43 protein-coding genes, 3 pseudogenes and 2 other annotated features are annotated in these 55,944 nt (G+C 41.4%); of the genes and pseudogenes, 10 read left to right on the plus strand and 36 right to left on the minus strand.

Features of this window, described 5'->3' with window-relative positions; genetic code table 11:
- From AC075L_RS18585 to AC075L_RS18615, 7 genes are all read right to left on the minus strand, one after another.
- Positions 1–822: bifunctional folylpolyglutamate synthase/dihydrofolate synthase (locus AC075L_RS18585; protein ID WP_476388009.1), on the minus strand; the 822-nt coding region annotated here is incomplete at its 3' end.
- Positions 823–933: 111 nt separating this feature from the next.
- Entirely contained in the window at positions 934–2,970 is a 2,037-nt protein-coding gene (locus AC075L_RS18590) for an LTA synthase family protein (RefSeq protein ID WP_118593099.1), read from the minus strand.
- A 12-nt stretch (positions 2,971–2,982) separates the two neighbouring features.
- Positions 2,983–5,637: a valine--tRNA ligase gene (locus tag AC075L_RS18595; RefSeq protein ID WP_025579947.1), complete on the minus strand. Its 2,655-nt coding sequence runs from the start codon at positions 5,635–5,637 to the stop codon at positions 2,983–2,985.
- 120 nt (positions 5,638–5,757) lie between these two features.
- Positions 5,758–5,991 (minus strand) — a binding site (T-box leader).
- 73 nt (positions 5,992–6,064) lie between these two features.
- A complete protein-coding gene (locus tag AC075L_RS18600; protein WP_055060203.1) occupies positions 6,065–7,270 on the minus strand; it encodes an amidohydrolase family protein in 1,206 nt (401 codons plus the stop codon).
- 106 nt (positions 7,271–7,376) lie between these two features.
- Positions 7,377–7,790 (minus strand): ABC transporter permease, encoded by a 414-nt coding sequence (locus AC075L_RS18605; RefSeq protein ID WP_476388010.1) that lies wholly within the window; start codon positions 7,788–7,790, stop codon positions 7,377–7,379.
- Complete coding sequence (locus tag AC075L_RS18610) at positions 7,714–11,160, minus strand: FtsX-like permease family protein (protein ID WP_476388016.1); 3,447 nt, start codon at positions 11,158–11,160, stop codon at positions 7,714–7,716. The genes AC075L_RS18605 and AC075L_RS18610 overlap by 77 nt, the downstream gene beginning before the upstream one ends.
- A gap of 3 nt (positions 11,161–11,163) precedes the next feature.
- Positions 11,164–11,880 (minus strand): ABC transporter ATP-binding protein, encoded by a 717-nt coding sequence (locus AC075L_RS18615; protein WP_022381281.1) that lies wholly within the window; start codon positions 11,878–11,880, stop codon positions 11,164–11,166.
- A gap of 523 nt (positions 11,881–12,403) precedes the next feature.
- Here AC075L_RS18615 and AC075L_RS18620 point away from each other — a divergent pair.
- Positions 12,404–14,116, plus strand: a complete 1,713-nt coding sequence (locus AC075L_RS18620) for a hypothetical protein (RefSeq protein WP_022381280.1) — start codon at positions 12,404–12,406, stop codon at positions 14,114–14,116.
- Positions 14,117–14,196: 80 nt separating this feature from the next.
- Here the strand turns inward: AC075L_RS18620 and AC075L_RS18625 are convergent, their stop codons facing one another.
- The 4 genes from AC075L_RS18625 to AC075L_RS18640 all read right to left on the minus strand — a co-directional run bounded on the left by AC075L_RS18625 (position 14,197) and on the right by AC075L_RS18640 (position 17,831).
- Positions 14,197–15,372, minus strand: a complete 1,176-nt coding sequence (locus AC075L_RS18625) for a leucine-rich repeat domain-containing protein (protein WP_022381279.1) — start codon at positions 15,370–15,372, stop codon at positions 14,197–14,199.
- A gap of 236 nt (positions 15,373–15,608) precedes the next feature.
- A complete protein-coding gene (locus AC075L_RS18630; RefSeq protein ID WP_022381278.1) occupies positions 15,609–15,887 on the minus strand; it encodes a hypothetical protein in 279 nt (92 codons plus the stop codon).
- A 4-nt stretch (positions 15,888–15,891) separates the two neighbouring features.
- Positions 15,892–16,119: a hypothetical protein gene (locus AC075L_RS18635; RefSeq protein WP_022381277.1), complete on the minus strand. Its 228-nt coding sequence runs from the start codon at positions 16,117–16,119 to the stop codon at positions 15,892–15,894.
- Between the two features lie 2 nt (positions 16,120–16,121).
- On the minus strand, positions 16,122–17,831 hold the full coding sequence (locus AC075L_RS18640; RefSeq protein WP_118331046.1) for an IS1634 family transposase: 1,710 nt from the start codon (positions 17,829–17,831) through the stop codon (positions 16,122–16,124).
- A gap of 239 nt (positions 17,832–18,070) precedes the next feature.
- Here AC075L_RS18640 and AC075L_RS18645 point away from each other — a divergent pair.
- A pseudogene (locus AC075L_RS18645) lies at positions 18,071–19,630 on the plus strand (IS1634 family transposase).
- A 224-nt stretch (positions 19,631–19,854) separates the two neighbouring features.
- Here the strand turns inward: AC075L_RS18645 and AC075L_RS18650 are convergent.
- The 3 genes from AC075L_RS18650 to AC075L_RS18660 all read right to left on the minus strand — a co-directional run bounded on the left by AC075L_RS18650 (position 19,855) and on the right by AC075L_RS18660 (position 23,882).
- Positions 19,855–21,969: a hypothetical protein gene (locus AC075L_RS18650; RefSeq protein ID WP_227194533.1), complete on the minus strand. Its 2,115-nt coding sequence runs from the start codon at positions 21,967–21,969 to the stop codon at positions 19,855–19,857.
- Between the two features lie 190 nt (positions 21,970–22,159).
- Positions 22,160–22,357, minus strand: a complete 198-nt coding sequence (locus tag AC075L_RS18655) for a hypothetical protein (RefSeq protein WP_055060200.1) — start codon at positions 22,355–22,357, stop codon at positions 22,160–22,162.
- Positions 22,358–22,643: 286 nt separating this feature from the next.
- Complete coding sequence (locus tag AC075L_RS18660; protein WP_118617626.1) at positions 22,644–23,882, minus strand: IS110 family RNA-guided transposase; 1,239 nt, start codon at positions 23,880–23,882, stop codon at positions 22,644–22,646.
- Between the two features lie 575 nt (positions 23,883–24,457).
- Here AC075L_RS18660 and AC075L_RS18665 point away from each other — a divergent pair.
- Genes AC075L_RS18665 through AC075L_RS18680 form a run of 4 tightly spaced genes read left to right on the plus strand, consistent with a single transcriptional unit; the run spans position 24,458 to position 26,600 of the window.
- Positions 24,458–24,829, plus strand: a complete 372-nt coding sequence (locus AC075L_RS18665; RefSeq protein ID WP_008706402.1) for a GntR family transcriptional regulator — start codon at positions 24,458–24,460, stop codon at positions 24,827–24,829.
- 11 nt (positions 24,830–24,840) lie between these two features.
- On the plus strand, positions 24,841–25,698 hold the full coding sequence (locus AC075L_RS18670) for an ABC transporter ATP-binding protein (protein WP_476388011.1): 858 nt from the start codon (positions 24,841–24,843) through the stop codon (positions 25,696–25,698).
- The gene (locus AC075L_RS18675) at positions 25,695–26,321 is read left to right on the plus strand and encodes an ABC-2 transporter permease (protein WP_008706399.1); all 627 of its coding nucleotides are present in this window, start codon (positions 25,695–25,697) and stop codon (positions 26,319–26,321) included. The genes AC075L_RS18670 and AC075L_RS18675 overlap by 4 nt, the downstream gene beginning before the upstream one ends.
- Positions 26,322–26,336: 15 nt before the next feature.
- Positions 26,337–26,600, plus strand: coding sequence for a cysteine-rich KTR domain-containing protein (locus tag AC075L_RS18680; protein ID WP_081703345.1), 264 nt, complete (start codon positions 26,337–26,339; stop codon positions 26,598–26,600).
- Between the two features lie 290 nt (positions 26,601–26,890).
- Here AC075L_RS18680 and AC075L_RS18685 read toward each other — a convergent pair whose 3' ends face one another.
- Entirely contained in the window at positions 26,891–28,612 is a 1,722-nt protein-coding gene (locus tag AC075L_RS18685; RefSeq protein WP_008706397.1) for a S8 family peptidase, read from the minus strand.
- Positions 28,613–29,484: 872 nt separating this feature from the next.
- Positions 29,485–30,330, minus strand: coding sequence for a LysR family transcriptional regulator (locus tag AC075L_RS18690; RefSeq protein ID WP_020993634.1), 846 nt, complete (start codon positions 30,328–30,330; stop codon positions 29,485–29,487).
- 256 nt (positions 30,331–30,586) lie between these two features.
- Here AC075L_RS18690 and AC075L_RS18695 point away from each other — a divergent pair, with 256 nt between their 5' ends.
- A complete protein-coding gene (locus AC075L_RS18695; RefSeq protein WP_055199805.1) occupies positions 30,587–31,498 on the plus strand; it encodes a 4Fe-4S dicluster domain-containing protein in 912 nt (303 codons plus the stop codon).
- Positions 31,499–31,591: 93 nt separating this feature from the next.
- On the opposite strand, the gene AC075L_RS18700 is transcribed toward AC075L_RS18695, so the two are convergent.
- From AC075L_RS18700 to AC075L_RS18720, 5 genes and pseudogenes are all read right to left on the minus strand, one after another.
- Complete coding sequence (locus AC075L_RS18700; RefSeq protein ID WP_008706394.1) at positions 31,592–33,286, minus strand: carbon starvation CstA family protein; 1,695 nt, start codon at positions 33,284–33,286, stop codon at positions 31,592–31,594.
- Positions 33,287–33,358: 72 nt separating this feature from the next.
- Positions 33,359–33,601 (minus strand) — a binding site (T-box leader).
- A 226-nt stretch (positions 33,602–33,827) separates the two neighbouring features.
- Entirely contained in the window at positions 33,828–34,352 is a 525-nt protein-coding gene (locus tag AC075L_RS18705) for an IS200/IS605 family accessory protein TnpB-related protein (protein WP_476388017.1), read from the minus strand.
- Positions 34,315–35,106, minus strand: coding sequence for an RNA-guided endonuclease InsQ/TnpB family protein (locus AC075L_RS18710; protein ID WP_476388012.1), 792 nt, complete (start codon positions 35,104–35,106; stop codon positions 34,315–34,317). The genes AC075L_RS18705 and AC075L_RS18710 overlap by 38 nt, the downstream gene beginning before the upstream one ends.
- An 18-nt stretch (positions 35,107–35,124) precedes the next feature.
- Positions 35,125–35,380: pseudogene (locus tag AC075L_RS18715) on the minus strand (transposase).
- Positions 35,381–35,608: 228 nt separating this feature from the next.
- The gene (locus tag AC075L_RS18720) at positions 35,609–37,114 is read right to left on the minus strand and encodes a hypothetical protein (protein WP_476388013.1); all 1,506 of its coding nucleotides are present in this window, start codon (positions 37,112–37,114) and stop codon (positions 35,609–35,611) included.
- A gap of 364 nt (positions 37,115–37,478) precedes the next feature.
- Here AC075L_RS18720 and AC075L_RS18725 point away from each other — a divergent pair.
- Positions 37,479–37,732, plus strand: a pseudogene (locus AC075L_RS18725) (IS110 family RNA-guided transposase); the annotation flags it as partial.
- Positions 37,733–38,010: 278 nt separating this feature from the next.
- Here AC075L_RS18725 and AC075L_RS18730 read toward each other — a convergent pair.
- From AC075L_RS18730 to AC075L_RS18740, 3 genes are all read right to left on the minus strand, one after another.
- Entirely contained in the window at positions 38,011–39,519 is a 1,509-nt protein-coding gene (locus AC075L_RS18730; protein ID WP_343099858.1) for a hypothetical protein, read from the minus strand.
- A gap of 504 nt (positions 39,520–40,023) precedes the next feature.
- Entirely contained in the window at positions 40,024–41,034 is a 1,011-nt protein-coding gene (locus tag AC075L_RS18735; protein WP_008707497.1) for a GGGtGRT protein, read from the minus strand.
- Positions 41,035–41,052: 18 nt separating this feature from the next.
- Positions 41,053–41,745 (minus strand): iron-sulfur cluster assembly scaffold protein, encoded by a 693-nt coding sequence (locus AC075L_RS18740; protein WP_008707498.1) that lies wholly within the window; start codon positions 41,743–41,745, stop codon positions 41,053–41,055.
- A 252-nt stretch (positions 41,746–41,997) separates the two neighbouring features.
- Between AC075L_RS18740 and AC075L_RS18745 the strand changes: the two genes are divergently transcribed.
- A complete protein-coding gene (locus AC075L_RS18745; protein ID WP_008707499.1) occupies positions 41,998–42,738 on the plus strand; it encodes a TraX family protein in 741 nt (246 codons plus the stop codon).
- A gap of 107 nt (positions 42,739–42,845) precedes the next feature.
- On the opposite strand, the gene AC075L_RS18750 is transcribed toward AC075L_RS18745, so the two are convergent.
- The 11 genes from AC075L_RS18750 to AC075L_RS18800 all read right to left on the minus strand — a co-directional run bounded on the left by AC075L_RS18750 (position 42,846) and on the right by AC075L_RS18800 (position 54,679).
- Positions 42,846–43,517 (minus strand): LbetaH domain-containing protein, encoded by a 672-nt coding sequence (locus tag AC075L_RS18750; protein WP_008707500.1) that lies wholly within the window; start codon positions 43,515–43,517, stop codon positions 42,846–42,848.
- 62 nt (positions 43,518–43,579) lie between these two features.
- A complete protein-coding gene (locus AC075L_RS18755) occupies positions 43,580–45,760 on the minus strand; it encodes a DNA topoisomerase (RefSeq protein WP_055053707.1) in 2,181 nt (726 codons plus the stop codon).
- A 1-nt stretch (position 45,761) separates the two neighbouring features.
- Complete coding sequence (locus AC075L_RS18760) at positions 45,762–46,517, minus strand: formate/nitrite transporter family protein (protein WP_008707502.1); 756 nt, start codon at positions 46,515–46,517, stop codon at positions 45,762–45,764.
- 249 nt (positions 46,518–46,766) lie between these two features.
- A complete protein-coding gene (gene selD / locus AC075L_RS18765; RefSeq protein WP_008707503.1) occupies positions 46,767–47,804 on the minus strand; it encodes a selenide, water dikinase SelD in 1,038 nt (345 codons plus the stop codon).
- 246 nt (positions 47,805–48,050) lie between these two features.
- Positions 48,051–48,287 carry a putative Se/S carrier protein gene (locus tag AC075L_RS18770; RefSeq protein ID WP_008707504.1) on the minus strand — a complete coding sequence of 79 codons (237 nt, stop codon included), beginning with the start codon at positions 48,285–48,287 and terminating at the stop codon, positions 48,051–48,053.
- 64 nt (positions 48,288–48,351) lie between these two features.
- Positions 48,352–49,437: an aspartate-semialdehyde dehydrogenase gene (gene asd / locus AC075L_RS18775; RefSeq protein WP_008707510.1), complete on the minus strand. Its 1,086-nt coding sequence runs from the start codon at positions 49,435–49,437 to the stop codon at positions 48,352–48,354.
- Positions 49,438–49,573: 136 nt separating this feature from the next.
- Entirely contained in the window at positions 49,574–50,953 is a 1,380-nt protein-coding gene (gene argH / locus AC075L_RS18780; protein WP_118593010.1) for an argininosuccinate lyase, read from the minus strand.
- A gap of 365 nt (positions 50,954–51,318) precedes the next feature.
- The gene (locus AC075L_RS18785) at positions 51,319–51,948 is read right to left on the minus strand and encodes an epoxyqueuosine reductase QueH (protein ID WP_118330344.1); all 630 of its coding nucleotides are present in this window, start codon (positions 51,946–51,948) and stop codon (positions 51,319–51,321) included.
- Positions 51,949–52,017: 69 nt separating this feature from the next.
- A complete protein-coding gene (locus tag AC075L_RS18790) occupies positions 52,018–52,932 on the minus strand; it encodes a phosphatidylserine decarboxylase (protein ID WP_118593009.1) in 915 nt (304 codons plus the stop codon).
- An 83-nt stretch (positions 52,933–53,015) separates the two neighbouring features.
- Positions 53,016–53,636 (minus strand): CDP-alcohol phosphatidyltransferase family protein, encoded by a 621-nt coding sequence (locus AC075L_RS18795; protein ID WP_118341815.1) that lies wholly within the window; start codon positions 53,634–53,636, stop codon positions 53,016–53,018.
- An 11-nt stretch (positions 53,637–53,647) separates the two neighbouring features.
- Positions 53,648–54,679, minus strand: a complete 1,032-nt coding sequence (locus tag AC075L_RS18800) for a lysylphosphatidylglycerol synthase transmembrane domain-containing protein (protein ID WP_055058255.1) — start codon at positions 54,677–54,679, stop codon at positions 53,648–53,650.
- A 263-nt stretch (positions 54,680–54,942) separates the two neighbouring features.
- Between AC075L_RS18800 and AC075L_RS18805 the strand changes: the two genes are divergently transcribed.
- Entirely contained in the window at positions 54,943–55,710 is a 768-nt protein-coding gene (locus tag AC075L_RS18805; protein WP_476388014.1) for an ABC transporter ATP-binding protein, read from the plus strand.
- 33 nt (positions 55,711–55,743) lie between these two features.
- On the opposite strand, the gene AC075L_RS18810 is transcribed toward AC075L_RS18805, so the two are convergent.
- The coding region (locus AC075L_RS18810) for a hypothetical protein (RefSeq protein WP_476388015.1) at positions 55,744–55,944 on the minus strand (201 nt) is incomplete at its 5' end.

Raw genomic sequence — 55,944 nt, forward strand, 5'->3', positions numbered from 1 at the left:
CAGAACCTCAATCGTCTTTAATGCAAGTGCACTGTTCATCACCTGATACTTTGCAATAAACGGAATGGAGAAAACCATATCCTTATAATACTCATTCCGAAATGCAAAATCAATTCCCGCCGAAGTATTTCTGAGCACTTCTGTATCTGATCTCTTCACTTCATAAGCAGGGCTTCCCAGTTCTTCTGCTCTGGCACGGATCACTTCTGCTGCATCCGGGTCGTTTCCGTCATAAATTACCGGCACACCGGGTACAATGATCCCTGCTTTCTCTCCTGCGATCTTCGCAACCGTATCTCCCAGATACTGCATATGATCCAGACTGATCGATGTGATCACACAGGCAACAGGATTCTCAACAGCAGTAGTCGCATCCAGCCTTCCGCCCAGACCTGTCTCCAGAGTCACATAATCCACCCCTGCCTCTGCAAAGATCACCATTCCCATAAGAAAAAGCATCTCAAAATAAGTCGGATGATAGCTGCCTTCTGCAACCAGTTCATCCGCAAGTACCTTTACTTTCTCAAAGGCCTTCAGGAAAGTATCATTATCAATATTCACCTCATTGATCTGGAAGCGTTCATTGATCTCCACCAGATGAGGAGAAGTAAATAATCCGCAGGAATATCCTGCCTCTCTCAGAACAGAGGTCAGAAACGCACATGTACTTCCCTTTCCATTAGTTCCTGCCACATGGATCACCTTAAACTTATCCTGAGGATTACCAAGTCTTCTCAGACATTCCTTTGTGTGATCCAGACTGTTCTTCTTTGTAAATTTCGGAGTTTCATCAATATAAGCAACTGCTTCTTCGTAATTCATAAAAAAATTCCACCACTTATCTATAATGTATTTAGTTACTCTAACATTATATAATAGTGGTGGAAGTATGTCCAGTACCAATCGTAATATTTTATCCGACAAAATTATGGATTAATTCTCATTCATACCGGCACTTTCTGTTAATTTCCATTTATTATTTGAATAAAGTGCATAGCAGGACCGGTCATAGCTCTTGCTCAGCGGTTTTCGCGTCGAACTGTTGCTTCGCTGGATCACCGCAAGCCTGTCGAAATCATTCAGCTCCGTACCTGTGATCATCAACGTAGTCGGATTGATATAGACCGTATCATACCATTCTCCGTTCAGCTTGATTTCACTGGACGGCGTAAATTCCGTTCCCTTAATGTAATATGTATGATCTGCCTCAGAGATACATTGAATGGAATCCAGAGTCACATCATAGATTCCCATACGCATTCTGGTACGCAGATAAGGACTTTCGCCGCTTTCCCCGTAGGAATATCTCTTTCCATAAAGGAGGTCATACTGCAGGGTTTCCAGATCCACCTGATAATTTCTGGTATTTCTTCTTGCCTGATGATAGCGGAAAACAGTTCCCTCATGGATTCCCACACGATCCATAACCTCTGCCGCCATCTGGTATGCTGCAAGATTTTCATTCTTTTTCTTAAGTCCGAAGTTATCCCACATCACATACTCTGTCTGGAACAGATACTTGTTCTTCAGGTCCTCCACAGTCAGTCCCATAGTCGGAAGGTGGTCACCGTACATAACAAGGACCACATCCTCAGGATAATCTGCCAGCTTATCTGTCAGCTCTTTTACAAAATTATCCATCTCATGGATCTCATTTACGTAATATTCCCATTTATTATTCTCTTCCTCAGTCGGCGCACCGGAAACTGTGATCTCAGGATCCTCCAGAATCTGCTCATCCGGATATGCGCCATGTCCCTGTACGGAAATAGTATATACATAATCCGGCCCCTCAGTAGAATCCAAACATTTCAGGATTTCATCTGTCAGAACCTCATCCTTTACCCAGCCATTTGGATTCTTCTCGTTCTCTCTTGCCATGTACTCTTCAGAAGTAAAAGTATCAAATCCGAGATTCGGGAAAATAGATCTTCTTCCATAGAAGTTTGCCTCATTATTATGAACCGCATGGGTGGTATAGCCCAGATTCTTCAGTACATAAGGTGCACTCTCACAGGTAGTCTCTCTCAGAATACTCTTATAAGGATATTCCCCAGGTCCAAAATAATGCATACTCATTCCTGTAATGGATTCAAATTCCGTATTGGCAGTACCTGCACCGACAGACGGAACCTTATAATATCCTGAAGAATATTCCTTCATCAGCTTACGGAAGGTCGGAATCGGGTCTTCTGAAATATCCAGGTAATTAACCAGCGTAGGATCAAAGAATGATTCTAACTGCAAAAACAGAATATTCGGCCGCTTTTCTTCCTGCGTTTCCGGAAGATTCTTTTCCGTCTTCTCAATTCTTTTGATTTCTTTCTCAGAATAATCTCTCGGACAGCTGATTCCCGTATTAAAAATCGTAGTTGCCAGACAGTAAGGATATCCATAATCCTCATATGCAAAAGCAATATTTCCAAAGTAATTGGAAAGTACCCTCTTCTCCAGTGCAAGCTGTGTACTTCCTGCAAAAAGAGCAACAGCCAGCAGGATCAGAGGAATATTGTAGCGATATTTAATCTTTTTCTGATACTTCGGTCCTTTAATAAGCAGCATCAGCAGTAAAATAACAAGAATCCCAAACAGGATGCAGACTGCCACAACGCCTGCAACAGGCAGATATTTGTTGGCAATCTTCATTGCATCTGTGATCAGATGCAGATCCGGTCCTGTAAACGGTGTAACACGGTTGAGCAGGAGAACACCGTTAATAATGGCCAGTATCAGCCAGAACAACGTAACCAGTACTCTCCAGAATACTCTCCTGTGAAACAGATAAACAATTAGTGACGAGGTAAAAATGAATGCCGCATTATATGCAAAAACCAGAGGTCTCTGTGTCATATAATTCCAGGCTTCTATAAACGAGTGACGGCAGATTGCCTCCATAACAAAATATCCCGCTGCGCTGGCAAGTACATGGAGTAAAAGGGAGATTTTGTTACAAATCTTATACAATTTCATCTAAACACTCCCTTATTTCTTAAGCTGCTCTAACTGTCCTTTAACCTTATCCATCATTTCTTTATATTTCGCAAGTTTGTCTTTCTCCGCATCCACCTTGGCAGCAGGTGCCTTGTTTACGAAGTTCGGATTATTCAGCATACCTTCACATCTTGCAATCTCTTTTGTGAGACGTTCTGTTTCTTTTGTAAGACGTTCAATCTCTTTATCTTTGTCAATCAGGTCTTCCAACGGCATATATACAACCGCATTGGAAACAACTACTGAAACTGCATCTTCACTGATTCCGTTCTTGTCTGTCTGTACCAGAATCTCTTTTGCAAATGCAAGATTTACAAAGGATTTCTTGCTGTTCTCATACATTGCTGCTGTTTCAGCATCCTTTGCCACAATATGCAGGCTTGTCTTGCGGTTATTCGGAACATTCATCTCTGTTCTGGTATTACGGATACCTCTTACAACCTCTTTGAAGCCCTCGATTGCTTTCTCAGCATCCGGGAAGTTTCTCTCTTCTCTGTATACAGGCCATTCGGAGATCATAATAGACTCTTCTTCAGGAAGAAGTGTGCAGTAGATTTCCTCTGTGATAAACGGCATATACGGATGAAGAAGCTTCAGGCCTTCTGTCAGCGCTGTTCTTAATGTCCAGAGTGCATCATTTGCTGCCTTCGGATCTTCCTCTGCCTTCCACAGACGAACTTTAGCCATCTCAATATACCAGTCGCAGAGTTCATCCCACAGGAAGTCATAAACCTTCTGTACTGCAATACCAAGTTCATATTTTTCCATGTTCTCTGTAGCTTCGCGGATCACTGTATTTAAGTGAGACAGAATCCATTTATCCTCTGCACAGAGATCATTTAAGTTCTCCGGTTCTGTCACTGTCTTGCCTTCCAGGTTCATCATGATGAAACGGGAAGCATTCCAGATCTTGTTTGCGAAGTTACGGCTTGCTTCTACCTTTTCCCAGTAGAAACGCATATCATTTCCAGGTGCATTACCTGTCATCAGAGTAAGACGAAGAGCATCTGCGCCGTATTTATCAATAACTTCCAGAGGATCGATACCGTTTCCAAGAGACTTACTCATCTTACGTCCCTGGGAGTCACGTACCAGACCATGGATCAGTACATGATGGAACGGAACCTGATCAGTCTGCTCCAGAGCAGAGAATACCATACGGATAACCCAGAAGAAGATAATGTCATATCCTGTAACAAGTACATCTGTCGGATAGAAATATTCCAGTTCCGGTGTTTTCTCCGGCCAGCCAAGCGTGGAGAATGGCCATAATGCAGAACTGAACCAGGTATCCAGTGTATCCTCATCCTGATGAAGATGTGTACATCCGCATTTCGGGCATTTCTCAGGCATTTCTCTTGCAACTACTACTTCACCGCACTCATCACAGTAATAAGCCGGAATTCTGTGTCCCCACCATAACTGTCTGGAAATACACCAGTCGCGGATATTCTCAAGCCAGTGAAGATACGTCTTGTCAAAACGGGACGGAACGAATTTCAGATCTCCGTCATCCAAAGCTTTGATTGCAGCCTTTGCCATCTCGTCCATCTTTACAAACCACTGTGGCTTGATCATAGGCTCTACCGTTGTGCCGCAGCGGTCATGAGTTCCAACGCTGTGGTTGTGAGGAACTACTTTTACCAGAAGTCCAAGTTCTTCCAGATCTGCTACCATTGCCTTACGTGCTTCGTAACGGTCCATACCAGCGTATTTTCCACCAAGCTCGTTGATGGTCGCATCGTCATTCATAATGTTGATCTCTTCCAGATTGTGACGGCGTCCAACCTCAAAGTCATTAGGGTCATGGGCAGGTGTGATCTTTACACATCCTGTTCCGAATTCTTTGTCTACATATTCATCGGCGATCACCGGAATCTCTCTGTCTGTGAGAGGAAGCTTCAGCATCTTGCCGATGAGATCCTTGTAGCGCTCATCTTCCGGATTTACGGCAACAGCAGTATCACCCAGCAGGGTTTCCGGACGTGTAGTTGCAATCTCTACGAAACGTCCCTCTTCCCCTACGATCGGGTAATTAATGTGCCAGAAAAATCCGTCCTGATCCTCATGCTCAACCTCTGCATCAGAGATGGAAGTCTGGCATACAGGACACCAGTTGATGATTCTGGAACCTTTGTAGATATAGCCTTTTTCATATAATTTGATAAATACTTCCTGTACTGCCTTGGAACATCCCTCATCCATTGTGAAACGTTCTCTCTCCCAGTCTGCGGAAGCACCCAGTTTCTTTAACTGATTGATGATCTTTCCGCCGTACTCCTCTTTCCATGCCCACGCATGTTTTAAGAATTCCTCACGGCCGATATCGTGTTTGTCGATGCCTTCTTTTTTCAGCTTGTCGATAACCTTAACCTCTGTAGCGATAGCTGCATGGTCAGTTCCCGGCTGCCATAATGCTTCATAGCCCTGCATTCTCTTGAAACGGATCAGGATATCCTGCATAGTTTCATCCAGCGCATGTCCCATATGAAGCTGGCCAGTTACGTTTGGCGGCGGCATAACAATAGTAAACGGTTTCTTGTCCGGATTTACTTTTGCATGGAAATATCCATTGTCCATCCATTTTGTGTAAAGACGCTCTTCGATTCCCTTAGGATCGTAAGTTTTTGCAAGTTCTTTGCTCATAATGTCCTCCTGATATTCTATCTCTGTAATAAAAGTATCTGCGGATCACTCCGCTGTAAAGCAGCCCACAGCTCTATAAGCTTATTCGATTAAAAAACGCCCTTTACACGCATTATACGTGCAAAGGGCGATATAAATCGCGGTACCACCTTAGTTTGTCTCTCATTCCCTTAACGCGGGATACGTGAAAGCCTACCATGCGCGTATATGAATCTCAGTATTATCATACCACTCACTTCAGCCTCCCGGCTCCAAAGCTACCTTCAGCGCTTCTGTTTCCGGGAAACCTTCCAGCTTATAAGCTTCCCTCTCTGTGGGACATTACCGCCTACTCCTCTTTTTCACAGCCTTTTTCTGGATTCTACTATAATGAAAAAAGGCTTTCTTGTCAAGAATGTTTCTCCGGATTTCACAAATTTATCTGATGTCATACGTATATTTTTCCCGCATTGTCGAACAAAATTTTATCAATAATATCCTTTGCATTATTTACGGAAAGATATCCGTCCTCTATTTTTTCTCTCAGAACACTACACAGTGAAAAACGGAATGCAAGAAGGGAGCCATAACTTTCCTCTACTGTCCATGTATCACATCCCCAGCAGATTTTATCAATCTGGGACATCTCGATCAGCTGATGCATTACACGTTTTGATGCAGTGTAGGATAAGATTGGAAGCCAGGTCAGATCCGGATACAGATTCGGATATCCGTCTACTATGGAAAAGAGATCATCTACCCATGGAAAGCCGCAATGCAGCAGTACGAATTTTGTTTCCGGATTATTTTTTATCACATTGTTCAACTGCAATATATTCGTATCTATGACTTGTCCCATTCCTGTATGGCACTGCAATGGAAGTGACACTTCCGCCGCAATTTCACATATTTTCCAGAACAAATAGTCCTGAAAACATCTGATATCTTCCTGGGTTATATCCGACTCTTTTAAACGGAATACCCTTTCAGCCTGCTCCCGCGTCACTTTTTCAAAATGAAGACTACGCTCATAGGCCATCGCTATTTTTAAGGCCACACAGCCCTCACTCTTTTTTTGTATGATCCACTTTCTGACCCACTCCACATAATCCTGTAAATTGTCCGGCAGCTCACCGAAGTTCTCTTCCAGTGATACACCGTCATGATTGCGAAGTCCTTTTTTATAGCCCAAAAAGAACAGATCCAGTCGAAAAGCAGGCGTAAACAGTTCCGGTCTTCCATTGTCAGAGCCCGGATTCCAGTAGGTATCTACGATTACTTTTTGATACTTACACTTATTTTTCAGTACATCCATGTAAAAGTCGGGATTTTGATGCGCTTTTCTGATCTGATCTGAAATCTGATCCCAGTTCTGAGCTGTGATCGGCTCCGATATTCCATACAACTCCCCGATTGCCTTTTGAAGCCAGACAAAATAAGATTTATATCGTGTTTTTTCCAGATATGCATTCCTGCTTTCTGCTGTTGTCCCCGGAGTTACCTGCTGCCATTGTAAATACGTATTATTTATCAGCTTATCCAGATCAAAATCCACCATCGCCTGTTCTGGCAGATGATGTGAATGCGTGTTCCTGATTTTATGATCGGATATATAGTTCATTAATTCCTGCTCTATCTGATTTGCTGTTCCCATGATAATATTCCCCTTTCTTCCTCTTATCCATTCTATCCGTTTGACTACATATTTAAAAACCACAGAAAAACAATTTCTTCTTTTCCGCAATAAAGCGACAGATCGTTTATTCCACACTTTTCAGGGATTCTACCATGTCAATCTTCTTTAATTTCTGATGCATAAACAGATTTACGATCATGGAGAATCCAATTGTCAGCAGTCCACAGTACAGGAAACTGACAGGATTAATATTTCTTCCGAACATGACCGCATCCACTTCCACAGTACGGATAATATATCTGTGCAAAAAGATTCCGAATACAGCCCCTGCCAGCACGCCGATGAGGGTAAGGATAACATTCTCCCTGTATACATAGGCCGAAACCTCAGTATCATAGAATCCCAGCACCTTCAGGGTTGCCAGTTCTCTCTGACGCTCCGTAATATTGACATTGTTCAGATTATACAGAACCACGAAAGCAAGCATTCCCGCAGAAATGATCAGCACTATGATCACCGTATCCAATGCTCCAAGCATTCTGTGAAGCTGAGCCTCCAGACTGCTGGTATAGCTGATGCTTAACGCAGCCGGATACTTCAGGATTCTCATTTCCCACCTCAGATTCTGATTCTTTGTACTCCTCTTTTACTGTGAACACAGTTGCAGAATAGTTCGGCTTCTCCCCGAAGGTCTGTTCATAGACATTTCCTGTCATATAAATATAATGTCCCATGTAATTCTCTGTCACTGCTGCGATCTTTGTCTCATAATTTTTTCCATCCTTTGTGATGGTCATGGTATCCCCGACTTTCAGTCCTGTCAGAGTTGCCGTCTTCTCACTGATCACTGTACCTGCTTCCGTCAGCTTATATTTCTCTTTTGTCTTTCTGTCCTGAAGAGTTACATCCTTATTAAAGGTCTCAAGATTCTCAGGCACATACACATATACGCTGATATTGGATTTATTTCTGGGAACACTCATCTTGGTAAACTGCACATGGGTATATCTCTCGATCTGGCTGTCATTCTTCAAAAATTCATCCAGCTCCTGTCTCTCCTTATCCGTTGCATCCTCATCATCAATGATCGTTCCTGTATAATGCTGAAGCTCCTGATACTGCCGTCTGGCAATATCCATAATGGAATCCCTGAGTCCAAAACCTACCAGCATCAGCGCCATACTTCCCGAAATACCGAAAATCGTCATAAAGAAACGTTTTTTATATCGGAAAAGGTTTCTCAGAGTAGATTTCCATGTAAAATTCAAGTGCTTCCAGAAAAGCGGGATCCGTTCCAGCAGGATTCTCTTACCCTCTTTGGGAGCAGGAGGACGCATCAGTGATGCCGGAGTTTCCGCCAGTGCCCTGTAACAGGAGAAAATGGTGGCTCCGACGGTACACACAGTTGCCGCACCTGCTGCTATCATTGCAAATTTAAACTCATAACGGATCTGGATATTGTTCATCATGCCCTTGTACATAATGCCATACCCGTTAATAATAACCAAAGGCAGGATCTTCTCTCCGATCAGAATTCCCAGAATACTGCCTCCCACAGTGGCAAGAAAGGCATACAGCAGATATTTGGATGCAATCGCATACTTGCCGTATCCCAGAGCCTTCATTGTACCGATCTGGGTTCTCTGTTCTTCCACCATTCGTGTCATGGTAGTCAGACTTACCAGTGCAGCCACCAGGAAAAAGATAACAGGGAAAACCTGTCCGATACTTCTCATTCTGTCTGCATTATCCCCATAATCTGAATATTCCGGCAGATCATTGCGGTCCGTTACCATCCATTCCGGCATACTGATATCATCGATCTCATCCTGAGCATCCTGAATCTTCTTCTCACCGTCTGCAATTTCTTTCTCTGCATCCCTCTTGCCGTCTTCGTATTCTTTTTTACCTTCTTCCAGATCCTTCTCAGCTTTCTTGATGTCCTTTCTGGAATCCTTCAGCTTCTGTTCGTTCTCTGAGATTTCCTTCTCTCCATCCCTCAGCTTCTGTTCATTGTCGGCAATCTCTTTCTCGCCGGAAGCAAGCTTCCCTTCATTCTCCCGGATCTGTGCTTCTCCCGAAGCAAGTTCTGCCTCCTTCTCCTCTAACTGAGCCTGGCTGGAATTTAGTTTTGCTTTTGCAGCATCGATCTGTTCCTGTGCTGACTCAAGCTGGGCTTCTTTTTCCTGAATCTCTTTTCTGGCTGGTTCCAGCTTCTTCTCCTGAGCCTTCACCTCTTTCCATCCTGCATCAATCTTTGCCTGGGCATCGGGAAATGCGGCCTCCTGCTGGTTCAGTTCTGCTTCCTTTGCATCAAGCTGGGCCAGTCCGCTCTCCACCTGGCTTAAACCACTCTCCAGTTCACTTCTTGCTGCTGCGATCTGGTTTCTGGATGCTTCCAGCTGGGCCGCCTGACTGTCCACCTGCTCCTGATAAGCGGAAACCTGTGCTGCCAGAGCCGCCAGGTCTTCCTCTGAATATACTCCCGAAGCTGCTGCTTCCTCATACTGTGCCTGTAATGCTGCAAGCTGACTTCTGGCATTCTCTAACTGAGCCTCTCCTTCGGAAAGCTGGGCCTCCTGCTGCTCAATCTGGGCAAGTCCCTGATTGCAGCTTTCCTTTTTGGCATTTAAGTCCTGTCTGGTTGCTGCAATCTGCTCTCTGCCTGACTGGATCTGCGCCTTTCCATTGTCAAGTTCCTGCTGGCTCTGGGTAAGCTGCGTCTTTGCATCCGCAATCTGCTTCTCACCAGCGCTTAACTGATTCTTGCCATCCTCAAGCTGTGCTTTTCCATCATCAAGCTTTGCCTGGTTCTCTGAAACCTCCGCCCATCCGGCATTCAGCTGTTCCTTTGCAGATGCGATCTGTGCTCTGCCACTGGCAAGCTGCTCTTTCGCACTGGCAAGCTGGGATCTGCCATCCTCTAATTCCTTCTTTGCATCTGCAAGCCGGGCTTTTCCGTCCTCCAGTTCCTTTTTTGCGTCTGCAAGCTTTTTCTTGCCATCCTTATATTCCTTCTTGCCGTCTTTTAACTTCTTTTTGCCGTCCTCCAGTTCCTGTCTGGCATCCGCAAGCTTCTCATTAGCTTCCTTCTTTCCGTCTTCAAGTTCCTGTCTGGCATCTGCAAGCTTGTCATTGGCTTCCTCTACAATCTCATCATATCTGACCTGACACCGTTCTGCCTCAATCCCCTCCACTCGCTCCTGCACTCGCTCTATCAGGGAATCATAAGCATCTGTATAGCTGATCAGATCCTGTGCCCCATGAGCCTGCACATAGATCTGTGTATAAACCTCCTGGTCAAAATCCTCAGGGAGCACATAGGCAAATCCATTAACCTCACCGGAACCAAGAGTAGAGTTTCCCCGGTTATAGGATATGTAAAGCGGACTCTCACCTAAACCCACAACTGTGTAATCTGTCTTTTTCAGCAGTTCGCTGTCTCCGCCCTCTTTCAGGGTAATCTGATCACCCACCTTATATCCATTGCTCTCAGCAAAAATACAGTCAAGGAAAATCTCTCCGCTTTTTTCCGGAGCTTTTCCCTCTGTCACTGAGATCCGGTTCATGGTTTGATCCACAGCTTCCACATGAAGTACCTTCTGCTTCTCGCCTTCTCCACACATTACATCTGTACCATAGGCGCCCTCTGCATTCTCAACTCCGTCCACCTGCTTAATGGCAGCTACATCATCCTCCGTCAGTCCCAGAGTTCCCATTACTTTGATATCCATAAGATTGGTTTCATCATAATAGGCATCACCTGAGAAGCGCATATCCGGTGACGACGCCTGTATTCCGGAAAAGAATGCAACTCCCAAAGCAACGATCATAAATATGGAAATAAACCTGGCCTTACTTTTTCGTATCTCCATCCAGAAATCTTTATGCATTGCTTTCATATTCATCACCTACCATTCAATCTCCTCTATGGGTGTAGGATGGTCATTCATCGTCATCCTGGAAACCTTTCCGTTCTTGATCTTGATCACACGGTCTGCCATAGGTGTCAGCGCCGAGTTATGGGTAATGACGATCACTGTCATTCCACGCTCCCTGCACATATCCTGCAAAAGCTTTAAGATTGCCTTACCAGTCTGGTAGTCCAGTGCACCTGTGGGCTCATCACACAGTAAGAGCTTGGGATTCTTCGCCAGTGCCCTGGCAATGGAAACTCTCTGCTGCTCACCACCGGAAAGCTGTGCCGGGAAATTGGTCAGTCTGTCCTTCAGTCCCACTTCCTCCAGAACCTCCCTGGCATCCAGCGGATTTTTACAGATCTGCAATGCCAGTTCTACGTTCTCCAGCGCTGTAAGATTAGGCACCAGATTATAGAACTGGAATACAAATCCAATATCATTTCTCCGATAACCGGTAAGCTGCCTGCTGTTATATCTGGCAATATTCCTTCCATCCACCAGAACTTCTCCGCTGGTAGCCTGATCCATACCCCCAAGAATGTTCAGCACTGTCGTCTTGCCCGCACCGCTGGGACCAACGATCACTACAAACTCTCCCTTGGCAATCTCAAAGCTGATCTCATCCACTGCAACGATCTTTACTTCTTTGGTTCCATATATCTTGGAAACCTTATCCAGTTTTACATATGCATCTGTCATCTCACTCATCCGCATTTCCCCTGTAATTTTATTTTTGCTACACCGGTAATTTTATTTTGTTACAATTATTAACGATTCTTTTGACCCCGATTTATTTCCGTATTTATTTACAGGCAGGTCAAATTCTGACCTGCCTGGTAGTCTTAATGGTTATATTTATTGTAACACATTATACCTGTAATTAAAAATAAAATATTCATAAAAAATCCAGATACTTCAAAACCGCCTGATCATCTCAGGCGGTTCATCATTTTAACCATGTGGCATATCTCCTTTCTTCTTATTTCGTGTACCAGAACATCTTATATCTTCTTTACCCGTTATTATTTTACATTAAGCTGATGACGAAAATATAAAAGTGGGACTAAACATACATCATCTGACCTCGAATCTTTATTTTTATTCTTACCTGATTTCCGCATGAAAGAAAAAAATCATGCTCATATACACACTTATGGTTTACAAATCACAAAAAGCAGCATCTTTATATAGTGAATTTGCAAATTCAAAAAATTTAAAGGAGGCAAAAATTATGCCAGGAACATTTAACGGAACAACTTTAACTATTTCAGCTACCCCCGTAGACGGTGCACTGATTCCCGATAAAAGTGCAACAAATGTAGCGGGAATTGCCATTGTGGGGTCAGATATGTATTGCGTAAAGACAACCGGTCTTAAAACTACATTACTCAAAACGACTGACTACATGGCAACAAAAGCAACTGCCGTAAAAAAAGATCTGAACTGGTTCGCTCTGGGACTTACCAAAATTGGAAATTATCTGTATATGCTTGCAGAAGACCATAAAGGTTACGGCGGTTCTACAACCATCGTAAAACTGGATACCAAAGGCAATCAGCTCGGTACGTACAGTATCAATGAAATTTGTCCAAAAGGCGCATTAGGTATCACTGCAGCTGACGGAACTAACGAGAAATTTATCATTATGCATTACGCTGACAAGAGCAATGCTGGGACATTAGCTTTCAGTGTTGTAGACTGGAAGGCTGCTGAAGCAGCAAGTACATTCACAGTTACTAACTCAGGTTTTGGTTATACCACACGGCTTCAGGATATTTACTATCACACTTCATTTGGATTATTTATCCTGACAAATAACACTTTTTCAACACTTCAGAACCGTATTCTGGTAGTTGATTATCATCTTACTGATGATAAAGGTAAAAAATACACTCCATGTTCGGTCATCAATGTAAATAAAACAGGTGAATATAAGCAGTACAACCTTGAATCAATCTGTATGAAAGCCAATCACCTTGTGCTTGCATCCAATGTTATAACATCTGATGGAACCGCAGAAGATAAATTCTCTGTGCTGGAAGGCATTACCTACTCCGGTAAAACCTATACTTTTGCATGCGGTTTTAAAGCAGGAGCCCGTGTACCTACCAAAGTAGATCCCAACTATGAAACAACTAATCTGGGATGTGTATCCTTTAACGGAAACAATACTCCATATTTTATAAAACAAAGTCAAGATAAAGTCGCTGTTCTTGGCTACTGTAAAAATTATATGAATACAAGCGCAGGTGTATCTCACTTTAAAACATTCACTGACGGTTTATTAGGTCATGCCAACGGTATGAGCTGTTTTAACGGAAAATTCTTTGTTGTCGCAGGAAATAACAAAGTGGTTGCTATCAGCAGTAACAAAGAGGATGAGGAAATAACATATACAGTAACTCCCAACGATAACGATAAATCATTTGCTCTTAAAGCAATTAATTATTTTTATGAGGCAAATACAGCTTTATTATTGTCCGTTGTTGACGGAACATTAAAGCTCTATAAATGTACATTTGAAAATGAAAAAAATGTAAAAGCCACTTATCTTTGTACACTGGTAAACGCCGGTCAGCCTACATCCCAGGATATTTTCTATCACAATAAATTAGGGCTTTTTGTCGGAACCAGTAATCCACATACTGTAAGTGGAGTAACGACTAAAATCACAACAAAAAACACCTTGCTTCATTATAATCTGAAAAAACTTGATGATAGCAAACTTTTATATCCGGATTTCGGATTTGTTACAGATATTCCTGCTAAAGATGCTCAGGGCCGCAAATATAACAGTTTTGAACTGGAATCAGTGGCTCTGGATCAAAATAATAAATTAATCGCTGTGTGCAATGTCAATGTCAAAGATGCTACCCACACCAGTGGTTTAGCATCCACTGACGGCTTCTTTCAGTATAATACGCTTGAATTTATTACAGCTTGATTTCGCTACATCAATAACAGCATAAATTTCCATTATAAAAAGCAGGCAGTTTTTCGCCTGCTTTTTATAATTCCAATTTTCTATTTAACAACAACTTTTTTATTATCTGACCATACGCCAAACTGTTTAATACCATTCAACAACGTATATGCATGCGCTTTCAAATAGTAAACTCCCGGTTTTATATTTTTAAAAGTAACTGTATTTTTCTTTTGATTTTTTAATACAATATTTTCTCCTGAATCTGCATTCTTAAGTACGCAATCAAACCCATCACTGTATTTTAAATTTCCAAACTGTGCGGTTACTGTTTTCTTTTTCCCGGTAATTTTTATTAATTTTATATTATCTTTATTTAGTTTAACAGGAGGCATACGCATTTCATTAGACCACCTGCTATAACTTTTTTTACCATTTTGAACAGTATAAGAACGGACTCTGGCAAATCCCATAGTCGGCACTTTTTTTAATATACAGGTTGTGTTTGCAGAATTTTTATTAGCTAATACCTTAGTACCATCATATATTTGATATTGATATCCATCTGCATTCTTTACTTTTCCGCTCAAATCAATTGTAACATAGATTTGTTTGTTTACTATATCTGAATCAACAGATTTTATATACGGACGATTTGTTTCTGGTTTTGAAGCAGTTCCCTCACTTACAAAAGGAATACCATTCATCTTACAGTAATAGTATGCATATGAATTTTTCTTTCCATGAACTGTTAGAGAATCACAATTTATGAACGCCTCAGCACCTATCTCAGTAACTGTTTCAGGTATATATAACGTTTTCAGTTTTCGACAGTCAGCAAATGCAAAAAAATCTATACTTTGAAGATTTTGGGGAAGTTTAACACTCGTCAGTTCACCGCAGTATATAAATGCACTTTGTCCAATTTTTTTCACATTATCAGAAAGTATTACCCTTTTAAGCTTTGGACATGTGCTAAAGGCAAAAACTGGAACAGTATCTACTGAAGCCATCCACTCTACTTCTTCTATATTCAAATTATCTTCAAAACAAAATTTTTCTACTTTAGAAACCGAAGGAAGAAGCATTATCTTCTTATAATCTCCAGTTGGGTATTCTCCATACACACGGCTCTCTGAAATTTTCAACTGTTCATACTTATTTTTACTTTCAATGGTTATCTGTGATTTCATAGCAGCTTCTGCTGAGACAGATGCAGAAATTGCTACACACGTTAAAGCAATCAACAATATTTTCTTTACTTTCTTTGACTTCATAGAATCTCCTCCAATCAATAATATTCATCTATTATCATAGTATATCACTAACTATAAAAGATCCTGTATTTCTGGTATTAAAAGTATTCTAATGACCCCGAACCAAAATGCAAATTTAAATTAATCTCCACAGTTTTGCAGCAACATATGTTCGCCTGTAGTCTGAAAGCCTTTTGTTTAGCAGCTGCCTTAATTTCCAGCCTGGAATAGCCCTAAAAGCATCTCGGGCTGGAAATTTACATGTTATTGGCACCTTGAATCTGTGCTTCAGTCATACACATATCATGTTCTTTCGCAAATTTAAGAGTTGCCTTTAACCCTTTGGTTTTTTCTCCTTTCAAACCTTCGAATGCTACTTTTACATCTATCATGTAGCAGTATTCTAAAAATCTTTTCAATGCCTTTTCCTTCTGGCTGTTCTTAAATAATAATTCCCATACAGACATCATATCTTCATGATAGAGAAGAATAATGATATCTCCATACCTGACTGCAAAATAGTATTCCGTTAACATTTGATCACGCCTCTTCAGATTTACTGTGCAGGTACTGCATGATTTCTTCATAGCTCCGTCCACTCTGTGCTATAGCATCCAATAACTTTTTCTGGCGAAGTGCATCCCTCTTATCCAATAAATCTTTTAATGTTGCTGCCGCAGCATCATACCGATGCTTTGCTTTCACCAGATCCTTCTGTGCTTTTTCAATTTTAGTGTCCAGTAGTTCTGCGTTTATTTCACGTGCCATATTTACCGCCTTTCTTTCTGAATGTTTGATTTCTTAAGTGTATTACTGATCTCTCCGGCTCGATAAGTAATGTTTCCTTCATTCATCCCAAAAGCCTCTAAGATTTTTTTCTGCTTTGCTGTTACAGCATGGTCCAGCCGGTATACATTATCCGTCTGGCGTGTCATTTCAATCTTCTCAAGTTCCCTGATTGCTGCCGGAACTGTCATATAATTCTGTTTCTTCTCAAGTTTTTCGTTCTCTTCCTGTAATGCAGTATAAATTTTGTTTCGGATTATCAGTGCGATGAATTGTGTAAAAATCCTTCCCTCAACTCCTTCGTTTGTATGTGAACGCATGCTCTTGTTTCCAAGGAATGATTTATCAGAGGCAAAAAGTTTCTCAGATACATCACGGCTCTTATAAAGATGCAGTGCTTCCTTTGCGGTCATCCTTTCGGATGTAATAATAACAAAGTATCCGCATAATGATATTTCCCGTTCTGTCACAGTTGTTTTTTCTTCCGGATATAAAAACACGCCATCTTTATCGTAGTGAAGATAAAAGTATTTTTCGTAAGCTGAACCGAACTCTACTGTTTCATTCTGATGTGACATCAGCAAAGCTGTCCGCTCTCTCAGTGCGTTTTCAAAATGCTCCCGTTCATCAGCATCTTTTGAAATACTATGATAAATATGAATGTATCTCTTTTTTTCATCGCCTTCAAATAAAGTCCTTTGTACTGTTTTTCCATACACACCATAGGCATTCATGTCACAAGAGCGCTTATTTTCGAACGTTCCTTTGTTCTCTAAGATCAAATCACTTATGAAAGAAGACATGCCTTTAGCCATGATCACAAAACTATAACCACATTCGTCTAAATAGCGTATATTTCCACGGCTGAAATATCCCCTGTCCAAAATGAAACCGATTTTTTTATAGCCATACCCAGTGATTTTACCAAGCATGGTCCTAAGCTGTGATACGTCGTTAATACTTCCAGGATAGGCTTCATAAAAGAGTGGTTCTTTATTCTTAAGATCATATCCAACCGAATAGTTGATGATAGCTGAACCGATATCTGTCTTGGCATGACCGAATTCAGCCAGTTCAATCTCTCCGGCCTGACAGTTCTTATTCGTAGAATCATAGGAAATATAAATACGCTCCCTTCGATTTCTCTTTGCATTCCATTCATTCAGAAAGCCTGTACTCTTATCCTTGGTGATGCTCTTAAAGAAATCACTTACCGACGCATCACTATAGATCTTCATACCAGAACTATACAGTGGATGATTGTATGCGTAATCCGGATAATGCTGTGCCACATTGCTTTCTTCTACAATAGAGTAAGAGGCAAGGTCAAGCAATAATGCCATATCCCGCTCAGAGAAGAACTGTCCGAGCAGCTTGTCTAACGAATAATCCAATACTATTTTATGCATTACAGCATATGTACCAACCCGCAGACAGCTGCTACGTTCTGTCCGGTCTTCCATCCCTGATAAGACTGCATCTGGAAAGTATTTCAGAAAGGCTTCGTTAGGAATCATCATAGTGTCATCATCTGGACATACCTTGCCTATAGTCGCTCTCTGTGGATAGGTATATTTTTTCTCCGGATCATAATAGCGACCATACTCATACTTAATATATGTGATATCCCCGCGTCTTAATCGGGTCAATTTTCCATGCACATCCGGTAGCTTAACTCTTGATTTCAGGTACATATTTGCCTCCTTTATTTAGGTTTATATAGCCCTAAATTTATTGTACGGCACAACCCGTATTTTTGCAATAATTTCCGCAGAAATACGGGCTTTTTTAAAATTTTATTTTCGTTAGGGCTACTCATTTTTGGAAGTTAAGGAGCTGGCGAGCTTTTTTTATTTTTAAAATCGGTCATATTTCACCAGCGTTTTATGGTGCTTGGTACAATAGATATTATTATACCAAATGGGGTTCTATTATGTATCTCAAAAAAACGCCAAACACTCATGGACGAATTCGTCTTTCCATCGTTGATAATTATTATGACAAAGTTAAAAAATGTTCCCGCCAGAAAACAGTGGCGTCTATTGGCTGGCTTGATGAACTAGAAAAACAGTATGATGACCCGATCGCCTATTTTACAAAACGTGTGGCGCAGCTCAATGAAGAAAAACAGAAAAAGCAGGCTCCAATCAACTTTACTTTTTACAATTCAGATAGACTTTGTGTCGGTGATAACCTGCGAAAAAACCTTGGCTATACTGCATTGTGTCAAATCTATCATGAGCTTGGCATCCATACATTTCTGACCAACCGGCAACGTCATTCTAAAGAACAGTATGATTCCAATACGATTATGAAAATGCTTGTTTATTCCAGACTCCTCTTTCCGGTCTCAAAGAAATCTTCCTATGACAACCGGGAACGTTTTTTTGAAAACACAGATTACTCACTGGATGATATTTACCGCTGTCTTTCTTTTTTAGACAAGCACAGAGAAAACTTACAGGTATGGATGAATGACCGCATCAAAAAGAATTATGGCAGGGATACCAGCCTGATTTATTACGATGTTACTAACTACTATTTCGAAACAGATGAACCAAATGATTTTCTTCGCAAAGGGGTCTGTAAAGAATACCGGCCTAATCCTATCGTACAAATGGGACTTTTCATCGATAACAAAGGAATCCCCATTACTTATGAATTATTCCCTGGAAATACCAACGACTGCCTAACCTACCGACCAAACTTAGGGCGCATAAAAAAGCAGTTTGACCTTGGCCGGGTAATCACTGTTGCTGATAAGGAGATGACAACAGGTGATAACATCTGGTATACGATCAATACTCCCACTCATGATGGATATGTTTTCAGTATGTCCATCCGGGGAGCTGAAAAAAGCCTCAAAAACTATGTCCTCAAAGAAGATGAGTATGAATGGCTCGGCACGGAATATAAACGAAAATCCCGGAAATTACACAAGAGCCACTTCTTATGGAGCTGCCAAATATGTAAAAAAAATAGATTATGACAAAGAAACCGGGGAAATCCTCACTTCCTCCTCCATTCTGAACCTTGATGAGGAGAATATTCGGGAAGAGAAGGCATTGGACGGTTATTACATGCTCCTGACCAACGAAATGGAAGCGTCAGATGATGAGATTATTGATATGTATCGAGGATTATGGCGGATTGAAGAATCCTTCAAAGTAACCAAAAGCGAACTGGAAGCCAGACCCGTATATGTCTGGACTAAGGAACATATCGAAGCACACTTTCTGACCTGTTTTGTAGCCCTGACAATCGCAAGAATACTGGAAAACAAGCTTGAGCATAAATACAGCGTTGGAACAATTCTTGAATCCTTGTCAAAAGCAGAATGCAGTCTGGTTCAGCAAAACTACTACTTGTTTGACTACTATGATGAACTGTTAAAAGATATCGGATTGATTTTGGAAAACGTATTCGGACTTTAGGAGAAATAAAAAAATTTTGGCAAAAGCAAAAAAGTAGAAAAAACACCATGAAAAAATGACAAAACAGAGAAGCCGCAATCCAGCATAATCTAATATTTTTCATGATTTAAGTCCTCTCTCATAAGTCATTCATTAGATACCAATAAGATACCTCATTATAAAAATCCCCCTTAAACAGTTTCCTTTACTCTGTCTAAGGGGGATTTTTAATAATACTACTATAAGAACATTCTTTTTGATATATATGCAGAAAAAAATTAAATTTCTGGTCTAAATCACTTTTCTACTTCACAACTACTTTCTTTACCTCTGACCATTTCGTATAATTTTTTGCATATCCTTTTACATAAGCACGTCCTGTAAGATAATAAACTCCAGGTTTTACATTTTTAAAAATGACTGTAGTTTTCGTCTGATTTTTCTTAGTATAAGCATAACCGCTGACATATGTATAACTTCCATCTTCAGATTGAGATACTTTCTTTGCCAGTACCCAGTCCGTTCCGTCACAGGCTTTTGGTACAGTAAACTTCACCGTTACTTTTCTTTTTGTTCCCTGTCTGGAAACCTTTGCCGATTTAACAGCTGGTTTTCCTGTTACAAGGCTTGTCTTTACCGTTACTTTTTGAACTTCCGCCCACTTACTCAGTACTTTTTTATTTGATCCATCCAGATATTTATAGCCATGTACACCAATATACCAGTTTCCTTTCGGTACTCCTTTTAGAATGAGTTCCTTGCTGTTTCCTGAATATCTGCATTGTACCTTTATATAATCTGATGGCTCATCCCCGTCTTTACTTCTGGCAGCAACAACATCATAACCATCCAGTTCTTCTGTATTACTGCCAAGGATAATTTTAACGTCATTTTTCTTCACCTGCAGTTTCTGAACCACAGGTGCATTTGGTGTCTTTATATTTACCTTTAACAGAAATCCTTCAGACCATTCACCATATTTCTCCGTATGACCACTTTCCTCTTTATATGCCCTGCAATAGAGATAATGCGTCCCTTCAGGAATATATTTCAGTTTAGGATAATGATTCAGTTCAGATTTTGCGACCTTCACCTGTGCGATATAATTTCCTTTTTCCAGATCCTTTTGAGATTCTGCTGCTACAAAAAAATATCCGTCTGCTTCATTAGAAGTATCTCTTAAAGAAAGTTCTGCATAATTTGTGATCACTCTGGTCCATGTCGGATCAATCACCGGTCTGTTCAACCCCTTGTACGCATTCACCTGTACCTTTATCTTTACAGACGTATCCAGCTCTTCATTGTTTTCACCTTCACGCAGTTCCAATTGTCCGTTAACTGTGAAACTTTGAGACGCCGTATTTTTCGGGTTATATGCACAATTCTCCACATCCCATTTTACATCGGCAGAAAATGTCGTTTTTTCTCCATCCACTTCAGCACCATAGACTTTAAGAACCGATGGCAAATGTAAAGCATCAGCAGTTTTTTCTACGCCATTGGTAATTCCGGTCACAGGTTCAATGGTATCCACCAGTCCCTGAAATGTCCTTGAATCTACTCTGAAAGAATCCCAAATCTTCTTTGTTATAGTCTCTCCTGTCGCTGTTTTCGCAGTCACTGTCACTCCAAGATCATGTTCTCCAACTGGCAGTCCCATCTGCGGACAAAGGCTCAGTTCTGTACTCTCTCCAGGTGCCAGACTGGTATTTCCGGATAATGATACACTACAGTCTTTGCTATAATCGAAAGACAGTTCCATATCCATGTCCATAAAATTTTTCAAAACATAAATTCTAGCTTCCGGAAGTGTCTTATATCCCCAGTGCATTATCGGGAAACTCTCGGAAGATTTTTCGGTAATTTCCAGACTCTTCTTTTCCGTTGGGTTCTTCTCTCTGTTCATTGTGATATGAACCGGATATCTGCTTCCGTCATCTGCAAGGAAATCAAACGTTTCATCATATGTTCCGTATTCCTGCTTTGGCAGTACAAAAAAGTCCAGAGTTTCTCCCGGCTTCAGCAGTCTTTTGGAATCCTGTTCCTCATAATCCTCTGACCACTTTGCCATCTGATCATCTACCTCAAAATTCTTAAGACCAGAAGCATCTACCCGGACTCTTGTTTCTTTTTTTCCTGAATTTCTGACTTTCACATATTTCTCTACACGAAATTCCGGATCATAAAAATCACTTTCTGTAAGCTCTACATCCGTACCTGTTTCTATGCTTAACTCATAGTCTCTTTCAGAAGATTCACCAGACAGAGCCGAATCTGTTACTATGTCAGGAATATTTTCTGTTCCATCACTGAAAGATTCCCCTGTCGAAAAACTCTCCGCTCCCCATACGGTTAATGGAGCTGTACCCAGCATTACTGCTGACAAAAAAAGTGCTGTTATAACCTTGTATTCTTTCATCTCTTTTTCCTCCATTCAATAATATTTATTATCATAGTATATCACCATTTATATAAACATCTGTAATTATAGAATAACACGTATTCTAATGGGCATGAATGTTATAATCTATTTTCTTACCTGAATGACAAAAGCTCTCTCTACTGTAACATTCATTTTGTAGAGAGAGCTTCTATTTCTTATTTTTTTCCTATTTTATCAAAAAAATTTTTTCACTTTCAATGCCACCTTCATCCTCATGCCATTTATTCATTAAAATGAACTCATATCCTTTTACTGATTTTCCAAAATATGTAATTCCATACTGAGGCTCAGAAAGATGATATCTATTTTTTACTTTACCTGTTTTTGATAATACAACAATATCTGATTTCACATTATTTCCCATTGTATATCCACAAACATATAAATTTCTTTTCTGACATTGTACCTGCCATATTCATTTCCTCCTGAAATTTATATTTTTTCGAATTTGCAAATTCTACTTGATAAAGAGTTCTTAATTTCAGCTTTGCAAACCTCAAAGAATAAATTTTCCCTTGCTACGAAAATAAAACACGTAGCCAAAAACTGAACCTTGACAACAAATGTTTTCAACAATTATGAAAGCATCACTATAAAGCAGTCACAGTATTGGCTGCCTGTAGTGAGATATTGATCGTATTTAAGAAAGGCTAGCTTTGAGCTTCCACATGATAACCATGCTTTTCCAATTCCCGTATATAACGAGAAAGCTGTTTTTGTTCACAGTGCTTACGTCTTGTTTCAAAACAGGATTCGTCAAATAGAGTTCCTTGTTTTAACATTGTGTAGATGATGACAAGAAGTTTTCGGGCAAGTGCGACAATCGCTTTTTTGGCTCCTTTTTTCTGTTTGATTCTCCAGTACCATGCCGAAAGATAAGTGTTGCGTTTCCCTGCAATCACCCAGGCAATTTCGCAGAGCATACTTTTTATGTAAGGATTGCCTTTTGTGACAGAGGTGCTTTTTCGTTTTCCAGCACTTTCGTTATTACCTGGGCACAAACCGGCCCATGAGCAGATGTGTTCCGCAGTTTTAAACGGCTTCATATCAATACCGATTTCAGCAATAATTGCACAGGAAGCAGTTGTGCTTATTCCATAGATGCTATTCAACTGCTCAACCTGCAGGGCAAATGGAGCCATATCTTCCTCGAGACTCGTTTCAATTTCAGCAAGATGTTTCTTTAAAGAATCGTAATGAGTCATGAGAATCCTTAAAAATGCCTTTTGGTGTTCTGACAGTGTTCCGTTCACGGACATGAGAATTTCATCAATACGGTTTCTGGTCTTGGTTTTGAGACAAGAATCTAAAGCAGTTTTATCAATCTGCCCATGTTCAATTAAATGCAGAATGATGTTTCTACCCGAAGCGCCAAAAATATCAGAAATAAAGGATGATAGACGGAAGCCGGAACTTTGTAAAAATTTCTCAATCCTGTTCTTCTGTGATGTAATATCGCGGATGACACTCTTACGGTAACGATTTAGATCGCGGAATTCCCGAATTCTTTTTTCGGGAATAAAACTTCCGTTCAGAAGTCCGGCGCGAAGCAAGGTGGAAATCCATTCGGAATCCCGCATATCGGTCTTTTTGCCAGGAACATTTTTCATATGGCGTGCATTTACAACAAGCAGGGTAATGTCACCATAGAAAGCATCCTCCAGTATTTCATAAATCGGCATCCAATAGATACCGGTGCTTTCCATAGCTACATGATGGCAGTTTTTAGAAACGATCCAATTCCGTAATGCTATCATATCCGGAATCAATGTAGAAAACTCACGGATTTCAGAACGGGTTGGCTTGCCCAGAGGACCAGTCAGGATACATGCAACAATTTTTTCTTTGTGGACATCCAGTCCACAGGAAATTTCCAGAAGGTCTTTCATACAGAACAACTCCTTTACTATAGAATTGGCAGGAGATTTGCCCGAGATAATACGGACTTTGCTACTCGTGCTATTCATAAAAGGTGCGACAATATGCTGTGCTCAAGGGCAAATCATTTACGTTGACAAACGGGGTGCAAATCCTCCAAGGTGCAATCAAACTTAATCCTGCCTAAGACTATTGTAAGGCAAAAAGAGAAGTGAAAAAAGTAGTGGAGTCAGTATCCTATTTTCATTATAGGCTGAGATAAGCTTTCATGATTCGTTGACAATTCACATATGATTGATTTGATTCGTTTGCACGACGTCCGATTTCAGCTTTGACGATTTCGTTCCATGGAGCCAGAAGTTCTGAATTCATCATCGCTCATCCTATCATTATCGTGCTGATTTGCACAAAGAAATAACCTTATTATGCCGGTTGACAGGTTGGATTACGCTGATTTTTTGAAAACTTTATATGGTATATTTTAATGAATTGTAGGATTACTTTATTGACATTTCTGACACTATCATATACACTGTACATATCGTATAAGTACGCATATATCAGAAGGTGGTGAGAGGAAGTTAGAATGGAAATTATCATAAGTAATAGTAGTGATAAGCCTATTTATGAACAAATTGCTATGCAGATTAAGAGTTTAATCATGAATGGTACCCTATCTGCCGGAGAAGCCCTGCCTTCCATGCGTGCACTGGCAAAAGACCTGCATATAAGTGTTATTACTGTTCAACGAGCTTACGAAGATTTAACTCGAGATGGGTTTATCGAAACCGTATCGGGAAAAGGTAGTTTTGTTGCATCACCAAATAAAGAATTTATTCAAGAAGAACAACTACGAATAGCAGAAGAACTTTTAGAAAAGGTTGCTATAATCGGTCGTACTCATGGTATCAGCTATGAGCAAATGGCTAATATTCTAAAACTATTTTTTGAAGAATGAGAGGTGGAATTATGGAACAGAACAGTATTGTTGTAAAAAATGTGACTAAAAAATTTGATGATTTTATGTTAGATCATATTTCATTTACAGTTCCTACAGGACGTATTGTGGGTTTCATAGGAGAAAATGGTGCTGGAAAAAGTACAACTATCAATTTAATTTTAGACCAGTTAAAGTTGGATGCAGGTGAAATAAGAATATTGGGTAAACAAAATCATTCTTATTTGCATAAAGAAAACATTGGTGTTGTTTTTGACGAATGTAAATTCCATTCCGTCTTAAATGCAAAAGATATTGCCCAAATCCTTTCGGGATCTTATAAAACATGGGATATGAATTTGTTTGAAGAATATATGAAACGCCTTAATGTTCCATTAAATAAATCAATAGGGCAACTTTCAAAAGGTATGAAGATGAAATTGTCAATTATTTGTGCACTATCGCATAGACCCCAGATTCTGATTTTAGACGAAGCAACAACAGGGTTAGATCCTGTTGTACGAGATGAAATTTTGGATATTTTTTTAGAATTTATTCAAGATGAAGAACACTCTATTTTGTTCTCTACACATATAACCTCTGACATACAAAAGGTTGCTGACTATGTAATTCTGATTCATAATGGAAAAATTATTTTTGAGGAAAAGAAAGATGACCTTATTTATAATTATGGAATTATACGCTGTAAAAAATCAGAATTTAATACTGTTTCGCCAGATGACTATGTATGTTGTCGAGAAACAAATCTTAGCGTGGAATGCTTAATACATGACAAAGTAGCTGCAAAAAAAAGATACAAAAATCTAATTATTGATAATGCTTCTATTGAGGACATTATGCTGTTCTATATCAAAGGAGGTGTCAAATGAAAGGATTGGTTTTTAAGGATTTATTGCTTATGAAGAAAATGAATAAAAAAGTCATTTTTGTAATGTATTTTTTTGTAATAGCAATTTCATTCTTCGGAGAGAATGAAGTTTACTCAATTATGTCATCGGCTTTTTTTTCACTTTTTATCGGTATGCACTTAATGATGACCATGACCTATGATGGATTGACTTCATGGAAACAATATGAATTAACCTTGCCGATGAGTAAGTACCAAATCATTTTCAGTAAGTATTTGACTAGCTTGCTTCTTGTTCCGATTAGTATAATGGGTACAGTTATCATTTATATCATTCGTTATGTGGTTTATCATAATTTTACACTTAGCCAGTTTGGTTTTTCTATCGCCATTGCAATAGCATTACCTGTTTTATGGTGTTCTATATGTTTAGCAATAGCACAGTGGTTTGGCTATATGAGTGTTCAGTATGTGAGAATGATTTGCACACTTCTCGTTATCTTTTTCGTAAGTAAAATATCAAAAGATATGAAATACGTTACTCAAAATTTGGTTAAAAATCCTATGTTGATTACTATTTTTGCTTTGGGTATAGTAGTCGCATCGTATTTTGTTAGTGTTATAGGATACTCAAGAAAAAAATAAAAAGTAGAAGTGCAAATAAAAGTAAGTGTCGAGCGAGTACGTTGCCCTGTCTGCGGAAATAAAACACGTGACAAAATCCGAGAAGATACTGTACTAAAAAATTTTCCACTCTTTTGTTCGAAGTGCAAAAGAGAATGTCTAATCAACATTGAACAATTCCATATAACTGTTATTAAAGCGCCAGACGCAGAGCCGATAATACACAGTTCTTTGAACTGTAGTTATCGGTTTTTGTATTTTCCCAATCATAGTGATTATCAGCTATTGATTTACACTTAAAACTGATCCAGATTTAATGCTTAAAACTGACCCATGGTATAATTTGGCCTTATGGCCTTGATAACTGATAATTATTTGTATAAGTCAGTTTTATATTCCTGTGACCTCTCTTTCGTTTTAATATGTTGTCTGTAACAGAATCGGCTGTTCATGTTACGTCATTGCTACAAGTCTTTCTTTCCATATCATTTTGAATCCAACCCGGGCAGATTTTCTTCAAAATCATGGTGAAAGTGCTTCGTTTCTGTGTTGGGAAAATGAACGGAAACACTTGATTTTACTGACTTTCTTCAATGTAACCTTATTATAACGTCCTCCCCCCATCCCACCTCTTCATTGGGATACTCCTCATACCCCGGCAATGGTCTGGCGCCTTTTCGGAGATAGGCTTTTACTTTTTCCCCATAGAGGTAGGGATCGTTTCCATTTACAATCCCCCATTGCATTAACAATGCTGCGGATCCGCTGACAAAGGGTGTTGCAAAGGAAGTCCCTGTTACTGTTCTGTAACCACCACCGGGTACGGGAGCAACTATGTTTACTCCCGGTGCCACCAGATCAGGTTTCAGATATGGCAGCATTCTGCTGCCCCTTCCGGAAAAATCCGCATAAGAGTCAACCAGCGAATCATATGCTCCAACTGCAATAACCCGCCGGGCTGTGGCAGGTATGGTCAAAGTCCCATATGCCCTTGGTTCATAAAACCCAGTCCCTCTGTTCAGAGTATTTCCACCCGGCAGCCACAGGTAATATTCCCCTCCTCTGACCTTTTTTCCACTTAGGATGATTTTCCAGTCTCCACTGTCCACATAAGTTTTCCCAGGAAGGAAATCTATGTAGATTTCCTGTGTCAGATGATAGGGTCCAGGTTTGCCATAATAGATTAAAAGATCTGTATTTCCCAGTCTGTACCTCTGAGGACCAAGCTTTTCGTCTAAGGGGCCGATCCGGTTTCCGGATGGATTTTCAATATAAATACTCATCTCATCCTCATAAGATTTCCATAACTGCACATTTAATGTTGGTTCCCTGCTGCTCACAGATAATTCTATCTGTCTGGTCTGTCCCTGTTTCAGGGTTCCTCCCTCATGCAGAGGCTGATTGCCGTTGTTCCCTGTACCTGTACAGATAGCCAGACGTCCTGTGGAAGAAACCATATCTATATATGTTTCAAGAAGGGAATCTCCCTTGTGGGATCCATAATTATTTCCAAAACTGAGATTAATTGCCATTGGCCGTCCCATAGTCAATGCCTGTCGCACCAGATAATCAATCCCCTGTATCAGCTCCGTAGTCCTGGGAAAGGAGTTTTCTCTGGGAATTCCCATTTTCACAACCAGTAGATCACTTTCATAGGCAACTCCCTGATTCACCCCATCTGATGCCCTCCCATTTCCTGCTGCAATTCCCAGCACGGAAGTTCCATGTCCACTGTAATCTGAAGATGGAACAAGACGCCTGCCCTGGTTTTCTCCAAGTGCAAGCGCCTCATCGATCTGCTCTTTCGTATATTCAGTTCCTGTCACATATCCCTGGGGTGGATTTCCCTGTATGCTCTGATCCCATAAACGTAAAATTCTGCTGCTCCCATCTGCATTTCGGAAATCAGGGTGAAAATAATCCACTCCTGAATCCACAACTCCTGTCAGGATTCCTTTTCCCGTCAGTCCATTCCTGCCGGTCTGCACTGTGCGGATGCAGCTCGCTCCCTTCGCCTGAAACAATTCAAAATACAAGCGTTTGGGTTTCTCCATAAATTCCACCTGCACTCTGTGGGAATACTCATCAATCTCACTTTCCGGCAAAGTTACCACTGCATAGCTGCCTAACAATGGCACTACCTGAATTCCATTTCCAGCCAGACCACTTTCCGGTCCGCTGTACTTTATGATCACATCCCATAGCCTGGTTGCAGGATCATATCCTATGTTAAGATTTCCTGACTTTCTACGCTCCTGTGGTGTTGCATCCATTGCAAGATTTAAAAGGTTATCTATTTTCTGGTCTGGCATTTTAATCTCATTTCCAGATATTCACTTAGTCTATTATATACAAAAGTTCTGCATACGGACTCTTATTATAACAATTTTAGGATAATAAGCGGGAATCCTCGGCAATTCAATTACCGAGATGAAAGCGCAAACTGTGCATATCTACACTCATAATAAATAAAAATAACAAAACGGTTTTCATTCAATTTCTCCCTATAAAAGTATATTTGATAAGAATAGTATTAAACCAACTGGTGGAAAGGGAAATTACAAATTATCTATTGAGTTCATGAATACAAAGACACATGGAAGGATTACTGAAGAAATTGTTTTTAAATAATCGAATGTGAGATCTTTTGTATATTGAGAATGAAAATTTCTGAAAAAGTTCAATATTAGTGCTGGATAATCCGAAAATTACTTCGGCGCAGTTGTATAATAAAAAATATATTATATTATAAAAATTTATGATATAATATCCAAGCTACCACCCCTAAACAGGTACAGGAAGGGGGTGTGCTATCAATGGATACAATTTTATCATTTATGCTTTCTATTCTGGCAGGTGTAATCACCTATTACATTTGCAAATGGCTGGATAGAAAATAGTAGCTGGTAGCCAGCCTGGGGAATAAGCCACCCTTGCCAAAACGGAATAAAAAAGCCTCGGAGATGCGACCTCCGAGGCTTTTTGCTGTGTTACCAATGAATTTAATTTTATCATTTTGCCTATGGCAATTATAGCATATGCAGAAAATGAAATCAATATACTTTTGTGGATGATAATTTCGATTAATTTAGATAGAAAATCATTTCATCGGCAGTATTCTAATCTTCCAACTGCTTTTAAGAAACAATTTTGAATGACTCCCAACGAGTACAGACGCAAGCGGTCATAAAAACCATTCCATCTTCTCCCTCACATCCGCATGCTTCAGATAAATAACATTAAATTCTCTGACTATGGGCTCACCCTTTAATGTAAAAATCCCAAGATCCGGGTCACTTTTGGCAAGTACTTCATATACAAATGAAATTCCATACCCGGACTTGATCAGGTCGATGATCATCTTAAAGCTGGAAATACATATATGCCGGTGAAAACGCTCCAGGGATTCATTATGCTCCAAAAGCTTTTCCTCCAAGATAGCCAGAGTTCCAGAGCCGTTTTCGCGATGAATCAGAGTTTCTTTCAGAATCTCCTCTACAGATACTTCACGGCCTGCAAAGGGATGATCCTTCGGACAGATTCCCACAAAAGGTTCCCGGCGATATAACTGGCTTCCAAATCTGTTTTTGTCAAAGAATCCTTCTATGATGGCATAGTCCAGAGTATTCTGTTCCAATAAATGCAAAAGATGCTTTGTGTTATCCACGATCAGAGTCAGTGCTGTATCCGGCTGATTTAAGAAATCGTGAATCCTGTCTGTGATCACATAGTCACCAATGGTCTTGGTTGCACCGATGCGCAGTTCCCGGAGACCATTGTTTTTTATCTTTTCCCTGAGAAAATTTTCACGCTGCTGAACGGAACGCAAGTAATCCTCCAGCATCTGTGCAGCAGGGGTCTTGATCAGTTTTCTGTTTTCATAAAGAAAAAGGCGGCAGCCGTATTCTTTCTCCAGAAACTGGATATGCTGGGTGACTGCCGGCTGGGTAATATGTAACAGCTCTGCCGCCTCCCTGTAATTCATAACACTGCATACAGCCATAAAGGTTTCTGTTCTGTGATCTAACATAATATTCTCCTTGAACTCTTCCACTCTATTGATATCAGATAGTTTTTTCTGTGCAATAAGAAAAAATTCTGCCCTGAAGGCTTTTTTATAAAGGTTTCTGTTTTTCAGTTTCACAGTTGCATTATTCCATAAATGTTACTTATCGTATAATAAAAACTCATAAATTGATTTTATCATTCATGAAGCCTATAATCAACAAAAGAAACACCGTATATATCAGAGAAAAGCAACAGCTACATAAAGGAGATACTTAAACATGAATGAGGAAAAAATAACAACATCCGCCAACAAAAAACTGAGTCCCGAGGAAATCAAGCGGGTAAAAGGTCTTGGATGCCTTCAGGACAAACGATATGATGACATCTTTAATATTCGGGTCATCACAGGAAATGGACATATTACCACAGATGAACACCGTGCCATTGCAGATGCAGCAGACAAGTTCGGAAATGGTCAGATCACTATGACAACCCGCCTGAGTATGGAAATCCAGGGAGTTCCTTATGATAATATTGAGAAAACAATCGCCTTCCTTGGAGAACACGGCCTGATGACAGGCGGAACCGGAGCTAAAGTGCGTCCTGTTGTCTCATGCAAGGGAACAACCTGCCAGTATGGTCTGATTGATACCTTTGCACTCAGCAAGAAAATCCATGAGCGTTTTTATGTAGGCTATCACGATGTGGTACTCCCACACAAATTCAAGATCGCAGTTGGCGGATGTCCAAATAACTGTGTAAAACCTAATCTGAATGATATGGGAATTATCGGCCAGAGAATCCCAAAACCGGATTCAGAGAAATGCCGGGGATGTAAGAAATGTCAGATTGAAAAAAGCTGTCCTGTACACGTTCCGAAATTAGTTGACGGTAAACTTTACATTGATCCTGAAGAATGTATCCATTGCGGACGCTGCAAAGGAAAATGTCCTTTCGGCGCAGTACCGGAATATCAAAATGGTTATAAAATCTATATCGGAGGCCGCTGGGGTAAGCGAGTCTCACACGGTCAGGCTCTTACCAGAATTTTCACAGAGGAAGAAGAAGTAATGGCAGTCATAGAAAAAGCAATCCTTCTCTTCAAAAATGAAGGAATCGCAGGAGAACGATTTGCAGATACTGTGAAACGTCTCGGATTTGAGTATGTGAATGAGAAATTGATTGGCTGAGTATTAAAAAAGACACTTCGGAAAACTTTCCCAAAGTGTCTTTTTTCAGGTTTTTATTTTGATGTAAAAATATCAACAGTTTTATTTCATAAATTATGCCGTCTGTTTTTCATCATTTTTTTCAAAAAGCTTCTTCACTCCCTGGATTGCTACCAGCACACCAAGGATCAGCAGTAACACTGCGAAGATAAGCTGTAAGGTATTTCCAAGGTCCAGGCCTGTGGTAAATAATGCTTTTGTAAGCTTACTGATAGTCATACCCAGTGCAGTAAAGGTAACTGCCATCATAAATACCATAGGGATCCAGAGCATGCAGCCCTGGCGTTTTGTTTTCTTAAGAAATACTGCGCAGGCTACAAGGGCAAGTACAGATAACAGCTGATTGGCAGAACCAAACAGCGGCCAGATTTCTGCATATCCTACCTTTGTAAGCAGATAGGCAAGTACCAGTGTAATGATCGTCGCAAAATATTTATTGGTTACTACTTTTAAGAACGGGCTCATATTTTCCTCGTCTGTATCAGAATCAAGGAAAAATTCCTGGAATGACAGACGTCCTACTCTGGCTACTGAGTCAAGAGATGTCAGCGCAAAAGCTGATACAGCCAGATTGATCAGTGTAAATACCAGTGAATGTGGCAAACCAATTACAGAAAGGAAGTTTGCAATAGCACCTGCAAATATCTGCGGCTGAGTGGTAAGTCCCTGTGCTGCTGCCTCACCATCTGCAAAGGATGCAACAGCAATCAGTGCAATAATTGCCAGCATACTTTCCATAAGCATTGCACCAAAGGAAACCGGAAGCATGTTCTTTTCATTTTTGATCTGTTTTGACGCAGTACCGGAGGATACCAGTGAATGGAAGCCTGAAACTGCACCACAGGCAATTGTCACAAAAAGAATAGGGAACATGTACTGTCCGTCCACATTAAAGCTTGTAAAAGCCTTAAGATTACAGGATGGATTGGCTGCAAATACACCGATAACCGCACCAACGATCATGAAGATCAGCAGATAACTGTTCAGATAATCACGGGGCTGGAGCAGCGCCCATACAGGGGCAACACTGGCTACCAGAATATATGCAAAGATAATAATATGCCAGGTTCCAAGACTTACATATACCGGGAATTTAAGTCCCAGCGCAATTGCGAGCACTAATAATAAAATAGCCACTGCAGTATTAATCCATTTATTAAACTTGGAATATTTAAGGAAAAATCCCAGTCCCACTGCCTCGATGATAAATAACATGGAAGTTGTTGCAACTGCTCCGTTTGCTGCTACCCTGGTAACGGTTCCTGCATTATCTGCCACAAATCCGTTAAAGGTTCCTGCCACAACATCTGCAAATGCTGCAACAACCAGAATACAGAACAGCCAGCAGAATAAAAGGAATAATTTCTTTCCCAGTTTTCCGATATAAGCTTCAATGATATATCCGATTGTACGGCCTTTGTTCTTTACAGAGGCATACATAGATGCAAAATCCTGAACTGCTCCGAAAAATACACCGCCGATCAGGATCCAGAGCATAACCGGAAGCCAGCCGAAAATTGCTGCCTGGATCGGTCCGTTGATAGGACCTGCACCTGCTATGGATGCAAACTGATGACCAAATACCACATTGGTATCAGCCGGTACATAATCCACTCCATCCTCCATCTCATATGCCGGTGTTTTTGCTTTGGGGTCAATGCCCCATTTGTTCTGAAGATAACGGCCATACAGAAGATATGCTCCACCAAGCACTACGATGGCTATTATCATCATTACTATTCCACTCATAATCTCTTCCCTCTTCTTTCTTTTATTTATATATGTAAAAAAACGCCCCTGCTATCCAATTTTCAATTGGATAACAAAGGCGGAATATTCCGTGGTACCACTTTGTATTATTATACCTGTCACCAGATACAATCTCTTAACACTGTCTGAGCCAAACAGCTTCTTCTGTAACGTGAAGACCACGTCCCTGCTTACTATAGATTTCAGCGGGATGCTCCCGGGTGATATCACAAAACACCATCTGCCGCATCTCACCTGCCTGCGACTCTCTGTAATCCGGTTCCTTCTGTGACCTGTCCTGTTCTATGCATTTCTCTTTTTTATTTATTTAAAGTTTTACTCTTTTTTTTATAAAATATCAAGAGATAATTTATATATATTTTACAATTATAGATATGTATTTTTATACAATATATATAACTGTAAAAGCAGACAGTGCTTTGCACGCACAGTCTCACGTGAATTACTCGGCAACTGAGTTACCAGAGCATCTGAATTAAGGCGGGATACCGCCTTTTTTCAGGGTGCATCCATGACACCACTACTGTTTGCTCTTTAGAGCTATACAGCTACTTTTATTATTTCCGGTGTTTTCAGTCCGGTTACGGACAGTTCTCTTTTTTACTCCGGATACGGAGTGATATTTTCTCAGGATATTATATGCGCCTACGGCATCTGCGTTATAGGTTCTGTTTCCATCTCTGTACAACCCTCTCTCTTTCCGTTTGGACGGCTCTGCATATCTTTTCCCCACTTCCGGTGACAGCGGACTGCACTGGCTGGTATAACTTTCTTCCTGTTTTATAAAACGGATCCCATATCTTTTCAGCTTATATTCCAGCATGATGTAGATCCTGTTATACGGCAGGCTGTGGAACTTCTGGTTTGTCCTGTGTCCCAGGTCTTTTTCTCTCCGGATATTCCGGATATCCCCTGCAACGACACAGGTGATCCCCTGTTCCCGGCAGTATTCTGCAAGATACCTTGTGACCTTGTGCAGATAATCCGTTACTGAATCATGTTTTCTCTTATATAACTTCCTGATATGTTTTGATGTGAGCCGGATGCTTTACTCCCTTTCCGGACTGCTGCCCATACCACTGGGCCTGCACCCTTGCGATCTCTTTATGGAAATATCTTTCCAGTGCAAGGTACTTCCTGCCCAGGATAAACGTCTTCCCGTTCCCGGAATCATAACACGTCATAAGGTTATGAAGCCCCAGATCAATAGACAGTTCATGTCCGTTCTGTGGAAGTTCTTCCTGGTCAGGAACCTCATAAACAACAATAATTTTACAGTTTCCCTTCTCCGGCGGATAGATCCGCAGCTGTTTGATCTGATCCATGCCCCTGAAAATCTTATTTTCAAGGTAAAGAAAGTTTTCATGGATCTGATACGTTTCTTCCATATATTTTTTTAATGCCTTTGGAAGGGACAGGCGGACTCTGTCCGTATCCCGCTCATGCACGATCCCCATCTGCATATAGGTAATGGGGATACTTTCCTGCTTAAACCGCGGCGGTCTGGGAGTCTCGATCCCCCCGGATCTTTTCAGGGCATAAAAAGACTTCCATGCCTTGTCCAGCAGCTTGCAGACTTCCTGGGCAGTCTGGGACGGGAGCTGTTTATACCACAGATCCTCTTTATGGGCTTTTTTCTGATAATACCAGTCCGGATACTGCTCTATCCCAGTTTCTTTGTAATGCTGACGCTCGTAATTACAGACATTCCAGAGCTTGGATGCTGCATAGCACATATGCCCGATGAGGTTCGCATATTCCCGGCTGACCTTTATGGATGTTTTCTTTGACAGCAGCATTTCCTCTCCTCCATAGTATCAGTACGCTTTGCTCTGATGTTCGATGTACCTGCGGATATTTTCTTCCGATACAGATCCGACCGTTTCCACATAATAGGAATAGTTCCACAGCTCCCCTTTCCAAAGCTGGTTTCTTATTTCCGGAAAACATTCGAAAAGTTCCTGCCGATATGCCTGGAGATCCGCTTTAATTCTTCACCGGTATTTCACTGACCATACCATATGGTAATTAATATTACACACAAGTGCGGTAATGTATAAGATTTTCTTTCATACATATATGATACCATGATATCAAAAACTTCGCAATAAAATATCGAACATATTTTCTTTTTATAATGCTGGATACAGCTTTTTATAGGGAGAAATTGAATGAAAACCGTTTTGTTATTTTTATTTATTATGAGTGCAGATATGCACAGTTTGCGCTTTCATCTCGGTAATTGAATTGCCGAGGATTCCCGCTTATTATCCTAAACAAGGGGCAGTTGTCTGTTTCTTTTTATTTTACCCTGATTCTTCTTCCCCAGGATACCCAGTCTCCGTAAGCTTTCCTTCCGTTAATTTTGACCCATGGGCGGACTTTCAGAGTATAGGTTCCGGGCTTCACGCCTGTAATCCTTGTATAGGTTGTCCGATTGTTCCGTTTATATACGGTGGTTCCGCCTGTAGATCTCAGTTCCATATCTGCTCTTGCAAATCCTTTTGGTACGCCAACTGTTACAGACACAGCTCCTTTACTTGTTTTTACAGTTTTAATCTTCACCCTCTCTGTGGGAATTCCGTTCTTTACTACTACTTTTACTGGATAACTCCATGCCCCAAACCTTTTCCCGGACACATTTCCATCATAATAATCCCTGTTGTACGCATGGATTCCCAGATAATACGTGCCGTTTTTTACATTTGTGAAGGTGATGGTCTTTGCATCCTGATTCTTCGCCACCTTCACATAATTCTCAGGTCTGTCAACCCAGCTTTTCTTTGTCAGAACCGCATCGAAACCTTCGCTGTTTGCGCAGTCATAAGCCGCTGCCTTAATAGTTGACCCCTGTACTTTCACATCTTTTATCGTTGCTCCTTCCGGATAAGGCGGTGCAATATGAGGACAATTCTGGGAAATTATATAAGATAATTCTATTCCTCCTGTGATGGAAACCTTAAAAATATCAGTAGCTACCTGTTCTTCCTTTTTCGGACGAAGATAAACCGTTGTACCTTCTCCGGGCATAATAACCCCCGTTTCATAATCATCAAGGTACGCCCAGAAATGTTCCGTATTCTCAAAATCAACCGTAACAGGATTTTTTCCATTGTTATATATCCATATACTGCGTTTTGGACACATAAACATATCCGGATCCGGATCTGTATTATCCCACCAGTCGTATTCTTCAGGGGTAATTGTGAGAAATCTCGTACCGCTATTCGGTCTGCAGTTCACCTCATAATCCTGATCAGATGCGCCGCGAATAAGAACCCGTATCCTACACTTCGCCTGAATGCCTTCTTCTGTTTCCATGACAAAGGTTTCTTCATGAATTCCCGGAGAAAGATTTTTCTTTACATAAATATCCGCTGCAACAGCTTCTCCGGGCTTAACCTTATTCCCAACTTCCATTGGAAACCTTCCCTGAAACGGATAATCAAACGGCTCAAGTGTAAAATCATTCAATTCTGAGATAGATTTGATATGCCAAGCCTCTGTGCCTGTATTTTTTATCTCCAGCCTTTCCCACCCCCAACCACTGCCGTTTACTCCAGTCTGTCCCAAATCAAGGATTTCACTAGAAACTGTCGCCTCATATTTCTCATATCTCATTTCACTGTCTAAATCCACAGTATCCTCGAAAATAGCTGAAGCTTCCGATACATCGCCTTCCTGCTCTGTGGTTTCCGAAATAAATGTTTCCTCTCCAGCAGAAAAATCGGCTGCCAATACCGGCTGACCGGTAACGATCACAGCAGAAAGAAACAGCGATAAAAATGTTTTGCCTCTCCTTCTCATAATACTTTGCCTTCTTTCCATCATTATACCTCGTTATCATGTTACGTTTATGTTAACATATTGTATCATATATGTAATATTTTTTCAACAATCTTTTTTATTTAACATATTTAACTATGCAGAAAAAGCGGCTTGAAAAGCCGCTTTTTTCTACCTTTGCAGGAACCCAATCTCTGTAAAGATAAGTTTCGTTATTTAAATTCAATGGAAGAAAATCTGTAGATGTAGATTTCTTTTGCATTGTGCGTTTTATTCCAAGCTTCAATAAGCAGTTTTCGTGTTTCATCATGCAACATAATAATCACCTCTTGACTCTATCATAGACCTGTTGTCAAGAATGTGCAGTATTTTTTGGGAGTGCTATAAGAAACATCCTGAATTTACAGACCGTTACCGTCGCATCAAAGCACGCCGTGGTCACAAGAAAGCCGTCATTGCTGCCGTATGATCCTGACCGCTATCTGGCACATACTCACAGATTTAAAGCCATATACACCGGAAGGTTTTCTTGACTCCCGTCCTGTGAATAAAGAAAAAGTGTTAACTACTTCACAGGCACTTAATCTGCTTAAGCAAAGAGGTTATTTTATCAAAGACGATCCTTTGTCAGTTTCCTGATTAGGTGTTGCGTTTATATTCAATTTTTCAGCCACCTAAAGATGGCTTATTTGTGATGTCAAAATTTATTCTCTATCCACTATCCCTTTGTTTCAAACTTTCAGTTTCCTATTATGTAATCAGTCCGTCTTTTTTGTCCGTTCTGTTTTTTTCTTCTGCTGTCTGGTAGCTCTCTTTCTGTTTTTCAGGTTTTGTAAAGTCAACTTTACAGAATTTACTTTTCTCTTTCTCAAACCAATTTAAACTTTTCTAAACAAGGGGCAGTTGCCTGTTTCTTTTTATTTTACCCTGATTCTTCTTCCCCAGGATACCCAGTCTCCGTAAGCTTTCCTTCCGTTAGTTTTGGCCCATGGGCGGACTCTCAGAGTATAGGTTCCAGGCTTCACGCCTGTAATCCTTGTATAGGTTGTCCGATTGTTCCGTTTATATACGGTGGTTCCGCCTGTAGATCTCAGTTCCATATCTGCTCTTGCAAATCCTTTTGGTACGCCAACTGTTACAGCCACAGCTCCTTTACTTGTTTTTACAGTTTTAATCTTCACCCTCTCTGTGGGAATTCCGTTCTTTACTACTACTTTTACTGGATAACTCCATGCCCCAAACCTTTTCCCGGACACATTTCCATCATAATAATCCCTGTTGTACGCATGGATTCCCAGATAATACGTGCCGTTTTTTACATTTGTGAAGGTGATGGTCTTTGCATCCTGATTCTTCGCCACCTTCACATAATTCTCAGGTCTGTCAACCCAGCTTTTCTTTGTCAGAACCGCATCGAAACCTTCGCTGTTTGCGCAGTCATAAGCCACTGCCTTAATAGTTGACCCCTGTACTTTCACATCTTTTATCGTTGCTCCTTCCGGATAAGGCGGTGCAATATGAGGACAATTCTGGGAAATTATATAAGATAATTCTATTCCTCCTGTGATGGAAACCTTAAAAATATCAGTAGCTACCTGTTCTTCTGCTTTCGGAAAAACCTGAATTATCGTATTTTCCCCCGGCATAACAACTCCCGTGTCTTCGTCAATATAGAACCATGCCCTGAAATGTTCCGTATCCTCAAAATCAACTGTGACAGGTTTTTGCCCATTGTTGCATATTGTAATCAACCGTGATGGGCACATCAACATATCCGGCTCTGGTTCTACATCATCCCATGAATCGTACTCTTCCTGAGTAATTGTGAGAAATCTCGTACCACTATTTGGTACACAGTTAACCTCGTAATCCTCCTCTGATTCCCCACGAACGAGAACCCGTATCCTGCACTCTGCCTGAATTCCTTCTTCTGTTTCCATGACAAAAGTTTCTTCATGAATCCCCTGAGAAAGATTTGGCTTTACATAAATATCCACTGCAACAGCTTCTCCGGGCTTAACCTTATTCCCAACTTTCATCGGAAGTCTTCCCTCATATAATAATGGATGCTCTAAATGTTCAAGTCTAAAATCATTCAATTCTGAAATGGATTTGATCTGCCAGCTCTCTGTACCTGTATTTTTTATCTCTAGCCTTTCCCAACCGCCGCCGTTTACTCCAGCCTGTCCCAAATCAAGGATTTCACTAGAAACTGTCGCCTCATATTTCTCATATCTCATTTCACTGTCTGAATCCACAGTATCCTCGAAAATAGCTGAAGCTTCCGATACATCGCCTTCCTGCTCTGTGGTTTCCGAAATAAATGTTTCCTCTCCAGCAGAAAAATCGGCTGCCAATACCGGCTGACCGGTAACGATCACAGCAGAAAGAAACAGCGATAAAAATGTTTTGCCTCTCCTTCTCATAATACTTTGCCTTCTTTCCATCATTATACCTCGTTATTATGTTACGTTTATGTTAACAATTGTATCATATATGTAATATTTTTTCAACAATCTTTTTTTATTTAACATATTTAACTATGCAGAAAAAGCGGCTTGAAAAGCCGCTTTTTTCTACCTTCATCCATACCATTACTGGTACCGACTTGTGGTTCACTACACTTGGCGGTAAATACCCGTGACTTGGACTTTCACCAGTAAGATTAGTGCCATGCTCGGCACACTAGAAAAAATGCCGTAACCCTTGTGGTTGCGGCATTTCTTTTCCTGTGATCGGCTCTTCTTTTTGTTTCCTTCGCTCTGTTGCCTACTTGTTACCTACCTGTTTGCCTATCTTGCCATTTTCAAGGCTTCTCACCGTGTCTCAAATTACTTTCTCATTTTTTGATCTAAACTAAGAAAAGTACCGCAGCCCTTGGAACTACGGTACTTTCTAGGTTTGTTGACTCTTTGATTAAAAAGGTTTGATTAGAACTTTCCAGCCTTAGCAGCTTCCTCAATGGAAACAGCTACTGCAACTGTCATACCAACCATCGGGTTGTTACCAGCGCCGATGAGACCCATCATCTCTACGTGAGCCGGTACGGAAGAAGAACCAGCGAACTGTGCATCAGAGTGCATACGTCCTAATGTATCTGTCATACCGTAGGAAGCTGGACCTGCTGCCATGTTGTCCGGGTGAAGTGTACGTCCTGTACCACCACCGGAAGCAACTGAGAAGTATTTCTTACCTGCTTCAAGACGTTCTTTCTTGTATGTACCTGCAACCGGATGCTGGAAACGTGTCGGGTTTGTGGAGTTACCTGTGATAGAAACGTCAACGTCTTCTTTCCACATGATAGCAACACCTTCCGGAACGCTGTTAGCGCCGTAGCAGTTAACTTTTGCACGAAGTCCTTCGGAGTATGCTTTTCTGAATACTTCTTTAACTTCGTTCTTGTATGGATCGTATTCTGTCTCTACATATGTAAAGCCGTTGATACGGGAGATGATCTGAGCAGCATCTTTTCCAAGACCGTTCAGGATAACACGTAATGGTTTCTGACGAACTTTGTTAGCTTTCTCAGCGATACCGATAGCACCTTCAGCTGCTGCGAAGGACTCATGTCCAGCCAGGAAGCAGAAGCACTCTGTTTCTTCTTCAAGAAGCATCTTGCCAAGGTTACCATGTCCAAGACCTACTTTACGTGTATCAGCAACGGATCCAGGAATACAGAATGCCTGAAGTCCTTCACCGATAGCTGCTGCTGCATCTGCTGCTTTCTTGCATCCTTTTTTGATTGCGATTGCAGCACCTACTGTATATGCCCAGCAAGCGTTCTCGAAACAGATTGGCTGAATGCCTTTGATCTGATCGTATACATTAAGACCTGCGTCTTTTGTGATTTTCTCAGCTTCTTCGATAGAAGCAATGCCATAGCTGTTTAAAACAGAATTGATCTTGTCAATTCGTCTCTCATATGATTCAAATAAAGCCATTTCCTGTTACCTCCTAAATTATTCTTTTCTTGGGTCGATAATTTTAACAGCGTCTGCAACACGGCCATACTGACCTTTTGCTTTTTCCCATGCAGTATTCGGGTCATCGCCTTTTTTGATGAAATCAGTCATTTTTCCAAGGCTTACGAACTGATATCCGATGATCTCATCATCTGCATCAAGAGCAATACCTGTTACATAACCTTCTGCCATTTCAAGGTAACGAGGTCCTTTTTTCAGAGTTCCATACATTGTACCAACCTGAGAACGAAGTCCTTTACCAAGGTCTTCAAGTCCAGCACCTACTGGAAGTCCTTCTTCTGAGAATGCAGACTGTGTACGTCCATAAACGATCTGAAGGAAGAGTTCTCTCATAGCTGTATTAATCGCATCACAAACTAAGTCAGTGTTCAGTGCCTCCATAACTGTAAGTCCCGGAAGAATCTCGGAAGCCATAGCTGCAGAATGGGTCATACCTGAACATCCGATTGTCTCAACCAGCGCTTCCTGGATGATACCCTCTTTAACATTTAATGTAAGCTTGCAGGCACCCTGCTGTGGTGCACACCAGCCAACACCGTGTGTAAGACCGGAAATGTCTTTGACTTCTTTTGCCTGTACCCATTTAGCTTCTTCTGGGATTGGAGCGGCGCCATGATGAACGCCCTGTGCAACTGGGCACATTTCTTCTACTTCGCGTGAATAAATCATTGTAAAACTCCTTTCAAGTATAGATTAACTTCATGTTGTTATACTCTCCACTGTACAGAACTGCTGAATGAACTGCACAGGATAAAACTCCGATGTCTGCTGAATGACTTCAGAGGAGTATGCCTAACAACCTAGTGTTATTTTCTCACAAAAGTGCTGATTCGTCCAGTCATAAATTGTAAAATTTTTAACCATCTTTGATTTTTTTGTGGTAAAATAGTTCTAATTTCTATTAATGAAGGGATTTCTATTATGACAACAAAGTTACCTGCTTCCTTTCTCCCTGCAAAATTTCAGGTTCTGAGCGGAAGCGCTTTAAAATTAATTGCTATCACCCTGATGCTGATTGACCATACCGGCTTAATGATCCTGTATAATTATCCTGCCACAACTGCAACCCTTTTCAGTTTCGGTGGCGTGGATTACAGCTGGTATCGGATTTTCCGGGATATCGGCAGGGCCGCTTTTCCAATTTTCTGTTTTCTGTTAGTGGAAGGATTTCTGCATACACATAACCGTAAGAAATATGGCCTGAATCTGTTTCTATTTGCATGTATCTCTGAGATTCCATGGAACTTCATGTTTACCAACACCTGGAGATATGAAAAACAGAATGTATTTTTCACCCTGTTTCTGGGATACCTGGCATTCTGTGCCCTGGAATACTTCTGGGATAATCAGAAAATGCAGCTTGTCTGCGTGCTGGCACTGCTGACTGTCTCTGTGTTTCTGAAGGCAGATTACGGATGGCGGGGATTTGTATTCCTGCTGATCATGTACTGGTTCCGCAACGATAAAACCGCCCAGGCGATCATCGGAAGCTGCTGGCTTTACTATGAATGGAAAGCCTGCTTTGCTTTTCTTTCCATTAATATGTACAATGGTGAACGTGGATTTGTAAAAGGAAGATTTCTGAAATATGTTTTTTACTGGTTTTATCCGGTGCACATTACCATTCTGGTAATCCTGAGAAAACTTTTATTTCATATGTAATATCAGGTACAACAAATATCTTCTATCTCAGACAGACATAAAAATATAAAAGGGCAGGCTGTATGATTGAAATAATATCCTTCATACAACCTGCCTCTTCTATATTTTCAACTTCTCTTTTCTGCAATTTCTGTTTTTGACTTATAAATGTGATTTGCAGGTACGCAGCCTCTTACTGAGGAAAGTGGATAAATGTTGCAGCAGCGTCCGATCACAGTTCCGGGATTTAATACGGAACCGCATCCCACTTCTACGTTATCTCCAAGCATTGCGCCGAATTTCTTCAGACCTGTTTCAATCTTCTCGTCACCGTCTTTTACAACTACCAGTTTCTTGTCAGATTTTACATTGGAACAGATGGAACCTGCACCCATATGGGATTTGTAGCCGAGAACTGCATCGCCTACATAATTGTAGTGCGGAACCTGTACCTTGTTGAAAAGTACCGCATTCTTTAATTCCGTAGAATTACCTACTACTGCACCCTCACCTATAATTGCTTTTCCGCGTATAAATGCACAGTGGCGTACTTCTGCTTCTTTACCTATGATGACCGGACCGTTGATGCAGGCTGTAGGTGCTACTTTGGCACTCTTGGCGATCCATACATCTTCTGACGGGTGGTCGTATTCTTCTTCACTTAAGGTCTGTCCCAGTTTCAGAATGAAATCTCCGATCTCCGGTAATACTTCCCATGGATATGTTTTTCCTTCAAATAAATCCTTTGCGATTGTTTCGTTCAGATCCAGAAGGTTTGCAATTGTAAAATCTTTTAACATAATATTTTCCTCTTTTCTCTCGCTATAATGACATGTTTTCTTTTATCTGTCACAAATGCACACTACTTTGAAGCAGACGGCTTTCTGCAGGTACGTGATCGTCCCGCTGCGGACGTTGATCTGCCTGTTGTTTTCGCACTGTTTTTTTCAGATGAATCCTTATAATTCACTGCTGCAGCATCAAAGAACTGTCTCAGATATGGCTGGATATTGCTGTCCTCCACCTGTCTGGTGCGAAGGCGCACAAAATGTTCCAGCTTATCCATATATTCCTGTTCTGTAATACTGCCCTCTGCCACATAATTCAGTCCTTTTTCCCAGCTTGCTGTCAGTTCTGGGTTCAGAAGCTGTCTGATGGAGCAGTTTACCACATCAAAGATCATCTCTCCAAGAAGGGTTGGAGTGATCACCTGGGTTTTCTTATTGAGTGCCAGATATTTGATATTGCACAGTTTCTTAAGAATTTCCGCTCTGGTGGCACTGGTTCCGATTCCGCAGCTTTTAATCTGGGCACGAAGCTCTTCGTCCTCGATCAGCTGACCTGCATTCTCCATTGCAAGAATCATAGAACCGGAATTATAACGCTTTGGCGGCGATGTCTCGCCCTCTTTGATACTCAGGCTGTCCACAGAGAGTATATCACCTTTTTTCAGGTTCTGCAATGCGGCAAGAAGTCTGGTATCACACGCCATATCCTCAGCCGAATCATCAGCTTTGTTCCCGCCGTTTTTTCCTGTATCCGGATCTTCCTCTTCACTTCCCTCATTGCCGGCTACGCCGGCTCTGTTCACACTGCTCATGGCATCTGCTGCTTTTCGCTTCGCAAAAGAATTTGTGGCAACTTTTAAGTACCCTTCATCCAGCAGTACTTTAAATGAAGAAAAGAAGCTCTCATTCTGAATTTTTGTCACAAGACTGATCTTCTGATATACTGCAGGAGGATAAAAAATACATACAAACCTTCTGACAATGGTCTCATATACACGCTGCGCAGTAAGAGAAACACTTCTCAATGCGTTTAAGCCCTGGCCTGTGGGTACGATTGCATAATGGTCTGTGATCTGCTTATCATTAACATATCTGGTCTTTGCCAGATTTTTGTAATTTCCCTGTTCAATAATGTGCTGTGCGATTTCCGCTGTATGTTCATAATTACGCAGTCCGGAAATATTCTTATAAATTTCCTTCGCAGCCGCAGTAGACAATACACGGGCATCTGTTCTGGGATAAGTGACCAGTTTCTTTTCATACAGTTCCTGCACGATTTTTAATGTCTCATCCGGGCTGATCTTGAACAACTTGGAGCACACATTCTGAAGCTCCGCCAGGTTAAATAAAAGCGGCGGATTCCTGTTCTCTTTTTTCCGCTCGATTTTCTCTACTGTACATTGCAACGGCTGACTTACCAACAGCTCCTGTATCAGTTTTTCAGCATAGGCTTTCTCTTTAAATCCGTTCTCTTTATACAGATAAGGAGTCTGGAAATATCTGCTGCCTTCCACAGCTCTCCACTCTCCCTCAAAGTTTTCTCCCTCAAGGGCAATGCTACTGAGTACGCGGTAAAACGGAGTTTTCACAAATGCACGGATCTCGCGCTCTCTTCGCACTACCATTCCAAGTACACAGGTCATAACCCGTCCTACGGAAATGGCCTGATATTTCGTATTTAAATAATTTGACACACTGTTTCCATAACGCAGTGTCAGTACACGGGAAAAATTAATTCCCATGAGATAGTCTTCTTTTGCTCGAAGATAGGCTGAAGCAGAAAGATTGTCATATGCTGACAAATCCTTTGCCTCTCTGATTCCTCTCATGATCTCTTCTTCTGTCTGAGAGTCAATCCAGACTCTCTTTTCTTTTTTTCCATGAACACCTGCCATCTGTGCCACCAGACGATAGATGTATTCTCCCTCGCGTCCGGAGTCGGTACACACGTAAATGGTGTCCACATCCTCACGGTTAAGCAGTCCTTTGACAATCTCAAACTGCTTCTGCACTCCGGGGATCACTTCATATTTAAATTCGCGCGGCAAAAAAGGCAGGGTATCTAAACTCCACCTTTTATATTTGATATCATATTTTTCCGGGTAGCTCATGGTGACCAGGTGTCCCACACACCAGGTCACCACGCTGTCCTGAGATTCCAGGTAGCCATCCCGTCTTTGTCCGTTGATTTTCAAAGCTTTTGCGAATTCCTGCGCCACACTGGGCTTTTCGGCTATGTATAAAGCTTTTGACATATTATTTATCTGCACTCATCTTTCTGAGCGGCCATGCCAGCAACAGGGCACCGCCCACCATATTTCCTAAAGTTACTACTACCATGCTCTTTACCATGGCTCCAAGGGATAATCCAGGTACCAGGCAGTATGCGGTAACAAAGATTCCCATATTTGCGATGCAGTGCTCAAATCCGCTTACAACGAATCCTGAGATACACATAACGATCATCAGGAATCTTCCTGCATCACTCTTTAATTTCATACCACAAAGCACGCCAAGACAGACGAAGAAGTTACAGAGCACTGCTCTGAAGAACATCTGTCCGAGCGGAATACTCAGTTTATTTCCAATGAATCCCGCAAAATAGTCTGCTGTTCCGGATGCTCCTGCACCTACAAACAACAATGCTAAAATTGCACATCCGACAAAGTTTCCAAGGTAGCTTACGCCCCATACCTTACCGGCCTCTTTCCAGCTTACCTGTTTATCATAGGCTCCGAACGCCATTACCATATTATTTCCTGTAAAAAGCTCGCCGCCTACGAAGCTGATCAGAAGCACTGCAATGGAGAATACTAATGCCCCCACAAATTTTCCCCATTCAGGCATGGTCTTGGAGAATACGTTTCCAACTACATTACTGTAGATCATAGCCACATCAATAAAAAATCCCGCCATGACCGCACGTATAAAGTACTTGAAAAAATTGGTATTCACCAGGTTACTCTTGGCTTTCGCCGCGTTTGACACTTTCTGTACATCTTCGTAATTCATAACTACACCTCCGCAATGTATTTTATTGAGAACATTATATCACCTGAATATCTGTTTCACAACCGAAATCGTCAAACAATTCAAGAATATTCATCAGATTTGTAATTATGTTCCATTATATTCGAAGATTTTTATAGCAATTCCATATACTAATGCAATCGAGACAGTTCGGCAGAATACAAAGGACAAGAAAGATATCTGCAGACATGCTGACGCAGGAGAAAATGTCTGAAAGTAAAGCTGATTTTTTTATTCAAATACAACTGCTTTATCCTGCAATTCTGTTACATATCCGATAACACCGCCGAAGATATCCATACCTGCAAGCTCTTCTGCAAGGGCATCGGCTTCTTCTGCCGGTACTGCAAGCAGAAGTCCGCCGGATGTCTGCGGATCAAATACCAGATCCTCCATCCAGAGTTCCTTAATCTCACTTCGTACTTCATCGCCTGCGAAGTCACGATTTCTGTATGCACCTTCAGGAATCAGCCCCATCTGTGCATACTCTTCAACACCCTCAATGATCGGAAGTTTCTCAGACTGGATCACCAGGGTTTTCCGGCTGCCTTTTGCCATTTCCAGACTGTGACCTGCAAGACTGAATCCTGTTACGTCGGTGCAGCTGTGGATCGTGTATTTAGATGCAATCTCTGCTGCATATTTGTTCAGCTTCGCCATGATTTTCTGAACTCTCTCAATTTCTTCCTGAGACGCCATTTCTGCCTTAATGGCAGTGTTAAGGATTCCACAGCCCAGCGGTTTGGTAAGAATAAGGATGTCTCCTTCTTCTGCGCCGTAATTTTTCCACATTTTGTCCGGATGCACATAACCAGTTACACAGAGTCCGTATTTCGGTTCTTTATCATTGATAGTATGCCCGCCTGCAAGGACTGCTCCGGCTTCCATGACCTTATCTGCACCGCCGCGCAGAATCTGCTCCAGTACTTCCGGACCAAGGCAGTTTGGAAATGCTACCACATTTAATGCCAGTTTCGGAACACCGCCCATTGCATAGACATCACTCAGTGCATTGGCTGCTGCGATCTGCCCGTACATATACGGATCATCCACTACTGGCGGAAAAAAGTCTACTGTATGGATCATTGCCAGTTCATCATTAATCTTGTATACTGCTGCATCATCTGATGTCTCCGGACCTACCAGAAGCATCGGATCTGTAAATTTCGGAAGTTTGCCTACTACCTGTGCCAGAACCTTCGGGCCAATCTTAGCACCGCATCCGGCTGCACTGGCAAGCTGTGTAAGACGCACTTCATTTTTTTTCATTTCATTTCCCATAAGTCAGTTCACCCCAATTGATCTCCATATTCAGAATCTCCTCGTAACTGTTCAATACTTTCGTTACTGTAAACGGAGTGAACAGTAACGTACTTTCACAGCCGACAGACTGCCGAATAGTTACATATCTTCTATAACAAGAGATTCAGTGCTATCATTGTATCATGTTTTCACATATCCGTCAAAATGTGAACCGTTTACCATATATCAGGTGTTCCTATAAATCTTTCCATTTTACGCAAGAATCCTATAAATCTTTTCATATTCCAGATCCTGTTCCTTCATATAGGAAGCTGTTTCTTCTTCGTTCTGTTCCCCACATTTCCACGCAAGGCCGCAGGAAGCTGATATTTCTCTTGGCACAGGGATCAGTCTGCCTGTAAATTTGTTTTTCTTACATTCCCTTTCCATGGCAATTGCCTGAGTGGTAGTTTCAAAAGTCACCACTGTTGTCAGAACTTTTTCTTTCATAATCCGTCGTGTCCTCATAAAAAGAGGCACCGTTACCGGCACCTCTTTTATTATTTTCTATAAATTATTTCGCCTGGATATATCCTTTTGCTTTTAAGGTTTCAGCACAGAGAACTGCTCCGCCTGCTGCACCTCTGACTGTATTGTGGGAAAGTCCTACGAATTTCCAGTCATATACGGTGTCTTCACGAAGACGTCCTACAGATACGCCCATGCCATGTTCGAAGTTTACATCCTCTGTAACCTGCGGACGGTTGTCCTCTTCCAGATACTGGATGAACTGCTTCGGAGCACTTGGAAGTTCTAATTCCTGTGGAAGTCCCTTGAACTCTACTAATGCTTTGATAAGCTGCTCTTTAGTAGGGTTCTTACGGAATTTAACGAATACAGCTGCTGTATGTCCGTTCAGTACCGGTACACGGATACACTGGCATGTGATAACCGGTTCTGTAGCAGGTTTGATCACACCGTCTTCTACTTTACCCCAGATTCTTAATGGCTCTTTCTCACTCTTCTCTTCCTCGCCGCCGATGTATGGGATGATGTTTCCAACCATTTCCGGCCAGTCCTTAAATGTCTTACCTGCTCCGGAGATTGCCTGATATGTAGTAGCAACTACTTCATATGGCTCGAACTCTTTCCATGCAGTTAATACAGGAGCATAACTCTGGATAGAGCAGTTTGGTTTAACAGCGATAAATCCGCGTGTTGTTCCGAGACGTTTCTTCTGGGATTCGATTACATCGAAGTGTTCCGGATTGATTTCCGGCACTACCATCGGTACATCCGGTGTCCATCTGTGAGCACTGTTGTTGGAAACAACCGGTGTCTCTGTCTTAGCATATTCTTCTTCGATCTTCTTGATCTCTTCTTTTGACATATCTACAGCAGAGAATACGAAATCAACTGTTGCAGCAACCTTCTCTACTTCGTTTACGTTCATAACAACAAGATTCTTGACACCCTCCGGCATTGGAGTATCCATTTTCCATCTTCCTCCAACTGCCTCTTCGTATGTCTTTCCTGCACTTCTCGGACTTGCAGCTACAGTTACAACTTCAAACCATGGATGATTCTCAAGCAGAGAGATAAATCTCTGACCTACCATACCTGTAGCACCTAAAATACCGACTCTAAGCTTTTCACTCATAATATCTTTCTCCTCTTTATCTTCTGCCCGCGTCTCTACCCTTTCGCGGACATTTTTATCCAGGTGTCCTTATATTGCGTACATCTGTCTTTCTTGTACATACTATAACAAACCAAAATAAATTGCAAGCATTTTTTTAATTTTCTTCCAGATATTTTTTGTTCTCAGCGATCACTTTCTCCATCACGTCAGGTCCCGGTGCACCGATGGTCATACGTTTTTCCACACAGGTTTTCATACTGATTGCTTCGTAAATATCGTTCTCGAATACCGGGCTGATGGCTTTATATTCTTCAAGAGGAAGTTCATCCAGAGAAATCCCTTTATCAATACAGGTAAGCACCAGACGGCCTACAATGCCGTGTGCATCGCGGAAAGGTACTCCATGATTTACCAGATAATCGGCTGCATCTGTAGCGTTTGTAAAGCCATTCTTTGCACTTGCTTCCATATTCTGTTTGTTGAACTGCATAGTGGAGATCATGCCCGTAAAAAGGGCAAGACATCCTTTTACAGTGTCAATGGCATCAAATGTAAGTTCTTTGTCTTCCTGCATATCTTTGTTGTATGCAAGAGGGATTCCCTTCATGGTTGTAAGGATAGATGTTAATGCTCCGTATACACGACCTGTTTTTCCTCTTACAAGTTCTGCGATATCCGGGTTCTTTTTCTGAGGCATGATACTGCTGCCTGTGCTGTAGGCGTCGTCAATCTCTACGAAGCGGTATTCATTGGAGTTCCACATAATGATTTCTTCGCAGAAACGGCTCATGTGCATCATAATTGTGGAGAATGCGGACAGAAGTTCAATCACATAGTCTCTGTCTGATACAGAGTCCATGCTGTTTCTGGTCGGACCGTCGAAACCGAGAAGCTGTGCTGTATATTCTCTGTCAAGTGGGTAGGTGGTTCCTGCCAGTGCACCTGCACCCAGAGGACAGGTATTCATTCTCTTACGGATATCTGCAAGTCTGCTTCTGTCACGTACGAACATTTCAAAGTATGCACCTACGTGGTGAGCCAGTGTGACCGGCTGCGCTTTCTGGAGGTGTGTGAAGCCTGGCATGTATGTGTGGACATTCTCTTCCATGATCTTCTGAAGTTCTTCGAGAAGTTTCTTTACCAGTTCGTCTGTCTCGTCAATCTCATCTCTTACATAGAGTTTCATGTCAAGGGCTACCTGGTCGTTACGGCTTCTTCCTGTGTGAAGTTTCTTGCCTGCATCACCGATTCTGTCGATAAGGTTTGCTTCTACAAAGCTGTGGATATCTTCGTATTCGGATGTGATCTCGAGTTTGCCGGATTTTACGTCTGCAAGGATTCCGTCAAGTCCTGCTTCGATCTGGTCTTTTTCTTCTGCTGTCAGGATTCCCTGTCTGGCGAGCATTGCTACGTGTGCTTTGCTGCCTCTGATGTCCTGCTCATAGAATTTCTGGTCAAAAGAGATGGATGCGTTGAAGTTATATACAAGTTTGTCTGTTTCTTTTGTGAAACGTCCGCCCCAAAGCTGTGCCATTGTGTTATTCCTCGTTTCTTCTTTATTTTTGGTATTATTGCTTTTACGTGTTAGTGTAACATATTTTTTCAGTATTGCAAAGTAGTTAGTTTGGAATCATTCAAAAGGTACGTGAAGAAAAAGAAGGTGTGTTGGGGCTTAGTTTCGGAACCCTGTAATTCTAAGGCATTCGGGAATCTGCTAAAACCATGAGCCGCCCTCTCAAACTCGCTCCGTTGCAAACTTCGCTCAGACACGTGAGACGGTCGGCTCATAACGCAGATTCCCGAATACCAAGAATTACAAGAACCCTCAAATGCGCCCCAACACACCTTCTTTTTCTTCACTGGGTATTGGCTATATGTTACATAATTGTGGTTACTGCTTTATTTTCTGTTTTCAGCCTCTCTTCGGGAATAGACGCAACCGCAGTAGTTCTGACGGTAGAGGTCGTATTCGTGGGATAGTTCGATGGAACGTTTGTAGCCGTTTTTTTTCTTGAAGTCGGATGGGAGGTGTTGGACGTGGTAGATTTCTGCCAGTTCTTCACCGATTTCGTTGATCTTGGCTGCGTTTTTCAGAGGGCTGATGGAAAGGGTGGTGGTAAAATAGTCATAGCCGCCCTCTTCTGCCAGTTTTGCTGCTTCTTCCATGCGGAGGCGGTAGCATTTGAAGCAGCGTTCGCCACCTTCGGGTACGTCTTCGAGGCCTTTTGCCATCTGGAAGAATTCCTGCGGGTCGTAGTGACCCTCTATCAGTTTGACAGGGTGTTCAAATTCCATGGAGTTTACAAGACGGGTAATTTCATGGACTCGTTTGCGATATTCTTCTTCCGGGTAGATGTTTGGGTTGTAGTAGAATACTGTGATGTTGAAATATTTCGACAGGTATTCCAGTACGTAACTGCTGCAGGGTGCACAGCAGCTGTGGAGAAACAGGCTTGGGATCTTGTTATCTTTTTGCGCCTGATCTATAAGTTTTTCCAGTTCTTTCTGATAGTTTCGTTTATTCAACAGTATTATTATATCCTTTCTGCATCTTCACAAATGCTTTTTATTATCTTTTAATAAAATGCGAATACCTGTTCAGGTATTCTCTATTGTGCCTTCGTAATGATTCTTTGTATTTTTTAACTTCCTGCACTCTCCTATTCGTTCGCCCATTTTTACGATAGTCTCATATCCCTCTTCTGTATTCTCGATCAGATCATAGGCAATACGGACTTTTCCCGGCTGGATGAGGAGGATTATTGTGGAACCTCCGAATTCGAAGTTGCCTTTTTCCTGGCCTTTCTTTACTGTGGCAGGATTTTTATGGAGATTTGTGATTTTTCCTACCATCATGGCGCCTACTTCCATCATGAGGATGGTTCCGAATTGTTTTGTTTTCAGCAGAGTGTATTCTCTGGCGTTTTCTTTGTAGATGGGATATACATCGTTTGCTGCAGGATTCACTGTGTGGAAAACGCCGGGCAGAGTTACATTCGCGGATTTTCTTCCATCTGCCACATAGCAGTAATGATGATAGTCATCTACTGTCAGTCTGAAAATCAGTGCATAGCCGCCTGTGTATCTCTCAGCAAGTGCTTTGTTCTTCAGAAGCTGTCCTGCTGTATATTCTGTATCTTTGATGCTGAAACGTGAGTCTGAGCTGATCCTGTGTACGGAAAGTTTTCCGTCACAGGGGCTGATCAGGATGTTTTCGCGCATATCAATCGGGCGTTCTTCTTTTCGGATGCGCCTTATAAAAAAGTCATTCCATGAAGAGAAGTTCTGTTTTTCGTAAATGCTCAGGTCAATCTTGTTGTTTTTTACAAAATCCGGTACAAATCTGGCAGAAAGTCTGGTGTTAAGCAGGACTCCCGCTGCCTTTGACACGAAAGGTCTGATCAGGAGTTTCAGGCAGAGTCTGCCACCCCGGTCATTATATAAATGCCGCAGGAATTTATCCTGCTCATTCTCTTCAATCGTGATATTTCCTTTTCTGTCAATATACTTCATTCGTATCTTCCCTCCATAAAAGTATAACCGCAGCCTCCCCGTTTCCCGGGAACCGCTGCGGCCAGTCAACAGTTATATTTATTTTATATCAAACGGAACATCTTCGCAAGTGCAAGTGCCACGACTGCAACCAGCAGGATACGTACCGGATTCTGAGGTTTTTTTACCTTGATATCCAGAATAAAAAGCAGTCCCACGATAATCACTGCAATATGTATCACGATCAGGAAATAGAGTCCGCAATATCTTCTCATCAGATAAAGGAACGGCAGGATGATCGCCATGGATGTGATCGGAAGCCCCTGATAATACTGTCTGTTCTCAGAAGTCTCATTCTGTCTCTTTGCTTCTGAAACATTAAAATATGCAAGGCGGATGACAGATGCCACACTGTAAAAAATAAGCGCCCCAATCCCCGCCGGTGTATTCACACCCAGACAGTAACAGATCATTGCCGGAAAAATACCAAAGCAGACCACATCACATAAGGAATCGATCTGAATCCCGAAATTCTTCTCATCATCCGTACGGTTCTTCTTTGTTCTGGCTATCTTTCCGTCAAACATATCACACAGTCCGGAAAGCGCCAGACAGAAAATCGCAACCTTAAAATCCCCCTCCAGAGCCCTGGTAATTCCAAATACGGAAATTCCCAGACTTATATAAGTCAATATTACCGTATAATCATAAATTCCTAAAAACATATTTTCTCCCCCTACTTTTCTTCTTGTTCTTTTCTTCCTATTATGAAATACGCCACGCAGGTCATCACTGCACTGATAAGCATCTGTGCATAATAGGAAATTCCTCTGCTGAGCAGCATTGCAGGAAGTAATGCTTCTCCGAAAACCGGTGCAAACATCACCAGATAAAGAGACTCACTGATTCCCATTCCTCCGGGTAAAGGCAGCATATCAACAGAGACAGATATGACAGACTGCAAAATCGTAAGGGTTATAATGGAATATCCATGAAATCCCAGCGAACGGTATACCCAGTATGTAACTGTAAATAACAAAATCCTCTGCGCCATAGTGATCAGTAACACTTTCAGGATCACCAGCTTGTGACTTGCCCAGAAAGCCGCAGTTTCATGATACTGATCCATAGACGCTTCCAGTTTCTCAAGCCGAGTTGTCTTTGGCTTAAGGAAACGGAAATGTTCAATAAGTTTCAAACCTTTTACCATGATCCATTTCGCCAGTCCAGGTGCAAATACAAGGATCATCATGAAAGTAACGCAGAAAATATTCAGACCTACACCCAGGTAAAACACCCACATGTACTGGCCAAGATATCCTTCCAGAAAGCCTCTGCCAAAAATCCAGATTACAATTCCGATCACTACCAGAACCGCTTTATAAGTAATCGTGACAATCATCAGGACCAGCGTAGTGACAGGAATCGGAAGTTTATCCTTTTTCATAAAATAAATCTGCATTGGCTGCCCGCCGGATGCAGACGGTGTGATACAGCTGAAAAAGAATCCCACAAAAGAATACAGAGCACAATGCCCCATCTTTACTTTTGCTCCGAGAGTCCGCATCATATAGAAGATAATTACAGACTCGCCAAGTATGAACAGTACCACACAAACCACGCTGATCAGTAAGTAAACCGGATCTGCCTGCCGTACTGTATGAATAATCTCTCCCAGATCCTCTCCCTTAAATACCATATATACGGTAATGGAAAATATAAGGATCAGAAAAATGGTGTTAAATATTGCTTTCTTTTTGTTTCTCATTTGCTTACACTTTCTTATGCAGTTTTTTACAGCATTCGTCTGATTTCTATACCCGATTCATGTATGTCGTAGTGTCTGATATATGTGTATTTCTGATATGAAACACATAGTAAACAGTAACGTATTCCTTACAGAACATTTGCCCTCAAATACTATAGCAGCAAAAATACTATAGTTTATCTATTATATCATACCCTGACATTTCTGCATATCATAAATTATGAAAATATTCGTTACTATTCACCGAATATGGAGGTATCTGTATGAAACCACTGCTGGATATTACAGATGTCAGTCTCTCCTACCACAGTTTATCAGGGGAAACCCCTGCCCTTTCTCATATATCCTTTCAACTGATGCCAGGTGAATTTCTCGCCATCGTCGGGCCGTCAGGCTGTGGAAAGTCCACGCTGCTGAATCTGATCTGTGGTCTGCTCCGGCCGGAACAGGGACAGATTCTTCTGGACGGCACGCCGGTAACTTCCGGTGACTGCCGTATCGGATATATGCTGCAAAAGGATCATCTGCTGGAGTGGCGGACAATTTATAAAAATGTTCTTCTCGGACTGGAAATCCGCAGGGAACTCACTGCCGAAAAACTTGCTTATGTAAATCAGCTTCTCTCAGATTACGGTTTGGACAAATTCCGCTCTGCTCATCCGTCTGAATTGTCCGGAGGAATGCGCCAGAGAGCTGCACTGATCCGTACTCTGGCATTAAAGCCGGAACTTCTTCTGCTGGATGAACCGTTCTCTGCACTTGACTCTCAAACCAGACTCAGCGTAAGTGATGATATCGGCAGAATCCTGCGTCAGGAAAAAAAGACTGCGATCCTTGTCACCCATGATATTTCAGAAGCGATGAGCATGGCAGACCGGGTTATCATTCTTTCTCCAAGGCCTGCCATTATTCGTAAGATTGTGCCAATTTGTTTTGATCTGGAGAACCGTACTCCTATGGCTTCCAGAAATGCGCCTGAATTTAAATCTTATTTCAATCTTATCTGGAAGGAGCTAAATCATGATGTCTGAAATCTCATATCATCAGCAACAGTATATCCGACATCAGAAAAGAGAAAAGAAACTTGTTCTTTTTTTGCGGATATTTATTCTTCTTTTCTTTCTGGTGTTGTGGGAAATCTCCGCCAGGACCGGGCTGATCGATTCTTTTATCTTCAGCAGTCCGGTAATGATCTGGCACAGCTTCTGCAGTATGTGCAGAGACGGCTCTATTTTTCCCCATCTCTCTGTTACAATTACGGAAAC

Source organism: Blautia sp. ZXY-1-B12, from assembly GCF_056339915.1.

Bases quoted from the DNA above. Each gene is read 5' to 3' on its own strand.
- AC075L_RS18770 (WP_008707504.1), bottom strand. From the start codon at position 48,287: ATGAAAGAAAAAGTTCTGACAACAGTGGTGACTTTTGAAACTACCACT.
- AC075L_RS18640 (WP_118331046.1), bottom strand. From the start codon at position 17,831: ATGTACCTGAAATCAAGAGTTAAGCTACCGGATGTGCATGGAAAATTG.
- AC075L_RS18735 (WP_008707497.1), bottom strand. From the start codon at position 41,034: ATGGCTTTATTTGAATCATATGAGAGACGAATTGACAAGATCAATTCT.
- AC075L_RS18590 (WP_118593099.1), bottom strand. From the start codon at position 2,970: ATGAAATTGTATAAGATTTGTAACAAAATCTCCCTTTTACTCCATGTA.
- AC075L_RS18800 (WP_055058255.1), bottom strand. From the start codon at position 54,679: ATGAGAAACAAAAAGAAAGCAATATTTAACACCATTTTTCTGATCCTT.
- AC075L_RS18720 (WP_476388013.1), bottom strand. From the start codon at position 37,114: ATGAGAAGGAGAGGCAAAACATTTTTATCGCTGTTTCTTTCTGCTGTG.
- AC075L_RS18690 (WP_020993634.1), bottom strand. From the start codon at position 30,330: ATGTTAGATCACAGAACAGAAACCTTTATGGCTGTATGCAGTGTTATG.
- AC075L_RS18740 (WP_008707498.1), bottom strand. From the start codon at position 41,745: ATGATTTATTCACGCGAAGTAGAAGAAATGTGCCCAGTTGCACAGGGC.
- AC075L_RS18620 (WP_022381280.1), top strand. From the start codon at position 12,404: ATGCCAGGAACATTTAACGGAACAACTTTAACTATTTCAGCTACCCCC.
- AC075L_RS18670 (WP_476388011.1), top strand. From the start codon at position 24,841: ATGGAACAGAACAGTATTGTTGTAAAAAATGTGACTAAAAAATTTGAT.
- AC075L_RS18760 (WP_008707502.1), bottom strand. From the start codon at position 46,517: ATGAATTACGAAGATGTACAGAAAGTGTCAAACGCGGCGAAAGCCAAG.
- AC075L_RS18675 (WP_008706399.1), top strand. From the start codon at position 25,695: ATGAAAGGATTGGTTTTTAAGGATTTATTGCTTATGAAGAAAATGAAT.
- argH (WP_118593010.1), bottom strand. From the start codon at position 50,953: ATGGCACAGCTTTGGGGCGGACGTTTCACAAAAGAAACAGACAAACTT.
- AC075L_RS18610 (WP_476388016.1), bottom strand. From the start codon at position 11,160: ATGAATATGAAAGCAATGCATAAAGATTTCTGGATGGAGATACGAAAA.
- AC075L_RS18805 (WP_476388014.1), top strand. From the start codon at position 54,943: ATGAAACCACTGCTGGATATTACAGATGTCAGTCTCTCCTACCACAGT.
- selD (WP_008707503.1), bottom strand. From the start codon at position 47,804: ATGAAAAAAAATGAAGTGCGTCTTACACAGCTTGCCAGTGCAGCCGGA.
- asd (WP_008707510.1), bottom strand. From the start codon at position 49,437: ATGAGTGAAAAGCTTAGAGTCGGTATTTTAGGTGCTACAGGTATGGTA.
- AC075L_RS18655 (WP_055060200.1), bottom strand. From the start codon at position 22,357: ATGGGAAATAATGTGAAATCAGATATTGTTGTATTATCAAAAACAGGT.
- AC075L_RS18700 (WP_008706394.1), bottom strand. From the start codon at position 33,286: ATGAGTGGAATAGTAATGATGATAATAGCCATCGTAGTGCTTGGTGGA.
- AC075L_RS18635 (WP_022381277.1), bottom strand. From the start codon at position 16,119: ATGGCACGTGAAATAAACGCAGAACTACTGGACACTAAAATTGAAAAA.
- AC075L_RS18710 (WP_476388012.1), bottom strand. From the start codon at position 35,106: ATGCTGCTGTCAAAGAAAACATCCATAAAGGTCAGCCGGGAATATGCG.
- AC075L_RS18665 (WP_008706402.1), top strand. From the start codon at position 24,458: ATGGAAATTATCATAAGTAATAGTAGTGATAAGCCTATTTATGAACAA.
- AC075L_RS18795 (WP_118341815.1), bottom strand. From the start codon at position 53,636: ATGTTTTTAGGAATTTATGATTATACGGTAATATTGACTTATATAAGT.
- AC075L_RS18600 (WP_055060203.1), bottom strand. From the start codon at position 7,270: ATGGGAACAGCAAATCAGATAGAGCAGGAATTAATGAACTATATATCC.
- AC075L_RS18625 (WP_022381279.1), bottom strand. From the start codon at position 15,372: ATGAAGTCAAAGAAAGTAAAGAAAATATTGTTGATTGCTTTAACGTGT.
- AC075L_RS18630 (WP_022381278.1), bottom strand. From the start codon at position 15,887: ATGTTAACGGAATACTATTTTGCAGTCAGGTATGGAGATATCATTATT.
- AC075L_RS18605 (WP_476388010.1), bottom strand. From the start codon at position 7,790: ATGCTTGGAGCATTGGATACGGTGATCATAGTGCTGATCATTTCTGCG.
- AC075L_RS18685 (WP_008706397.1), bottom strand. From the start codon at position 28,612: ATGCCAGACCAGAAAATAGATAACCTTTTAAATCTTGCAATGGATGCA.
- AC075L_RS18695 (WP_055199805.1), top strand. From the start codon at position 30,587: ATGAATGAGGAAAAAATAACAACATCCGCCAACAAAAAACTGAGTCCC.
- AC075L_RS18755 (WP_055053707.1), bottom strand. From the start codon at position 45,760: ATGTCAAAAGCTTTATACATAGCCGAAAAGCCCAGTGTGGCGCAGGAA.
- AC075L_RS18595 (WP_025579947.1), bottom strand. From the start codon at position 5,637: ATGAGCAAAGAACTTGCAAAAACTTACGATCCTAAGGGAATCGAAGAG.
- AC075L_RS18750 (WP_008707500.1), bottom strand. From the start codon at position 43,517: ATGTTAAAAGATTTTACAATTGCAAACCTTCTGGATCTGAACGAAACA.
- AC075L_RS18650 (WP_227194533.1), bottom strand. From the start codon at position 21,969: ATGAAAGAATACAAGGTTATAACAGCACTTTTTTTGTCAGCAGTAATG.
- AC075L_RS18790 (WP_118593009.1), bottom strand. From the start codon at position 52,932: ATGAAGTATATTGACAGAAAAGGAAATATCACGATTGAAGAGAATGAG.
- AC075L_RS18745 (WP_008707499.1), top strand. From the start codon at position 41,998: ATGACAACAAAGTTACCTGCTTCCTTTCTCCCTGCAAAATTTCAGGTT.
- AC075L_RS18730 (WP_343099858.1), bottom strand. From the start codon at position 39,519: ATGAGAAGGAGAGGCAAAACATTTTTATCGCTGTTTCTTTCTGCTGTG.
- AC075L_RS18660 (WP_118617626.1), bottom strand. From the start codon at position 23,882: ATGAAAGACCTTCTGGAAATTTCCTGTGGACTGGATGTCCACAAAGAA.
- AC075L_RS18615 (WP_022381281.1), bottom strand. From the start codon at position 11,880: ATGAGTGAGATGACAGATGCATATGTAAAACTGGATAAGGTTTCCAAG.